This is a genomic window from Pirellulales bacterium (assembly GCA_033762255.1).
GTDB lineage: Bacteria > Planctomycetota > Planctomycetia > Pirellulales > JALHPA01 > JANRLT01.
Window position 1 is genome coordinate 1 of sequence record JANRLT010000021.1, and the last position, 57,671, is coordinate 57,671.

General features: G+C 55.3%; 39 protein-coding genes and 1 tRNA gene. 13 read left to right on the plus strand and 27 right to left on the minus strand.

Going from position 1 to position 57,671, the window contains the following annotated elements; translation table 11 throughout:
* Positions 1-490 precede the first annotated feature (490 nt).
* From SFX18_05700 to SFX18_05745, 10 genes are all read right to left on the minus strand, one after another.
* The gene (locus SFX18_05700; GenBank protein MDX1962626.1) at positions 491-1,621 is read right to left on the minus strand and encodes an NAD(P)/FAD-dependent oxidoreductase; all 1,131 of its coding nucleotides are present in this window, start codon (positions 1,619-1,621) and stop codon (positions 491-493) included.
* Between the two features lie 52 nt (positions 1,622-1,673).
* Complete coding sequence (gene zigA / locus SFX18_05705) at positions 1,674-2,906, minus strand: zinc metallochaperone GTPase ZigA (GenBank protein MDX1962627.1); 1,233 nt, start codon at positions 2,904-2,906, stop codon at positions 1,674-1,676.
* A 136-nt stretch (positions 2,907-3,042) separates the two neighbouring features.
* Positions 3,043-5,310: a hypothetical protein gene (locus SFX18_05710; GenBank protein ID MDX1962628.1), complete on the minus strand. Its 2,268-nt coding sequence runs from the start codon at positions 5,308-5,310 to the stop codon at positions 3,043-3,045.
* A gap of 126 nt (positions 5,311-5,436) precedes the next feature.
* Positions 5,437-6,633, minus strand: a complete 1,197-nt coding sequence (locus SFX18_05715) for a hypothetical protein (GenBank protein ID MDX1962629.1) — start codon at positions 6,631-6,633, stop codon at positions 5,437-5,439.
* Between the two features lie 123 nt (positions 6,634-6,756).
* Complete coding sequence (locus SFX18_05720; GenBank protein ID MDX1962630.1) at positions 6,757-8,292, minus strand: permease; 1,536 nt, start codon at positions 8,290-8,292, stop codon at positions 6,757-6,759.
* Between the two features lie 48 nt (positions 8,293-8,340).
* Positions 8,341-8,922: a hypothetical protein gene (locus SFX18_05725; GenBank protein MDX1962631.1), complete on the minus strand. Its 582-nt coding sequence runs from the start codon at positions 8,920-8,922 to the stop codon at positions 8,341-8,343.
* Positions 8,923-8,930: 8 nt separating this feature from the next.
* Positions 8,931-9,935: a MoxR family ATPase gene (locus tag SFX18_05730; GenBank protein MDX1962632.1), complete on the minus strand. Its 1,005-nt coding sequence runs from the start codon at positions 9,933-9,935 to the stop codon at positions 8,931-8,933.
* A gap of 2 nt (positions 9,936-9,937) precedes the next feature.
* Positions 9,938-12,403, minus strand: a complete 2,466-nt coding sequence (locus tag SFX18_05735) for a transglutaminase-like domain-containing protein (GenBank protein ID MDX1962633.1) — start codon at positions 12,401-12,403, stop codon at positions 9,938-9,940.
* Positions 12,397-12,645 (minus strand): hypothetical protein, encoded by a 249-nt coding sequence (locus SFX18_05740; GenBank protein ID MDX1962634.1) that lies wholly within the window; start codon positions 12,643-12,645, stop codon positions 12,397-12,399. The genes SFX18_05735 and SFX18_05740 overlap by 7 nt, the downstream gene beginning before the upstream one ends.
* A gap of 157 nt (positions 12,646-12,802) precedes the next feature.
* Positions 12,803-13,564 carry a DUF58 domain-containing protein gene (locus SFX18_05745; GenBank protein ID MDX1962635.1) on the minus strand — a complete coding sequence of 254 codons (762 nt, stop codon included), beginning with the start codon at positions 13,562-13,564 and terminating at the stop codon, positions 12,803-12,805.
* Between the two features lie 19 nt (positions 13,565-13,583).
* On the opposite strand from SFX18_05745, the gene SFX18_05750 reads away from it, so the two are divergent.
* A complete protein-coding gene (locus SFX18_05750) occupies positions 13,584-13,835 on the plus strand; it encodes a hypothetical protein (protein ID MDX1962636.1) in 252 nt (83 codons plus the stop codon).
* Between the two features lie 38 nt (positions 13,836-13,873).
* Here SFX18_05750 and SFX18_05755 read toward each other — a convergent pair whose 3' ends face one another.
* From SFX18_05755 to SFX18_05785, 7 genes are all read right to left on the minus strand, one after another.
* Positions 13,874-16,378 (minus strand): circularly permuted type 2 ATP-grasp protein, encoded by a 2,505-nt coding sequence (locus SFX18_05755; protein MDX1962637.1) that lies wholly within the window; start codon positions 16,376-16,378, stop codon positions 13,874-13,876.
* A gap of 193 nt (positions 16,379-16,571) precedes the next feature.
* Positions 16,572-20,171, minus strand: a complete 3,600-nt coding sequence (locus tag SFX18_05760; protein MDX1962638.1) for a transglutaminase family protein — start codon at positions 20,169-20,171, stop codon at positions 16,572-16,574.
* Positions 20,172-20,328: 157 nt separating this feature from the next.
* Positions 20,329-21,333, minus strand: coding sequence for an alpha-E domain-containing protein (locus SFX18_05765; protein ID MDX1962639.1), 1,005 nt, complete (start codon positions 21,331-21,333; stop codon positions 20,329-20,331).
* A gap of 184 nt (positions 21,334-21,517) precedes the next feature.
* Positions 21,518-22,918, minus strand: coding sequence for a circularly permuted type 2 ATP-grasp protein (locus SFX18_05770; protein MDX1962640.1), 1,401 nt, complete (start codon positions 22,916-22,918; stop codon positions 21,518-21,520).
* Positions 22,919-23,453: 535 nt separating this feature from the next.
* Complete coding sequence (locus tag SFX18_05775) at positions 23,454-24,869, minus strand: Gfo/Idh/MocA family oxidoreductase (GenBank protein MDX1962641.1); 1,416 nt, start codon at positions 24,867-24,869, stop codon at positions 23,454-23,456.
* A 93-nt stretch (positions 24,870-24,962) separates the two neighbouring features.
* On the minus strand, positions 24,963-26,039 hold the full coding sequence (locus SFX18_05780) for a DUF1559 domain-containing protein (GenBank protein ID MDX1962642.1): 1,077 nt from the start codon (positions 26,037-26,039) through the stop codon (positions 24,963-24,965).
* A gap of 206 nt (positions 26,040-26,245) precedes the next feature.
* Positions 26,246-27,322 carry a DUF1559 domain-containing protein gene (locus SFX18_05785; protein ID MDX1962643.1) on the minus strand — a complete coding sequence of 359 codons (1,077 nt, stop codon included), beginning with the start codon at positions 27,320-27,322 and terminating at the stop codon, positions 26,246-26,248.
* 434 nt (positions 27,323-27,756) lie between these two features.
* On the opposite strand from SFX18_05785, the gene SFX18_05790 reads away from it, so the two are divergent.
* Both SFX18_05790 and SFX18_05795 read left to right on the plus strand, forming a co-directional pair.
* Complete coding sequence (locus SFX18_05790; GenBank protein ID MDX1962644.1) at positions 27,757-29,178, plus strand: cysteine desulfurase family protein; 1,422 nt, start codon at positions 27,757-27,759, stop codon at positions 29,176-29,178.
* 48 nt (positions 29,179-29,226) lie between these two features.
* Positions 29,227-30,654, plus strand: a complete 1,428-nt coding sequence (locus SFX18_05795; GenBank protein ID MDX1962645.1) for a dicarboxylate/amino acid:cation symporter — start codon at positions 29,227-29,229, stop codon at positions 30,652-30,654.
* A gap of 212 nt (positions 30,655-30,866) precedes the next feature.
* Here SFX18_05795 and SFX18_05800 read toward each other — a convergent pair whose 3' ends face one another.
* The 3 genes from SFX18_05800 to SFX18_05810 all read right to left on the minus strand — a co-directional run bounded on the left by SFX18_05800 (position 30,867) and on the right by SFX18_05810 (position 34,580).
* The gene (locus tag SFX18_05800; GenBank protein MDX1962646.1) at positions 30,867-32,303 is read right to left on the minus strand and encodes a DUF3386 family protein; all 1,437 of its coding nucleotides are present in this window, start codon (positions 32,301-32,303) and stop codon (positions 30,867-30,869) included.
* A gap of 395 nt (positions 32,304-32,698) precedes the next feature.
* Complete coding sequence (locus tag SFX18_05805) at positions 32,699-33,559, minus strand: DUF1559 domain-containing protein (GenBank protein MDX1962647.1); 861 nt, start codon at positions 33,557-33,559, stop codon at positions 32,699-32,701.
* A 142-nt stretch (positions 33,560-33,701) separates the two neighbouring features.
* On the minus strand, positions 33,702-34,580 hold the full coding sequence (locus tag SFX18_05810) for a hypothetical protein (protein MDX1962648.1): 879 nt from the start codon (positions 34,578-34,580) through the stop codon (positions 33,702-33,704).
* Positions 34,581-34,879: 299 nt separating this feature from the next.
* Here SFX18_05810 and SFX18_05815 point away from each other — a divergent pair, with 299 nt between their 5' ends.
* Complete coding sequence (locus SFX18_05815) at positions 34,880-35,125, plus strand: hemin uptake protein HemP (GenBank protein MDX1962649.1); 246 nt, start codon at positions 34,880-34,882, stop codon at positions 35,123-35,125.
* Positions 35,126-35,588: 463 nt separating this feature from the next.
* Positions 35,589-37,139 carry a 2-isopropylmalate synthase gene (locus SFX18_05820; protein MDX1962650.1) on the plus strand — a complete coding sequence of 517 codons (1,551 nt, stop codon included), beginning with the start codon at positions 35,589-35,591 and terminating at the stop codon, positions 37,137-37,139.
* Positions 37,140-37,267: 128 nt separating this feature from the next.
* Here the strand turns inward: SFX18_05820 and SFX18_05825 are convergent, their stop codons facing one another.
* Positions 37,268-38,614: a sigma-54 dependent transcriptional regulator gene (locus SFX18_05825; GenBank protein MDX1962651.1), complete on the minus strand. Its 1,347-nt coding sequence runs from the start codon at positions 38,612-38,614 to the stop codon at positions 37,268-37,270.
* A 13-nt stretch (positions 38,615-38,627) separates the two neighbouring features.
* Positions 38,628-40,364: a HAMP domain-containing sensor histidine kinase gene (locus tag SFX18_05830; protein MDX1962652.1), complete on the minus strand. Its 1,737-nt coding sequence runs from the start codon at positions 40,362-40,364 to the stop codon at positions 38,628-38,630.
* A gap of 294 nt (positions 40,365-40,658) precedes the next feature.
* Here SFX18_05830 and SFX18_05835 point away from each other — a divergent pair, with 294 nt between their 5' ends.
* Both SFX18_05835 and SFX18_05840 read left to right on the plus strand, forming a co-directional pair.
* A complete protein-coding gene (locus SFX18_05835) occupies positions 40,659-41,492 on the plus strand; it encodes a sugar phosphate isomerase/epimerase family protein (protein ID MDX1962653.1) in 834 nt (277 codons plus the stop codon).
* The gene (locus SFX18_05840; protein MDX1962654.1) at positions 41,489-42,841 is read left to right on the plus strand and encodes an LssY C-terminal domain-containing protein; all 1,353 of its coding nucleotides are present in this window, start codon (positions 41,489-41,491) and stop codon (positions 42,839-42,841) included. The genes SFX18_05835 and SFX18_05840 overlap by 4 nt, the downstream gene beginning before the upstream one ends.
* Positions 42,842-42,897: 56 nt before the next feature.
* Here the strand turns inward: SFX18_05840 and SFX18_05845 are convergent, their stop codons facing one another.
* Together SFX18_05845 and SFX18_05850 are read right to left on the minus strand one after the other, a co-directional pair.
* The gene (locus SFX18_05845; GenBank protein ID MDX1962655.1) at positions 42,898-44,301 is read right to left on the minus strand and encodes a GIY-YIG nuclease family protein; all 1,404 of its coding nucleotides are present in this window, start codon (positions 44,299-44,301) and stop codon (positions 42,898-42,900) included.
* 81 nt (positions 44,302-44,382) lie between these two features.
* The gene (locus SFX18_05850) at positions 44,383-44,622 is read right to left on the minus strand and encodes a hypothetical protein (protein ID MDX1962656.1); all 240 of its coding nucleotides are present in this window, start codon (positions 44,620-44,622) and stop codon (positions 44,383-44,385) included.
* Between the two features lie 290 nt (positions 44,623-44,912).
* Between SFX18_05850 and SFX18_05855 the strand changes: the two genes are divergently transcribed.
* From SFX18_05855 to SFX18_05870, 4 genes are all read left to right on the plus strand, one after another.
* Positions 44,913-45,104, plus strand: coding sequence for a hypothetical protein (locus SFX18_05855; protein MDX1962657.1), 192 nt, complete (start codon positions 44,913-44,915; stop codon positions 45,102-45,104).
* Between the two features lie 135 nt (positions 45,105-45,239).
* Positions 45,240-47,099 carry an SLC13 family permease gene (locus SFX18_05860; protein MDX1962658.1) on the plus strand — a complete coding sequence of 620 codons (1,860 nt, stop codon included), beginning with the start codon at positions 45,240-45,242 and terminating at the stop codon, positions 47,097-47,099.
* A gap of 390 nt (positions 47,100-47,489) precedes the next feature.
* Positions 47,490-48,908: a UTP--glucose-1-phosphate uridylyltransferase gene (locus SFX18_05865; protein ID MDX1962659.1), complete on the plus strand. Its 1,419-nt coding sequence runs from the start codon at positions 47,490-47,492 to the stop codon at positions 48,906-48,908.
* Between the two features lie 30 nt (positions 48,909-48,938).
* A complete protein-coding gene (locus tag SFX18_05870; GenBank protein ID MDX1962660.1) occupies positions 48,939-49,313 on the plus strand; it encodes a hypothetical protein in 375 nt (124 codons plus the stop codon).
* A gap of 69 nt (positions 49,314-49,382) precedes the next feature.
* On the opposite strand, the gene SFX18_05875 is transcribed toward SFX18_05870, so the two are convergent.
* Positions 49,383-49,466, minus strand: a tRNA-Leu gene (locus SFX18_05875).
* A gap of 286 nt (positions 49,467-49,752) precedes the next feature.
* Between SFX18_05875 and SFX18_05880 the strand changes: the two genes are divergently transcribed.
* Both SFX18_05880 and SFX18_05885 read left to right on the plus strand, forming a co-directional pair.
* Positions 49,753-51,231 carry an RtcB family protein gene (locus SFX18_05880; GenBank protein ID MDX1962661.1) on the plus strand — a complete coding sequence of 493 codons (1,479 nt, stop codon included), beginning with the start codon at positions 49,753-49,755 and terminating at the stop codon, positions 51,229-51,231.
* A 395-nt stretch (positions 51,232-51,626) separates the two neighbouring features.
* Positions 51,627-53,039, plus strand: a complete 1,413-nt coding sequence (locus SFX18_05885; GenBank protein MDX1962662.1) for a hypothetical protein — start codon at positions 51,627-51,629, stop codon at positions 53,037-53,039.
* Between the two features lie 505 nt (positions 53,040-53,544).
* Here the strand turns inward: SFX18_05885 and SFX18_05890 are convergent.
* The gene (locus tag SFX18_05890) at positions 53,545-56,145 is read right to left on the minus strand and encodes a HEAT repeat domain-containing protein (GenBank protein MDX1962663.1); all 2,601 of its coding nucleotides are present in this window, start codon (positions 56,143-56,145) and stop codon (positions 53,545-53,547) included.
* A 93-nt stretch (positions 56,146-56,238) separates the two neighbouring features.
* Positions 56,239-57,663: a hypothetical protein gene (locus SFX18_05895; protein ID MDX1962664.1), complete on the minus strand. Its 1,425-nt coding sequence runs from the start codon at positions 57,661-57,663 to the stop codon at positions 56,239-56,241.
* Positions 57,664-57,671: the final 8 nt, after the last annotated feature.

Below are 57,671 nucleotides of genomic sequence, written 5' to 3' on the forward strand. Positions count from 1 at the left end.
CGGCGCGCTGGCGCCCTCCCCGCTCACTTTAACTCGATGCGAAAAATCCAAACCGTGGCCACGTTAACAGACGTTGACCTAGCCCCACTCCCCATAAACCACAACCCGACTTTGTTCTGTTTACGCTGAACCAGTACAGACGACCCGCGACGAGGGGTAATAACTGTGCCAAGTCTTCATCGAGATGCGTGGCTTGCGCAACCAAGATGACTATATCGTGCGCGTCGATTTCAGCTAACGCTAATTCCGTGGTTCGGGAATCGGAATCGCGCAAGATACCCGGAGTATCGACTAATGTGAAATCATGCACACGGTAAACTTCGCATGCAATCGTAGACCCGCGGTAATTCTCGCTACGGGAAGATTTTTGCGCTAGAGCAGTCGCTAAGCGGGTTTTACCCACGCTTTCTTGTCCAATGAGCACGATGGAACGGTGGACATTTAACAAAGATTCCATAAATGTATGAGCGATGGATTTACTTGGAAATTCTTAACAAAGGCAGTCTTGCCCGCAACAGGACAAATCATCTAAATACATTCCCCATTTGCGATAGTTTTCCAGAGGTTGCGTATCGTGTCCCAATCGATGCGCGATGGCGCTTGCAACAACTGCAAAACGTTGGCGATACTTATAAATAAAACAAAAGATGTGGTTATCATGCCGCACACCGGGCCCCACTAAAAACAGATTTGAAGACAGTGTGGATTCGTCATCTTTGGTCAATTCGGGATAGCGATCTTGACGCCACGCAAAATGTTCCGATACAAGTTTTGCACTGCACTCAAAACCCGTAGCCAATAGCGGGGCGTGCTTCGCGCGATATTTGTATCCTTGGCTATCGGTCAGCATGAAACTTTTGTCATGTCGGACAACGTTACAAATATCCACTCCAGAGATCCATTCCCATGATTTTTGTCTATTGAGGGCTGATAATCGATCCAACGTATAGGGAGATAAGCTTTGACTGGGGTCACTGGAGCTTACATCCGGTCGCGCCTGCCGTTCAAACAAACGAACCTTTTTCCCTGTGGTTAATAAATTGATCACGGCGTCCATGCCACTTTCATATCCGCCAATAATTACGGCGTCTTCCACCGGATAGCTGGACCATGCGGTAACCCGGCTGGTGTGCAAACAATGCTCCGACCCCGGAAAGGGAGTTTCGCGGGGATATTGAAATTCACCCGCCGCCCAAACCAAGTGACGTGTGGCAAATGCGCCGGAATTTGTCTTAATTATCCATACTCCCGGCTTATCAGATTTTTCGATGCCGCGAACCTCAACACCCAACTTGACCGGCTGCTGAAAATGACTAGCAACTGCTTGCAGATAGGCGGCGTATTCCTTTCCCGTGGAATGTTCCGTCCCTAGTGAGTAACCCGGCGAAGTTCCTATAGCAATTGAATTGAGGTCCAACATGCCAATTGAATTAGAAGGGAATGAAGGAGTTATCAATCTCATTTCCCGAGGCCAACGAAGAAATGAGCCACCTACTTGGTATCGTTCTAAAATCAGGAAATTTGCAATCCTCAGCTCACGCAATATCACTCCCAGACCTATCCCCGCAGCTCCCGCGCCGACAATTATCACATCATGAATATGCTTTTTATTTGGGAACATCTTCAGTAAGTGTGAATTGGAAAAGGCTATTGGGTAGTGAATGATTATTGTTTTAATTGTCGATCATGAGATCGTCCTTGTTAGAATTAGTCGCAATAACCCAACCCGGAAAGGGATCTTCCAGGCTTAGCCATTCGTCCGGGCCGCGTGATAATTCTTCCGTAGTGAGCAGACAACGGTCCAAGGCGGTGATCATTTTCTCAATCGGCATTTTGGAGCCGATAAACACCAGTTCTTGCCGGCAATCGCCGTACGGTTCTTGCCAGTCGTTGGTTAAAATTTCAGCGATGGTATCCTCGTCCGGCCACTCCGTCCAGGGCGCGGCGGCCAGCCATTTCCCTCCTGGCTGCAAACTGCATACTTTGCCAGCGCTAGCCCAAATGGCCGCATATTCCGGGCGAGTGGCCAGCCAGGCAAAACCTTTTGACCGTAAAATCCCCTTCATCAACGGGCCGCGGACGAACTTGTAAAACTTCTTGGGGTCAAACGGCCGCCGCGCGCGATAAACAAAGCTGTTAATTCCATATTCATCGCTCTCGGAAACATGCTCCCCCCGCAGCACTTTTAACCAACCGGGGTTTTGGTTGGCGATTTCGAAATCAAAATGGCCCGTGTTGAGAATGAGATCCAAGGGGACACGCCCATGGCTGGCGAGAAGAATCTTGGCCCGTGGATTAAGCCTGCGCAAGATAGTCTCCAGATAACCCACATCATCAGGCGCCGCCAGATCCGTTTTGTTAACCACGATCACATCGGCGAATTCCACCTGTTCAACCAGCAATTCCACGATGCTGCGGTTGTCATTTTCGTCCAGGCCAATTCCCCGCTCGGCCAATTCGTCGGCGGTACAATATTCATCCAAGAAATTACAAGCGTCCACCACCGTGACCATTGTGTCCAGTTGGGCCAGATCACCTAGGGATTGGCCATCTTCCCCGGCAAAAGTAAACGTCTCGGCCACGGGGAGCGGTTCGGAGATTCCAGTCGATTCAATCAGCAGATAATCGAAACGGCCATCCCTGGCCAATGCCGCGACCTCTTGAAGCAAATCTTCGCGTAATGTGCAGCAGATGCATCCGTTTGACATTTCGACCAGACGTTCCTCCGTGCGGGAAAGCGCCGCTTCCCCGCCCCGAACCAATTTGGCATCGATATTGACTTCGCTCATATCATTGACAATGACCGCCACGCGCATGCCATCGCGGTTTGAAAAGACATGATTGAGCAGCGTAGTTTTTCCCGCGCCCAAGAATCCCGATAGCACCGTCACAGGCAACCGCTTCATAAAAGTTCCTTTTGGCAAACACCAACAACAATTTAAATACGCTGACTGGCGACCTGAGTGGCTCCGCCTGACAGGAGGTTATGCAGGGAGAGAGTACCTGATGAGGCAGTCCCAGCCGCCAGCCAGCGCAGCTCAACTACATGGATGTGGTTCGCGCGTAATTGTTACGGGTAATTACAATACTGGCCGCAACCGTGACAAATACGCCAACCCCCGCCAGCGAGATCAATCCCGGCTCCGGAATGGGCCGCAAGACAAAGCCCCGCGTTACTTCGCTACCGCCCGGCGAAGCAATATATCGCCCATAACCGGTGATTTCGCCATGGGTGTTAATCGCGCGGGCTTCGAGCAACTTGGTCCAACCGACTGACCCGGCCAGTGAAATTTCACTTGGGGGCAGCAGGGTCAGTAGTTCCGTGGCCTGATACCCCCCCAGTCCACCGGAAAAAGGGGTCCACAAGAGCGCTTTGTTATTATTGGAAGAATCCCCTTCCGTCGCGCCGGCGTAACCCACAATCCAGTTATTCGGGCCGATATCCAGGGCCTCGGTCCGGGTATTTGTGGGCCCAAAAAATCCAAGTGAAGTTAATCCGGTGTCCCCGGGCTGGTAGATAAACGCCGCTTCGTCGCCAAAATTGGCGGAAAACGTCATCCTGCCGACGGCCACGCCCGCATCATTGATCGATCGCGCCAAACTACTGGTCCCGGCGGTATTACGGCTATCAATGCGAGTGACCGTGGTGTAGGGATTCCCCTGGCTGTCGGGGGTTCCCGCATTCCAGATTACCGCACGATTACGCGCGGTTGGTGTACCAGCGTCGTCCGGAGTCTGCGAAAACCCGGTGATTTGCTGGAATTCGTTAACGTCATAGGCGACGCTCCAACTCGCTCCCGGTAAAAAAGGCAAGCCGTTGATCGCAGGATCGAGTTTGTAAGCTACCAACGATTGATTTGGATTCACGTCGTACCAAAACGCCCGGCGGGGGTTTTGATTGGTCAAGAAGGCATCGCTGCTGCCGTTACCGACGACGCGATTCAGATTGTTAATCGACTGGGCAAATGCCCGGCGTCCCCCGACGCTATTAAAAGGCTCGATTACCGCTAAAAATTGATTAGTATTGGCATTGAACACAATACCTCGATCATATGGGACGGAGCCTGTGCTACTACCGGGGGCGGGCGCGCTGTAGCGGCCCACTCCGACGATGATTTTGCCGTCGTTGATAGCGTGTCCTTCGCTGGAAGTGACGGCGGTGGTGTACGCCGGCAGTCCGATATTGGTGGAAGGTGAATTCACACCATCATAAAACAGACCGCGCTGAAACCCACCGGTAAGATTGTCATAACCTGCGACTTCCCCATTGGCGTTCAAGCCGCGGGCTTGGTTGGAAAGTCCGGAAACCGTTAAGGGAACGGGGAAAATATTGTATAAGGGGGCGGCCGTGGCAGTGACTGTCACCGCACCTGTTACAAGTAAAAGTCCGCAAACCCGCCTAATTTTCTTTGCCAAATAGCTCTTTCCGGCAACTACCGTTGCCATCGCGCAGATTCCTAAAAGCCAATAAACGCCCGGTTCAGGCACTGGCACGCTCCCCATGCCAAAGAATATTACTCCCGGATTTGTGCCCACGAGTGACCAAGTGCCCGCATCCAAGTCATAGCGGGCAATCCCGCCCAAGCGCAAATCGGGAGTGACGGTGTCGCCGTCATGATTCCAAAAATTGACGCTGCCAAAGAGTGAGTCAAATTGCCCGTCGTTATTTTCGTCCACGCCAGCCAGGGCGGAGTATCCGGAATAACGTCCCGCATCATTGCCATCCACGGCATCGGGCGCTCCAATGACAGCCGCCATGCCGTTGATGACGTTGAGTCGAATTAAATTTTGTCGTCCCGTTTCCAGATTGATTCCATAAAGATGGTCCCCAATCGAACCCAGGCTTATCACAAATGGCTGGGCGGTACCCGCGGGCAAGCCAAAGTGGCTGTCCAAATTCATCCCAATCTGCCCTGCGGGACCAATAGCCGTAGCTAATCCCGTAACGCGGTCAACTTGGTACAATTGCCTATTCCCAGAGGTCGTCACCACGAACGCCCGGCCGTCGGCCAGCACGTCAAAGGCGGTAGCATTCACGCCAGCCGGCCCCCCCACCGCGGTGGCGCCGTTACTTACAAAGGGATTTACCTTAACCAACTGTCCGGAATTGAAACCGAGCAAACCATCATTCGCCGTTCCTCCCAAGCCCGCAGGCGTGGAGTTGGTCCAGATAGGTAACGGCGTCGCGATCCCGGTGTTGGTATCGATCGAGTACATCCGGTTTTCACGCACATCATCATGCGTTCCCGGGGTATTTTCGATGAGTAATTGACCAGAGGCATAAATTGTCGCCCCGGATGCGACTGGCATGGTGAATAAACAGAGGGACATGACAACAACTGTCATTCCCACATGGCACAAGTTTTTCACAATAGCGTTCTCCTAGATGAAAGATAGCAAGCGAGAAGACCAACACACTTTTTTGTAAGAATCACGTCAGCTGGCGCTTTTGCGGCATAATCCGTGGAAAAAAGCCAATCCCGCGAGAACCACGCAGACAGCAATGCAGATGGATGGTTCGGGAATCGGCGTCAGCACAAAGCCCTGATTTACGCCATTAAACGTTCCCTCCCCCACGATCTGTCCGGCTTCGTTGATATCGTACGCCCGCATGAGCGTCCAACCACTCCCCGGCGGCAAGAGGGTATTCAAATCGACCAGCGACCCGCCATGCCAGCCAAAAGCGCGGGAATTGTTTGCCGAATCCGTGGAAATTCCCACGACGGTGCCGCTTTCATTCACTCCATAAGCCCAGCCGGAGGTTCCGCCCAAAGTGCCAATATCATGAATCTGATCGAGTGTATCCCAGTACACAGCGCGGGTTAACCCCGACCCTCGATCCGCCGCCCCTACGATCATTCCCGCGTTATTGATATTCTGGGCATAACTTTGGGTAAAAAGCCCCAGCCCAGGTAACCCTTGGGAAGCGGGCGTACCCAGGTTGACCATGCCGCCGCTCATCGTCCAGCGAAATCCGCGGTCCGTGCCGTGGGAGTCGGATAGCCCCGCAGAACCGACGACGACCCCCAGGTCATTGATTCCCGTGGCGTAGCTTCCCCCTTCGTACCCGTTGTAGGCGGGCACGGCATTGAATGGATCGTCGGGATGGAGCGTCGGAAGTTCAACTGTCCCTCCACCGGGAGACCAAACGAATGCGCGACTGAAATCGTTGGATGGCAGGCGCATATTGCCGACCATGTGGTTGGCGTCATTGATGCCAAATCCATTCCCGCGCGATCCGCCGACATTGCCCGCCAATGTCCAGCCTGTTCCGTTATGGTAGACGCCAAAATTACTGCCACCGGGTCCATTTGTCGCGCGACCGGTGATGTTACCAAGATTATTGATTGCCCAAGGCCGAATCGCGGTATGGCCTGTGTAAAGACCGAGATCGGTTAAACCCCCGTTAGTCCATAAAAATCCGGCGAGCGTGTTATTGCCCCCGGCATCACGAGAAACCCCCACGATGTGGCCAAAATCATTGATTCCATAGGCGATGCTACTGCTATCACCCGGCAAGGTACCGAGGGGCGTGACTAGGTAACCCGGAGCTAGCTGGCCATGAACGGAAGGCACCTGCAAGACAGCCAAAAAGGCACAGAGTGCCCAGAATGTGAATTGTTTATATCGCATGAGCGTACTCCAAAATAAGAAGGCATACCTGCAACTCGATTGCAATAATGATGATATACACTTGCAACTAATTTGCAATAACTAAAATTGGATTTTTTCTCTAGATATTAAAATTTTACGCAACTATTGTAGGCCAAATGCTTTACGCAGACGCGCATAAGCCCGAGTCACATCCTGCGCGTATTGTTTGGCTTCCTGGTAATCCCCTTCCGCGACGGCGTGTTCAAGCAGTTCCAGTTTGTTACGCAAGACCATCGCCTTATAACGCTGAAAATCAGTCACGTTGCCAGTACGTAAATAGGCTCCTACTTGCAACCGTCGGGTCCAATCATCTAAGTGTTCCTTGTGATACTCCAATTGTTCCAAATCCATGGCAACCGCTGCGCTAAATAACTCCAGCTCGTAGTTTTTCATTTCCTGAAAACAGGCTTGTACGGGGGGATAATACGAATAGCAACCAAAAACACTGAACAGTACCAAGCCTAACAGGGCCACACCGCCAAGTGCGGCGGGTGGCAGCACGACATCGAAGCGGTTCTTTTGTTGTTTAACAGGTTGAAGCTCGCTAAGTTTTGACTCCCAGATTTCGCGGGGGTCGACCCAGCGTAGAATCCCCCCCAGAATGACCAAAAGTCCATACAATCCCGCTACCGGCGCATCCGGGGAACGGAGTGCCTCGGCCATGCTGGAGCTGAATTTTTGCAGCACTTGGGGATTGCCCTGGTGGAACGGACTGCAGTACATATCAAACGCATGGGAGTGTCCCGCGGGATCGACTTCTTCGGGATAGAGGGGCTTTTCCAGGGAATAGGCGATACACCAAACTACAGAGATGAGAATAACCATAAAGACCAAGCCGCGCCGCCAGCCGTAATTCACACACATCCATAAAATCAGTCCGAGATTTAGTCCGGCCCCCAGCGTTAACAGGACAAACCCCGCCCCGATGCTATTGCCGTGCTGAAACATTGACCCCAACTGCCACATCGCCGTTAGCGGCGTGACATATGCCGGAATCGCAACCATCGTCATATTTAGGGGTGCCCGGGGATTATCATGCTCAACCTGGGTTTGCAAGGCTCCGGGCTTTAGGGCAAAACTTAGCAAGGCCACTCCCAACAAACCGACGAATATAAATTTCAGGCTGGGTCCGGCGGCCTCCCGGAGAATGGCAAGTAAAATCGCCGCCAAGCGTTGCCAGCCATGCGGCATGAGAGGTGGCTCATTCTCGGCCAGTTCCGTTTGGGAAAAGATTTTGTCCCACAGCCCCCCCACGACGGTAACCACGGCCAAAGACCCCAGGGCGAAGGCAAAAATGACAAATGGCTCCGAAAGCGTCAAACCATACAGCAAAGAAAGGGGATTAAATAAAGGCGCGGTCATGGCAAAAGCGAGCGTTGTTCCTCCCGCCAATCCCGCTAAGCGTAAACGCCGCGCGACTGGCAAAACGCCCAGGGAACACACGGGAAGCAGCATCCCGATGAGCCAGGCCTGGGGCAATTCCCGCCAGGTCCCCGCCCCAAACAACAACCGGGTCCGGCGGTGCCCCAACAAGCGGTGCAATATTCCCGCCACAAACAGCCCGATAAGCAGTGTGGGACTGGCGGCTAATAAAGCTTGCAATATTCGTAATATTCCGCCCAATAACAGTTCCAGCATCGGGCCTACCTCCGAAGTAAGACAAAAAAGATAACATTTCCGCCCGCGTTAGGGAATTTCAGTCGCTTCCACGGGGCTGGTTTCATCCGTTATGACCATAGGGCGGTAAATGGAATTCAGCCAAGAACCATCCCGATCAATTTCCATGAGGGTTGACAACAGCGCCTGGATTTCAGCTTGCGGGTATGTTGGTGGAGCGGTGGCCGCAGTTGAGGTGTTAACGGTAAAAGTCCGCCGCCAAAGGGTAAAGCGGGGCAGAAGTTCCCGGGATTGACTAACAAGCTTGCTCCAGGATTCTTCGGGGAGATCACTCTCAGCGGCTAATTCCGGCAGCCAAGCCAAGAGGTCGCCTAGTTCCGCCGCCAAGTTTTGATTCGCTTCGTTTAGTGGAATAACGGTTCCGGATAACTGGTCATGACGCGCGCGAATCGCGGGTAACAACTGGCTAAAATCAGCCGGGCGATGCCCGGGGATTTCGTGTCCATGCTGATGTTCATAATCATCCTCCGCGGCTCCCTCGATAGCCGTGGTTCCGCAGCCCGCCGCCAACAACAAGCACCAGCAACAACTAGCCAGACGCAACGAGCGACCAGCGAATAGCGTCATGGTATTAGGAAACGTACGAAGCATGGAATTAGTTACCTCGCTGGATGATGGACAGGCACGGCAACGGCCGCCAAAAGGTCCGTGATAATTGCGCTCGAGCGTGAAAAGTCGCCAAACAATCTCACCGACAAAACCGCCGCGGCGGTGTTCTGGATGTCGTCAGGGATGACAAAATCACGTTTCTGCAAGAATGCCCAGGCTTGGGACAATCGCTGCCAAAGTAGCAACCCGCGCGGGCTAAGCCCCAAGGTAACCTGTGGATGGCTGCGGGAGGCCGCCCCCAGTTCCACCAAGTAGCGTTGCAAGGGGGGGCACACAAAAATCCGGGCCACATGCCTTTGCAGGGATTGAAGTTGTTCAATCGTAATCACGGGAGCCGCCGGTTTTGCGCTTTCCGTAAGGCTCCCCACATCCGCCGCCAACATCGCGCACTCGCTTTCAAAATCGGGATAGCCAATCGCCAATTTGAGCGCGAAGCGATCTAGCTGGGCTTCGGGCAATGGATATGCTCCATGGCTTTCCACCGGATTTTGGGTGGCTATCACAAAAAAGGAATCCGGCAATCGATGTTGTGTTTTATCGATGGTCACCTGTCGCTCGGCCATCGCTTCAAACAAGGCGCTTTGGGTGCGGGGAGTAGCGCGATTAATTTCGTCGGCCAAGAGCACATCGGAAAACACAGGACCGGCCAGAAACTCAAATTCGCGGGTTTGCTGATTATAAATGTGAAATCCCGTGATATCGCTGGGTAATAAATCGGGCGTGCATTGCACGCGGGCCAAATTCCCCCCAATCGCCTGGGAGAGGGCCTTGGCCAGCGTGGTCTTGCCCAGACCGGGTAAATCCTCGATCAGTAAATGGCCGCGCGCCAGTAAACAAGCCAATACCAATTCCGTGACATGGCTTTTACCCTTGAGGGCGGCATTCAAAGCCTGTCTCAAGCCGTCAGTCAACGTTTGATATTCACACCGGGGGGTGGATTCACCCGGCGTATTTTCCGGACTAATCAAGTATGGGCGATTAACAACAGAAGCCATGGTCATACGCGCGGTTGTCCCGGATAGGATAATTGTTTGCAGCTATTCAAGTCAGGCGCGGGGCGCTGCCCGTAAATGCAGGAGGGCCATAATAGATGCCCAAACTTGACCGGAGGAGCGCACCAAAGTAATTTTGCGACCGCCAGGCAAATGACGGTGAACCTAGGCGGGTCGGCGGCAATATCGCCTCGATTTCCATATAACTTGGCTTCCGCCTGATGACGAAACCTCGTTAAGGCCTGGGTGGCGCCGCGCTTCCAACGGGGCAATCTTGCCAACCATTGCTGCAAGGTTTCCCCCGGTAAACGGGGATAGTTCCATAAACGGGCGTGCGTTTCCAAGTATTGAATCGTGAGCAGTGTTTGCGCGGAGGTGGAACGGCCGGACAGGCGAATCCTCCATAACAGATAAATTGCCAATGTAACCATACGTTTTCGACACCATAGCACCCAACATAAGATGACTCCCGCCACGCTAAATATGCCCCCATGTCGCCATATCAAGGCCTGGATGTTGGACCGCAATTCCGCCAGATAACCGGTCCAGCTGCGGGGGGGAACTGCCAATTCATAGCCGGGCGTGGGTTCCAGCGCGATCCATTCATACCCATCGGGACTCACTTCACACCACACATGCGCATCGTTGGCGGTTACCTCTGTAAATTGGTCTTTAACTTGGTACTTTTCCGGGTGGACGTAATAACCGCCAACCACGCGTGCATCGTAATGCAATCTACGGAGCAAATCAGTGGCGGCGGTGGCAAACAGATAATCCGGCCCCCGTCGGGCTTCCAATAAAAAGTATTTGGCGGCGTCGGGGGTTTCTTCTGGCACCCGGGCCTGGAAATCAAGCTGGTAGTTATTACGCAAATAATCCCGCACGGCATTGATTTGCGCATACCCCCGGGGAAGCCCGCCCGCAATCTCCGTGGCCAAGGCATCTAACAAGGGATCGGGACGCCAATTTTGCTGTTGTAATTCATGGATCGCCCTGCTTTTATTTACGACTTTTGCATCCGTAGGAGGCGAATCGGTTTTAGTGAGTGCGCGATCAATATTTCCGAAAGCGGCCCATTTAAATTTAAGAATTTTTAAATCACTATCGCTCGGTAATGCCGACCGCAGGCGAAATGCCGTCAACCGCGGCACCGTCTCGCGCTGTAGGCTCAATTGTCCATCCGGGAGCCAGCGGAACAAATCCAAACGATCGACTTGCGGAACATGCACTCCGCGAAATTGCGCGGCTGTGGGAATCCGCGGACTGGTGTAATTTAAGGTAATTACCGTGTTTTCCTGGGCATGATACTTGGACATCCAGTCAGTCGTCTGATAAATCCACGGCTTATCACCCACTTTCTTTACAAACAAGCTAAGTTCCTGGGAAGCCGGAGGACCTAACCACGACCAGACGCGGCCATCCCAGGCGTTGTATGCCTCCACCCGCAAATGCAACGGCACGCGGCCATACACATGAAATATCGCCGTCGCCGAGGTATTTTGGGTGGCAGAGGATTGCTGCCGCGGCATGCGGGGACGAACAGTATTAAATTCCCGCTGGCTTTTTTCATGGGTAGTCAAATGCCGTTCGGACATGTCTGACGACTGGGGGGGCAGTGGCATTGAACGATCGTTTTTTACGATTTTTTTCGACGGTTCGTCATAACGATCATTGAAAACGTCGTACAGGCTGGGCGAGTCCGACTCCAAAAACAATTTTGTCTCCACGGGGCCAAAGCTATTCGCCTGCGTCTCGCCTCCAACCAGCAAGTCCCCGTCATTGATGCCAGATCGGGCAAATGGGTCGGAATCGCCGGTTCCCCCGGAACTGGCAATCCACTCTAAAAGAGGTCCCCGGGGGGCAAAATTTCCCACCGCCCAGCCGGTGCCCGCGCCAATCGCCAGGATTACCGCGCACACCATTAATCCAGGGAAAATGGGACTAACCCGTGATCTTTGATCGGTGGTTCCAAAAGACAATTTTTGCCAATATGTTCCCAACAGCCACTGCATGACCGCGATAACATATAGTGCAACCAAGATGCAGGTCAGCGGGGTGTAAAATAAGACAAACGCAAAGATTACCACAAACCAACTGCAGATAACGGCCAGGACGTGATATCGCGACTGAGTTCCCAGACAGTACAAACCCAGCATAAGATTGCGCAGGCTCGCCGCATGGCGTTCCTCCACGGCGGCACCCAAATCAACCCACCCCCGCAAGAACGGCTCGATTACCCAGGGCAGCAGCGTTATCCCGACCAAGCTCCAAAAAAAGCCCCAACGAGGCTCCGGCATTTCATCCGATTGCTCGCGCGTTGGCCTAAAACACCAAATTCGATAACTGGCAAGAGCCACCGCGGATAACACGGCTTCAGGCAAGGTAAACAGCCAACTTCCTTGGCGTTGGGACAGCACAAACTGTAACAGGACAGTCGCCGTTGCAACAATCCAAATTACCGGCGTCAGCATGCCGCACCCCGCTTTCCCCGCCATGACGAACGAAGCAACGCTTTCCAGAGTTCCGGTAGTTCAGTGGCCCAATCATCCGCCGCGGATAAATGCAGGGAATTGCCAAAATGCTGACAGTGCCAGCGGGAAGTTTTTTCCACGGACTTGGGTAGATTGTCGAATACAATCACCGCCATGGCCGTATGGCGGGTTTTTTCCGGCAAATCGAGGATACCATTTTCGGCACCGATACAAATTAACATGCCTGTCCGCTCCGCGACCGACTGCCGCAGCTTCAGGAAAGCACCATCCTCCTGATAATTCACCGTGCGATGCGCGGGATCCCAGCATGCTAATTCATCGCAGAATCTCTTCAGACCATCCGGGGAGGCGATAAATGATGTACGCCAAGACCCCAATTCAATGCGTAACAGGGCGTTTTTTCCGCAAAAGGTAAGCGCTATCGCCGCTAAAAGACGTATAGCCCCCTCCAATATCCCCCCGGGGATCGTTTAAGCCTATCAGAGATTCGGGCCGCAACACCCGCAATTCCACGACATATTGGGCTACCATCTGACGTTCGCTAACAATCAATCGATCCTGTTTGGCGGTTTGAGCCCAGTGCACGGCCCGCAAGCTATCTCCATTGCGATACTCGCGGGTTCCCACGCGTTCGCCGCTAGCACCCGGGCGGTGATTGTTGGCTGTCAATCCCGATAATTTGCAGCCTTGCGAAAAGTCTGGACAAACCAGGGGCAACGGTTGGGGCCATGCCAGCAGGGTCTGCTTTACTCGAATTGGTTTACGACATTTCCATAAACCAAATGGAAAAGCCGTGCTTATATGGAGTAGCGTCTGGGGATACTCACCACGTACGTTGGGTGTCCATATCCGGGTTTGCTTAAGGGTTGACCACCCCGACACATAATCCACCGTTCCATAAATCAACTGTCCCTGGTTTGGCAATAGCCGGTTTTCTTCCAGCAGCAATCCCCAGGCCGAGAATGGTCCTCTGTTGCGTATCCAAAGTTCATATTCGACAGGCTCCCCAGCGTTTCCTCGCCGTGAAGAAAATGCAAGTTCAACTTCCAAGCCCCAGAGCGACAAATATGGCCAAATCAGGGCGATCCCCAACACGGCTAAGCAGCACGCCGCCAAACTAAAGGCTTGCGGCGCAAGCATAAGTCCACAGGCGAGTGCGATGCCACCAATGCTCACTAAAACTAAAATGGGTTTCACTTGGCCAGACATACGCGCAACTTTGAGAGGCAATATTAATAGCCTAGAGACTCATCCATATTATCGCAATGAATGGTCACTTGCAATAGATTTGCGTATTTTTTATCGACTTTGGCTGGCTTTTGTAGGGCTAGCTTATAAAACATTACACCCTAAATGTAAATTAAAATCAAAATTTTTCTATTATTTTGTTCAAGTTTTATTTAGCCGATGATTCGGTTGTGGTAGGACAATTTGGATACCGCAAGGCCCCTACCCCAAACGCAGTTCCGACATCTGGCGCGATGGCATGGCGTGGACCAAGTATTTATGCGTCAGGCTGTCCGAAAGGCCCCGCAACCCCGTCGCCACGCGCGTCAGCAACCGGTCCAAATGCTGCCGACGTTGCGTGCGGTCGGTATCCAGCAGCTTTTCAATTTCGGCCAAGCGGACATGCGTCAAGGCGGATAGGATTGTCCGTTGTTCTCCCGTTAGCAAATCCGTGCCCAGTTCATTAGGCAAGTGATCCACATGACCAGACAATGCCGCCAGTTGGAAACCGACCGAACGGGGGTTGGTTTCATCGGTCAGCAGCAAATCCAACACCGCCCGCGCTTGCAGAATATTTAAATAGCGATTGCGATACGTCATGGAGCTATCGGCGATCTCCAACAGCGCTTCCAGGATGGCGGTTTCCGCTGGACGGGACGCCACCAGCGTCTGTGCCAATAAATTTAACGTATACAGCGCGCGCTCCATCCGACGGCCAATATCCAAAAATCGCCACGCCGGACCACGGGTCATGCTTTCCACCCCCAGACCGCTAAATGCCGACAGGGTGATGACCATTTGGTTGAGCATCCCCAGGACATCCGCCAACGACGCCACCCCCAACGGGTAGCCGGGCATCCATTCCAGGTGCAGGCGATTGAGAATCCGCCAACTATCGATAGAAATCCGGTCGCGAACGATGCTGGTCAAATCCTGGATATTTTGCAGCGTCTTGCGCAGGCCGTCGGGTTGCCGCTCGTCCAGGACATACGCCAAAATCTCTTGTTGCATGGCGGAATTGCGCTCCACCAGCGGCAGATCAAAATCTTGCTGCGGTCCACCGCTATTGCCGCCATGCAACGCCTTGAGCAAGGCGGGCAATTCCGGGGATCCACCCGGCGTGGTTTCGTCCAACAGCCGCGATATCGTCCCCCGCAACAGGCGGATCGCTCCTTCCGCCCGCTCCACATTGCGCCCCAGCCAATACATATTATCCGCCACGCGACTGGGCAAGTCATTTCCGCTGCGGCGAATGGTCAACGGCTCGCCGGCGGGATGCAACAAACTTACTGGCTTTACCGGTCCCGCGGCCAACACCCAAACGTCCTTGCTTCCCTGTCCGGCGTGAGTGGACTCGGCTAACAGTTGGTCGGCGTGCGAGATGCGGACCAATCCGCCAGGCAAGACGTGGTATTGCTCCCCTTTTCCCATGACAAATGCGCGCAGGCCCATGCGACCCGCCTCGATCGCGCCGTTGTTCCAGACCGGGACGGTGCTTCGTTCAATGATGGCCTGTCCGACAAATTGTTCGCCGTGGCGGGTGATTTTCTCGCGCAAAGCGGCTTTTTCGCTGGAGGATAAACCGCGCACCAGGATAGGTTTGGCCCGTGGTTCAAAGGCTGGCTTGATGATCAATTGATCGAGATTGGCCAGCACCTGAGTTTGACCGGCGGCGTCGCCACACCACCAACTCGGTATGCAGGGGAGCAATAATTCCTGGCCCAGCAGCCGCCGGGCCAAATGCGGCACCACCGCCTGAAACGCCGGAGCCTCGAGCAGGTTGCTCCCCAGGGGATTGGCGATGACCACATTTCCGCAGCGGACAGCGTGGGTCAACCCCGGAATGCCGTTGACCGTGCCGCCCGACAATTCCAGGGGATCGCAGTCGGGATCGGCGACGCGGCGCATGATGACATCCACGGGCAGCAATCCGCCAAGTGTCTTTAAAAAGACCAGATTATCGCGTACGGTAAGGTCTCCCCCCTCGACCAGGGTATAACCCAGATAACGCGCTAAATAGGCGTCTTCAAAGTAAGCGGGACTGCGGGGGCCGGGACTAAGCAGAACAATTCGGGGATTTTCACGATGGCGGGGGGCCAACTCGTGCAGGGCTTCGCGCATAATCAAAAAAAAGCCCGCCAAGCGCTGCACCTCGCAAGCTTGGTAGGTCTCGGGCATCATCCGGGACAGAACGATCCGGTTTTCCACGGCATAGCCCGCCCCCGCCGGAGCCTGCGTGCGATCGGCCAGGATCGACCATTCGCCCCCGGAATCACGGGCCAGATGCGCCGCATAAAACTGCAGATATTGCCCATGCACCACGGGCAAGCCATGCGCCGCCCGCAAATATAACGGATTTGCCAGGACAAATTCGGGGGGGATCAGTCCTTCAATGATGAGCCGCTGGGGGCCGTACAAATCGGCCAGGATTAAGTTGAGCAGGCGGGCCCGCTGGGCGATACCCGCGGCCAACCGGTCCCATTCCGCGGCACCCAACAGCAGCGGCAGGGGATCAAGTTCCCAGGGACGATCCCGCCCTTGGTTTTCGTCATAGACATTATAGGTGACGCCATTATCCCGCAGCATCCGTCGGGCTTGTTCCCAACGGCGGGAAAATTCCTCCCCCCCCACATGCCGCAGACAATCCACGAACTTGCGCCATGCGGGCCGTATCTCGCCCGCCGCGGTGGTGTATTCATCATAGCCCGTGGGGGGCGCGGGATACATCTCAAGGAAGGATCCCATCCGACTAGGATGCGGATTCTCGGTGGCGACATTCATGGAATCGGCTGGAAGCTCCTCCAGCTCCGACTAGCGTGTGGGGCAATCGGCCATGTGGGGGCAAACGACGCGTGGGGCACAACCGGCGCGCCCCGGGGCAAGCGACACATGCGGAACTTTCCCCGGAAAGTCCGGCATTTTACTCTCCCTGATAACGCAGGTCGAGTGTGAACGGGAATTTGCCGTTGGTTTGGGGCAACGGTAACGCCCACGGTCCGGTGGAATGCCCAAACGGCTGAAACCGCGAGTTACGGCGTGTTTCGGCGGCGTTGGCATTGATCGGAAAGTTATCATAACTGAGTCCGCCGGGATGCATGACATGCCAGGTGGCCCCCCCCAGCGAGCGTTGCGTCCACTGGTCGTACAGGTCAAACACCAACGGAGTATGCACGCCAATGGTGGGATGCAGGCAAGAAGGGGGGCACCACGCCCGATACCGCACGCCGGCGATGTATTCTCCCGCGACGCCGGTGGGATGCAGCGGCACGCGGCGGCGATTGCATAACAGCACATGCCGGGTGTCGGTCAAACCGCGGACGTGCACTTGCAGCCGTTCCAGGCTGGAATCCACATAGCGCACCGTGCCGCCGCCGCCAGGTTCTTCGCCCAGTACCAACCACGGTTCGATCGCGCCGCGAAAGTCTAATTCAATGCTGTCGTAAACCACTTGGCCCAGCCGCGGAAAGCGGAATTCAAAATGCGGCGCAAACCAATCCCATGAAAGCGGATAACCGGCACTCTGTAGGTCGCGGATGACATCGCGGAAATCTTGCCAGACAAAATACGGCAGCATGAATTTGTCATGCAGCGTGGTCCCCCAATGCACCAACTTTTGCTGGTAGGGCTGCCGCCAAAAGACCGCCACTAACGCCCGCAAAAGTAACTGCTGCGCCAGGCTCATCTGCGCGTGGGGGGGCATTTCAAACGCGCGAAATTCCACCAGACCCAGCCGTCCAGACGACGTATCCGGAGAATAGAGCTTATCGATGCAAAACTCCGCCCGGTGGGTGTTGCCGGTAAGGTCCGTCAGCAAATTGCGAAAGAGCCGATCCGTGAGCCATGGGGGGCAGGATCCGTTGGCGGGTATTTGTTGAAAGGCGATTTCCAGTTCGTATAGCTGCTCATGCCGCGCCTCGTCAATGCGGGGAGCCTGGCTGGTCGGCCCGATAAACGTTCCCGAGAACAAATACGACAGCGAGGGGTGATTGTTCCAGTAGGTCAAGATACTGCGCAGCAAATCTGGACGGCGCAAAAACGGGCTTTCCGCCGGGGTCGGTCCCCCCATGACCACGTGATTTCCACCACCTGTGCCGGTATGGCGACCATCCACCATAAATTTATCGGTTCCCAGTCGGCAAGCGCGGGCATCCTCATACAGGCCGACGGTGTTTTTGACCAACTCGTCCCAGTTGTACGCTGGTTGCAGGTTGACTTCGATCACCCCCGGATCGGGCGTGACTCGCAGGTGTGTCAGGCGATAATCATGCGGAGGATGGTACCCCTCGATCACTACGGGCAAATCCAGTTCGGCCGCGGTTTCCTCGATGGCGGTAATCAGCGCCAGGTAATCCTCCACCAATTGCAGCGGCGGCATAAAAACATGCAATCGCCCCTCGCGCGTTTCAAAGCACATCGCCGTGCGGGTAATCCAAGCGGCGGATTCCCCCATTTGCGGTTGGCGTGTTGCGCTGGGTGAGCGGGCGATTCGGGGATCCAGCCATGAACGCCAATGTTCCCGCGTGGGAGAGAGTCCATGGCCGCCATTACCTAAATACGCTTCGGTGGTTAATACCGCCGTACCCCCTTGTTCCTCCGCCTCAATGTCCAGTTCGGCGGACAACTCCGCCATGTCCATCGGTTGTCCCGCGTCCCCCGCGACCAGTTTCACCGTTGTTTTTGAACGGCGGGCATCTTCCCGGCCATTGGCATAGGGGGAATTTAACCCCTGCAGTGCCGCCACCTCGTTAAGGCTTAACCCACGACCGGCCTTAAAGCCGCCTGTTTGGGGCCAGGATGGACCACGGCGTTCCGCCAGTTGCGCATGACTGGGCAAGGTCCCGCGCGGAGCCGACGGGTCAAATTCTCCCTGGTATTGACGTTCGTTTTCCAACGCCCAGGGGATGGAATCCAGGGGCAGGCGAAAACCCATGGGGGAGTCGCCCGGGATCAAAAACATGTGTTCCCGCCGCAAGAACCAAGGTCCGCTGGCCCATTGCCACCCTTGGGCACCTAATCGGCGTTCAATGGGCAGGGCATAGCCGACGATCGCTTTCAAACCCTGGTCAAAAATCTTTGCGATGCGCTCCCGCTCAACTTTGTCTTCTACCTTGGAGTCCAGGGGGTCGACATTCACCGGCAAGCGGCGTTCCCGCCACAGGTAATACCACGAATCCTCATACCCCGCCTGCAAGTATTCATCCCCCACCCCCAGGCGGCGGGCCAGCGCCGCGCCAAACCTTTGGGCATCCGCGGCGGTGTGATTGTAGTCGCGATCCTCGTCGACGAGCAAATCGGGATTCTTCCAAATGGGCTGGCCATCGCGCCGCCAATAGCAACTGAGCGCCCAGCGGGGAAGTTGTTCGCCGGGGTACCATTTTCCCTGGCCATAGTGCAATAAACCGCCCGAGGCAAAGCGCGCACGGAGCTTTTTAATTAATTCGCCCGCCAGAATGCGTTTTGTGGGACCCAGCGCGGCGGTATTCCATTCCGCCCCCTCCATGTCGTCAATGCTGACAAAAGTCGGTTCGCCCCCCATCGTCAGGCGCACGGCCTGCCGCTCAAGATCCACATCGATCTGATGTCCCAGGGCCTCGATGGCGGACCATTGTTCCGGGGAATAGGGTTTGGTCACGCGGGGTGTTTCCAGCACCCGGGTGAGATGCATGGCAAAATCAAAAGTAGATTCACAAGGCTCAACCGCGCCTGTGACGGGGGCGGCGCTTTGCGGATCGGGCGTGCAAGCCAGGGGTATATGCCCCTCACCGGCCAACAGTCCCGAGGTGGGGTCCAGCCCCACCCAACCCGCTCCGGGCAGGTAGACCTCAACCCAGGCGTGCAAATCGGTAAAATCCTGCGTGGGTCCGGCGGGACCGTCCAGGGGTTGGACATCCGCGACCAGTTGAATCAAATAACCCGACACAAACCGCGCCGCGATTCCTAGCTTTCTAAGTATTTGGACCAACAGCCAGGCGGTATCGCGGCAAGAGCCGCTGCGCAGTTGCAGGGTTTCCTCGCAGGTCTGCACCCCCGGTTCCAGCCGTATGGTGTATTGAATGTCATGCTTGACCCGCTGATTCAGAGCGACCAAAAAATCAATCGTGCGGGCGGGCGTGATGTCCACGGTCGAGACATACTCCCGCAGGAGGGGCCCATTTTCGATCTGTTCCAGAAAAGGGCGAAGTTCCGTGGCCAACCAAGGCTCATAGGTCCAGGGGAAGTGCTCGATTGACTTTTCCAGAAAAAAGTCAAACGGGTTGATCACGGTCATTTCCGCGACTAAATCGACCGTTATTTGGAATTTTGCGGATTTTTCCGGAAACACCAGCCGCGCCTGGTAATTCCCCTGGGGATCCTGCTGCCAATTGATAAAATGCCCCGCCGGCTCGATTTTTAGCGAGTAGCTAACAATCGGCGTGCGGCAGTGCGGGGCCGGGCGCAATCGGACAATCTGCGGAAAGATTGCAATCGGTCGGGCATAGCTATAAGTCGTGCTGTGGTGAAGTGCGACACGGAGCGCCATGAATCAAACATCCGGAGGGTAAAAAGAGAATTGCGGCCGCGGGTCCGCTAAATCCGGGCCGTCGATCCTGGTGGAAGGGCCATAAAGTCTAGCACACAATTTGCAACGCGGCGTTGGGAATTAGCCTTATTCAGGTAATTCGTAATTCGTAATTGATTCAATACCGCATTCCCATAATCTGGCTTTGCGATTGAACCTGGCCATTGTTACGCACGTAGGCCTCGGGGGACAGAAAACAGTAGTAAATCGACTCTCCCACGTCGTTTAAGCGGGTTTGAAATCGATCGATAAATTCATGCATCCCGATCGAAATGATTTCCTTAATGCTGGTATAGTCTAAATCCGCCCGCAGTCGACCCAGACGCTGCTCGGCCTGATTGTGAAACGTTCCCAGTCGACTGCCGGTCACGGTCAATAATGACTCCTCGGCCCGCAGCATGCAAAAGTGGACCGCCCGCGGAAAGGACTTGTCCAACAACAAAAATTCCGCCACTTGTTCGGGGGTGATCCGCCCAAATGCCTTGCGATACATCTCCAGGGCACTCGCGCTTTTTAACAGGGCCGCCCACTGAATCGTGTCAATGGGCGTACCCACGTCATTAACCGAAGGGAGCAGCAGGTAGTACTTGACATCCAAAATCCGCGAGGTTTTATCGGCTCGTTCCAACAGGCGGGCCATCCGGGCAAAGTGCCAAGCCTCGTTATGGGACATGGTGGCGTCGGTCACCCCCTGCAAGAGGTGGCTGGCCATTTTTACTTCGTGAAAAAAATCCAGCGGGGTGTCCAGCAGTCCCCGCCCGGTAGCCGCGCCGCGCACCATCAGGTAAAACTTGTTGAGTTCCTCCCACATGGCGCTGCTGATCATTTCCCGCACGGCGCGGGCGTTTTCCCGCGCTTTGCGCAGGCAGGAAATGATGGAATTGGGATTCTCGTCGTCAAAGGTCAAAAACTCGACCACTTTTTGCATGTTTGGCGTGCCATAGCGGTCGGCAAAAATATCATGATCGCCAGTGGTCGAAATCAACGGCAACCACTGGTCGCCGTGTTCAATTCCCAAATCCAGGGCAAGATTAAAATTGACCTCCACAAAGCGGGCGACGTTTTCCGCGCGCTCAATATACCGACTCATCCAGAAAATCGAATCCGCCACTCGACTAAGCATGGAGGTGTAACCGCTCTCTCGAAATGTTGGGGGGTTTATCGCCGAGGGGGTGATTACCCCGCGGCCGTGGTGCGTGTTATTACCTAATGTTATCGCTGGAATCCCGCCGCCGACCCGTGTGGCATCTCCGCAGCCTTTGTCCGGCTAGACCCAACTTACCCTTAATTTTCAAACAAAAAAACGCCTAAGAACCATAACTTTTGACCACCCAGGTATCCTTGCTGCCCCCCCCTTGGGAAGAATTGACCACGAGCGATCCTTGCTTGAGCGCGACCCGCGTCAAACCGCCGGGAAGCACGTAAATTTCCTCGCCGTACAAAATATACGGACGCAAATCCACATGCCGCCCCTCCAACCGGTCATTAATAATCGTGGGAACGCGCGACAACGCCAGCATGGGCTGGGCGATATAATTACGCGGATTTGACCGGATCAAATCACGGTACCTGGCGTGTTCGGCGGGTGTCGCCTTTGGCCCCAGCAATATCCCGTAGCCGCCGCTTTCGTTGGCTGGTTTAATCACCAGATCGGCGATATGGGCAAGCACGTATTCACATTGTTCCGGCTCGCCGCAGATATACGTGGGGACATTGGGAATAAGCGGCTTTTCGTTCAAGTAATACTGGATGATCTGTGGCACATAGGCGTACACGGCCTTATCATCGGCAATGCCCGTGCCGGGGGCATTGGCCAGAGCGACCCGACCCGCCCGATACACATCCATCAGACCCGCCACCCCCAGGGCCGAATCACTGCGAAAAACCGTCGGATCTAAAAAGTCATCGTCGATCCGCCTATAAATCACATCCACCCGCTCCAGCCCGCGCGTCGTCCGCATGTAACAATAGCCATCTTGCACGATCAAGTCCGAGCCCTGGACCAACTCCACTCCCATCTGCTGGGCGAGAAAACAATGCTCAAAATAGGCCGAATTATAAATGCCCGGCGAGAGCACCACCACGTTTGGATCGTTGGCCCCCTCCGGCGCGATGTATTGCAGCATCGCCAAGAGCCGTTCTGGATAATCCTCGACCGGCAGGATCGAAACGCCGTTAAACACCTGGGGAAAGGTCCGCTTCATCACCTCGCGGTTTTCCAGCACGTATGACACGCCGGAGGGGCAGCGTAAGTTGTCCTCCAGCACATAAATCTGCCCGTCGCCGCCGCGAACCAAGTCGGTCCCCGTGATATGGCACCATATTCCCCGCGTGGGATGCATTCCCGCGCACGGTCCGCGCAGGGTCTTGCCGCTGCTGATGAGCCATTCCGGGACTACGCCGTCGCGAATGATCCGCCGCTCGTTGTAAACATCGTCAATAAACAGATTCAGCGCCTTGATCCGCTGCTTTAACCCCGCCTCGACGCGCTGCCATTCTTCAAACTCGATGATCCGCGGAACAATGTCAAACGGCCAGATCTTTTCGGTGCCAGCCTCGTGCCCGTAGACGTTAAAGGTGATTCCCATGTTAAGCAGGGCCAAATCCGCCGCCCTTTGCCGCTTTTGCAGCTCCGCGGGGGTAAAATTCATGATCCGCTGCGTCAAGGCCGCACTGGAAATACGCGGGCGGCCGTCCGCCTCAAACATCTCGTCAAAAAATCCGTCCGTGTGATAGCTGGCAAAAAACCCCTCGCCAATTGGCTCGCTGGTTTCCACCGAAATTCGATTCACGGGGGCTTCACGCACGTTTGACACCGTCATAATTTGCACCTGGGCGTGAAAAAGTTAAATGAACATCTAAGCGATCCGCGGGAGTGTGCGAGCAGGACACAGTTTTCCTGGTCCCGCTAGCCTTGGCGATGTCACGCAGCAATTCCCGATCGTCCTATTCACAATACAGACCCTAGGCGGTCCACCCAAAGTTGAGAATTGGCAAACTTTGTCGGGGAATGAAAAATCGCACATTTTTGACAAGTGCTAGACAAAGCGGCACAATCTTGCTGTGAAAATAGGCAAACTGCCACGAAACCCCAATCGCCCTCGACCTAAAATCCGTCCCAAAGGCCAGGAATTCGCGGATAATCCCCGAATTGCCAATGATGTAAAAGGGCAATGTGGCCAAGAGCAGCATATAAAGGCAATTTTTGTGCCGGGATGTGGAAATAGCTAGCCAAGCTTAGAACTATCCCTCGATCTCGTAGCCTTTTCGCTGTTCCCGCTTGAGCCATTCGTTCGCCGCCGCGTCGCCGGTGATTTGCTCCCGCGCGGCATCCCAGGCAAGCGGCCGGTCCAGCCGAATGGCGATATTGGCCAAATGGCAGGTCGTCATGGCGCGATGATGGGTGTGGACATCGCTGACTGGCTCGCCCCGGTCGCGGACACATTCAAAGAAATTCGCCATGTGGTTGCCGGGCTTTTTTCCCTTGTACAACTTGGCCAGCAGTTCATCGGGGAGGGGGTCGGTCTTGAGCGCGACCGCCGCGGGTCCCATCAGCTTGCTGCGGCTGACAAACAGGTTTCCCTTTTCCCCTTCCACATAGACGCCATTCCCCTCGGGCAGCTTCATATCCGCGGAGGGATGGTGCCGGATGATCATTTCGATATCATTGGGAAACGCGCATTTGATTTTAAATTCGGTGGCGGTGTTGTAAACATTATCCACGGTGGGATAACCGTCCTTAAACTTGCAGGGATGCACGGCCATGACGGGGGTCACGCTGGTTGGGCCGGACTGGTCCATGCCAATCAGCCAAGTGGCAATGTCCACATGGTGCGCGCCCCAGTCGGTCAGTTTGCCGCCACTGTATTCGTACCACCAGCGAAATTCGTAGTGGCAGCGGGAATTGCCAAAACCCGCCCCCGGTCGATAAATAAAGTCCACCAGCGGAGCCTGCCCCAGCCACATCTCCCAGTTCAATCCATCCGGTACCGGGGCCTTGTCGATCGGGTCACACGTGGGCGCGCCGCCGATAAAGCAATGCACGCGCTTGATCTTGCCCAAGCGGCCAGCGTGCGCGATCCCCACCGCCTTTAAAAACTGTTGGGCGTGGCGGGCGCCGGTTTCGTCCACGCCGCTCATTTCGCTGCGCTGTTGCGTCCCCACCTGAAAGACGCGGCCGGTCTCTTTTTGCACGCGGCTGATGATTTTTCCCTCGTCAATGGTCAGGGTGAGGGGCTTTTCACAGTAGACATCTTTTCCCGCGCGCATCGCCTCGACCGCAATTTTGCTATGCCAGTGGTCGGGCGTGACAATGGTCACCACGTCAATTTTGGGGTTGTCCAGGACCCGGCGGTAATCCTCAAACATTTCGGCCTTGCCGCCGGTGACGGCGCGGCCTTCTTCCACATGCCGCCGATCCACGTCGCAGACCGCCGCCACATCGCCAAAATTCATCGCCCCCTTGATGATTTGCTTCCAGCGGTCCCCCGTGCCAATGCAGCCAATCACGTGCCGGTCGTTCTTACTCTCGGCGGCAAACGCGACGGCGCTGCTAAAATACGGTACCGACACGCCCAGCGTGGACAAACCGGCGGCGGCTCCGGCGGTGGCGGTCAAACGGGCGGCTTGGGACAAAAACTGACGACGATTGTAGGACATGGGTGGGTAAGTTCCTAAACGTTGAGCAAGTGGCGGATTAAAAACGAATGACCGAAAAAGCTGATCAAAAACGGTAAAAAAGAGTTAATCTTATTAGTATTCGTAAGTGAAAGGTTCCGCTCCACGGCGAGTCACCATAGAGTAATAGACCTTTGGTTCGATAAGCTCGACCACTATATCTTTTATCGAGCTATCGACACAAGCATGACTGACCACGCTATTGGGATGAGAACTACTCGGCCCCCAACTACGACGCAGAGGATCCTTTTCGACGGAATTGTAGAAGCGATTGGGTTCCTGTGGCGTGGGACCATAATTGAGTGCGCTGCGGTCGCCAGCTTCGGTGTTGAAAACCCATTCTGGATCGCTATCTAGTTCAAAACGGGGAATACCGGTTTTAGGATTATTGCCTTCCACACTGGTGTCTTCAGGCAAAAAACCACAGGCGAATGTTTGCTGAAAGTCGTACCAACTGGACCGTTCCCGCTCGCTTGATTCGGAAAGCATGACAGTTCGAGAAGTGCCGTCACTGACAGTTGCCATAGTAACTCCTCTTGGTATGGCACTGCCATTAGGCTTAGGAGTTTCAAAAATGATTGTGCCTTCCCCCAATGTTGCCCTGGCTTCCTTCCCCACGGTCAACAATTGCTGCTTCGTAGCGGGTAAAGCAATGTAATTTGTCCGTGCGAGTTGGCCGGGAATAGGGGGCGGTTCGGCGGGGTTTAGCATTTCAGGGATAGAGTGCATGCCCGGTGAAATCCCCTTTTGTCCCTCCCAATCGATTTTTACCTGATCGGCGGGGAGCGTGAATTTCTCGGATTGTTGTGAGACTACACGATAAAATTTATCCTGCTCGATATATGGAAACAATCCCATGAGCCAAGAGTACTGCCTGGTTGCCACTACGGGATCGACATGGAAATTTATATATTGTCCGTCCTTGTTGCCACTATAAAAGAGCGGGGGAAGGGATTTATGGGCATCGCTGTAATTATGCATCGCAATAGCCCAATTCCTGAGATTGTTTCGTGAGACATTTCGCCGCGCCGCCGCGCGGGCGGCCTGAATCGCCGGTAGCAATAGCGCGATCAGCAGCCCGATGATCGCCACCACGATGAGCAGCTCAAGCACGGTAAACCCGCGACGGGCCGGAAGTAATTTTTTACTCATCTCTTTCTCCTTGGATAATAATAGCAAGAAAAAACTGATCATTTATGATACCGCCACGGGATAACTGCCGCCATCTTTTTTTCTAAATTTGCATAACAGGGGAAGGCTGAGTGCAAGGGATGTTACACTTCAATTGCGACCCGCGCCCCTGTTCCGCCGATGCCATCGGCGGCTTTGCATCTATAATTTTGGAGCATCAAAGCACCTTAATCATCGAGGGAAACTGCTTCTCCCCCAGCGCGGGTGATGAAGGCGTAATACACGCGGGGATCAATTTCGTCGGAAACGAGTGCATGAATGGAGGCATCGACCAGGGCATGATTGACCACGCCATTGGGATGCGAACTGCTTGGCCCCCAGCTACGACGCAGGGGGTCTTTGGCATCGGTGTTGTAGAGTCGATTTGGTTCCGCGGGAGTCGGGCCAAAGTTGAGAGCCGACCGATCTCCTGCTTTGTCATTAAAAGTCCACTCGGGGTCTTGATCTGGCTCAAAGCGGGGAATGCCTAGCTTAGGGTCGTTGTTCGGCACGCTGGTATCGCCGGGCAAAAATCCGCAGGCGAACGTCTGTTGAAAATCGTACCAACTAGCACGTTCCGTCTCGCGGGATTCGCAATACATGAAGGTTTTTGATGTACCATCGCTCAGCCTAGCCATACTAATTCCCTTAGGACTAAACGTTCCGGTTGTTTCGGATACATAAAAACCAATTGCGCCATCCGCCAAAGTCGCCTTGGCTTGTTTTCCCACGGTCAACAGTTGTTGTTTGGTGGCGGGTAGGGCGATATAGTTGGTGCGGCCTGGTTGGCCGGCAACGGGAGGAGGTTCGGCGGGATTGATGAAAATGTCATTGGAGATTGTCGCTGGTAAAATGCCTTGCATGCCATTGTATTTTATTTTTACTTGATCAGATGCAAGCGTAAAATTTTCTGAAGTTGTGTTGATTTCTTGATAAACATCATGGCTTTCAATGAAGGGCAGCAACTTCACCAACCAAGAGTATTGCCCTGTGGCCACCGTGGGGTCAGGATGAAAACCTTTGTATTGGCCATCCTTGTTGCCGCTAAAAAAAAGTGGCGGCAAGGACTTATAGGTGTCGTTGTAAATATGCGTTGCAATTGCAAGTTGCCGCATATTATTGGTGGATTGAGTTCGCCGCGCCGCCGCGCGGGCGGCCTGAATGGCCGGTAGTAACAGCGCGATCAAGAGTCCAATGATCGCCACCACGATGAGTAATTCCAGGACCGTAAAACCCCGCCGGTTAGAAACAGATAACGTGCTCATACCGTGCTCCCCGTTGAAATTGATTTGAAAAATCTGACCTTATCATACCCCTGCGGGTGGGTGCTGCCAACATTTTTTCTAAAATGGTAGAATAGGGGTGTTGGAGAGAGCGGAGGTGCCGGGGTGCAGGGGGGCAAGGGGGCAGGGGTTTGGAGGTTTTGCACTTCAACAACTACCCTCGACCAGCTTCCCGGCTCCTCCGCCGATACCATCGGCGGCTTTGTAAGTGCCTTTCCTGACCCCTCGACCCTCATCCCTGCCCCTCCGCTCCCCTGCACCACCCTCCCGTCTCCCGTCTCCCGTCTCCCATCTCCCGTCTCCCGTCTCCCGTCTCCCATCTCCCATCTCCCATCTTCCGTCTCCCGTCTTCCGTCTCCCGTCTTCCGTCTCCCGTCTTCCGTCTCCCGTCTTCCGTCTCCCGTCTCCCGTCTCCCATGGACCTCCCTATCTATCTCGACAATCACGCCACCACGCGGCTCGATCCGCGCGTGCTGGCGGCGATGTTGCCCTACCTGGCCGGACAGGTCGGAAACGCGGGGAGCACCACCCATGATTATGGCCGGAACGCCCGCGCGGCGGTGGATGCGTCGCGGGAGTCGATCGCACAAATCTTGAACTGCGATCCGGCCGAAATCGTTTTTACCAGCGGCGCGACCGAAAGCAACAATCTGGCGATTTTTGGCGCGGCCCGCCGCACGCGCCGCCCTGGGAACCACCTGATTAGCGTCGCCACCGAACACCGCGCCGTCCTGGATCCGCTGGCGGCCCTCACGCGGGATGGTTACGAACCGACGCTTCTGGATGTCGCTCCCGCTGGCCACGCGCGGGCGGGAATGCTGGACCTGGCCACATTGGCCGCCGCCATCCGACCCACGACCTGCTTGATCAGTGTAATGCTGGCCAATAACGAGATCGGCGTTATTCAACCTATCCGCGAAATCGCCGCTATTTGCCAGGAACATGGCATTCCCCTGCACTGCGACGCCACGCAGGCCGTCGGCAAAATTCCCGTCGATGTGCGGGAGCTGGGCGTGGATCTGCTGAGCTTTTCGGGGCATAAAATCTACGGTCCGCTGGGGATCGGCGCACTCTTTGTCAGGCAAACCGCCAGCGGCGGCAAACGACTACGTCTGCTGCCGCAAATTTACGGCGGAGGCCAGGAACAGGGCCTGCGGAGCGGGACGCTGAATGTGCCGGGGATCGTGGGCCTGGCGACCGCGCTCAAACTGTGCGAGGCGGAAATGGCAAACGAAATACCACGTTTAGCGGCGTTGCGCGGGCAACTCTGGCGGGGAATCCAGCAAATTTTTCCCGCAGCGATTCTTAACGGGCCAGATATTGAATTAGATGGGGTTCCTGGTCTTGCATCCCTCTCGTCTCCCGTCTCCCACCTCTCGTCTCCCGCCTCCCCGTCGGGTGCCACTACTGGCTTGACCAGCAGTGCTACTATTCCTGGTGCTGCCAACCAAATGAACGTAGCTCCTGGCCTTGCACCTCACCCGCTCCCCAGCCCCCCTGCTCCCCCGCTTCCCTGCTCCGTTGCCTCCCTCCCGTCTCCCGTCTCCCTCCTCCCGTCTCCTCTCACCCGCCTTCCCGGCAATTTAAACGTCCAATTTCCTGGTCTGGCGGGAGAGGCCCTCATTTTGCAGATGCCGGAAATCGCGATCAGTTCCGGCAGTGCCTGCACCAGCGCCGAGCCGCGCCCCAGTCATGTCCTGGCGGCTCTGGGCTTATCCCCCGAAGCGGTCCATGCCAGCCTGCGCTTTGGTTTGGGAAGGTTTAATAGCGCGGAGGATATTGAACTGGCGGTGAAATCCCTTAAAAAGGGAGTGCAAAAACTCCAGGCTCTGCAATAATCGGGCTAAAGCTATGTAAACTAAAAAACCCGCATCAGCAGCATCCCCATGACGCATTCTCATCACGTTCATTCCCGGTCGTGGCTCACCAGTTGGCAAAAAATTCCCCTTTATCTGCGCATTGTCGCCGCCTGCGCGCTGGGCCTGATCATCGGGCTGGCGCTGGGGGCCGTGCCAGGCTGGCTGCCGGATAGCTGGCATACGTTTTTCATGGGGGAGGGCCGAATCACCGCCGCACTGTTGGTCTTGCCGCTGGAAATGCCCAGCAAGCTGGTACTACGGCTGCTGGGGGCTTTAGCCGCCCCTTTGGTCTTTTTAGCGGTGATTCAGGCGCTGATGCACGCGCAACTACCGCCGGGAACAGGCTGGCGGTTGGTCCGGTTGTTGCTGGTTAATACGCTGGTGGCGATTTTTATTGGCCTGGCGGTGGCAAATGTGCTGCAACCGGGAAGCTGGTCCCAACCCGCCGAAACCACCGCGTCCGAGTCCGCTAAATCCGGTCCTAACCCGGTCGCACTCTTTTTGGATAACGTGCCCAAGAGTCTGTTGGGGCCATTTGGCGATGAAGGGAAGGTACTGTCGGTGATTCTCTTGGCGGTGGCGTTTGGCATTGCCCTGCGGAGATTTAAAACGCGGCCGATTGGCAATATCGCGGAACTGGTCACAGTCGGGTTTGAGGCGTTGTTGGTTGTGTTGCACTGGATTATTGAGGTAATTCCGCTGGCGGTCTTTGGGATCGTGGCGGCGCTGATCGCGGTGCAGGGGTTGTCCGCGTTTGTGGCGCTGGGTGGCTTTGTCGCGGCGGTGCTGATTGCCCTGGCCCTGCAGACGGTGTATTACCTGATGCGGATTCGGTTTGGCAGTTGGGTGAATCCGTGGCGGATGCTGGCCGGTATGCGCGACGCGCTGGTGATGGCGTTTTCGACCGGGAGCAGCACGGCAACCATGCCGGTGACGTATGCTTGCCTGCGAGAGAAGGTCGGCCTGCGCGAACGCTCGGCCAGTTTGGGGGCGCTGGTGGGGGCAAATTTTAATAATGACGGCACCGCCCTGTACGAGGCGATGTCCGCGCTCTTTATTAGCCAATTGCTCGTGACGCAGGGACTGGCCGAGCCGCTGACCCTGTGGCAGCAAGTGCTGGTCGTGGTAACCTCGGTGGTTGCTTCCGTGGGAGCGGCCGGTATTCCCGAAGCGGGGCTAGTCACCATGACGCTGGTTTTTAACGCCGTGGGCCTGCCGACCAAATATATCGCGCTCCTCTTAACGGTCGATTGGTTTTTGGACCGCTGCCGCACCACGGTGAATGTGCTAGGGGATGTGACTGTCAGTTGCCTGCTGGATGGCAACGTGCCGGAAATCGCCCCCACTCCAGAAACCTCACAAATTCAGTCTCGGGCGGCAGCACCACCGCCAGAACCACCCGTCACAACGACCGACGCGCCGACGTCACCAACACAAAACACGCTAAGCGCATGACCAAAAAGGCTGGAGAGTTGCAGCATGAAAATAAAAGGCCGTTGATTGACTCAACGGCCTGTTTGCCTTTCTTGCTATGCTTGCACTTCTTGCGGCAAAGCAAATTGGCAATTTTCTTGCCTTCTTTTTTCTTGCCTTCTTTGATCTTCTTGCGGCTAAAAAAATTCCTTGCCTTTCTTGTGGCAAATCCAAATTTGCGGCAACTTGCGGCCCTATTTTGCGGCCTTTTCCACTTTCCAGTCGCTAAATTCCACGATATTGACCTGCGGCGGGTTGTCTTTGGTCTCGACCCGCATCGTGCGTAACGGCAGATCGCAATCGTCGATCCGCGCCCAGGTGGTGTGTTCCGTCATCGACTGCTTGACTTTGCCTTCCTTATCAAAAATCGTAAAGGTAAAGACGGCGGGAAGGTACTTTCCTTCGGGATTATGGTAGACATCCAACACACTAATGGTAAACCGGCCGGGGCCCATCTTGCGGTTAACCTCGAGAATTTGGCGATCCTTAATCCGGTAATAGCTATTCCAGTCGCTATCCCCCAGGGAGATTTTGGTTCCCAGGGGATGGGGGGATTTTTCGTCGACATACACAACCTCTTCCTCGCTCACGCTACCTGACACCCGGTGCTGGACCATGCTGGTCAGGTATTCCTCTAGCCAATCGCTGGCCGCTTCGTTATCCAGCTTAAACTGAGGGACACCCTGGGCGGAAATAGTAAATGTGGTTTCCAAGGGTTGGCCGTTGAAATTTAATTTAGCCTTGCCGGAGATGGATTTGTATTCGGGCCACAGCGAGCGATTCTCGCGGGCATCCTGCAGCAGTTGGGGCGCGGTGAGGTCGCGCTTGATCGAAACTGGCTGGATGGCCGTTGAATTTTTGGCGATCACTGGCAAGGTGAGAGTGCTGTAGTGGGAGATTTTTTCGTAGCTTTTGCCGTCCAATTCGGCTTTGGCCGTTGGCTCTTCATGTTTGGCCAAGGCCGAGACCGCGCCGGTATGCTGGCCCAGCTTGACGCGGACATGGCCCGTGGCATCGGTGGTCTTTGGTTCCAGTTGATCCGTGCCGACGGTGATCGTCACGGTGGAATTTTCCAGTGGTTTCCCATTCCACAGAACTTGCAATTGCAGTTCATTACCGGTCAATTCCGGCAAGATATCAAGCGCCAACTGCTTGGCGGGAGCCAAGGTGGCCCATTCACTCGCGGGGGCGTGCAGCGTCTTGGCATAGTAATGCAGCCGGAAAGGAGCAACATTTGGCCGGGCCACCACGCCATAATCGCAGGCGGCCTCTAAGCGCCAGTCACCTTTCGCTGGCGCGGCGGCCGCAAAGCAGGCAGTCGAACCGGTTGTCTCCTTCGCCCAGGTCAGTTCCGTAGGCTCGTTTTTCCCCGCCAAATAGAGCCACTTCGTGGTTTTGGCGATTTTATCCGCCAGGTGCGCCTCTCCAGGAGCGGCGGACTCTCCAAAGCACAGTTGCACGCTGGGTGGCGCGGCGGTCGTGGCCTGATTCGCGTCGGAGGAAGATTCCCCGCCGGCAGGGGTATTTTGCACCAACCACACAAAGTGCGCCTGGGCGGATCGCTCAATCGAAAAAACGAGCGCACTGGCTAATAAAACAGGCACCAGACCAGCAAAAATTCTTGATAACATGAGTACTTCCTGAAAGTTTGTAATAAACTTGATCGCCAATGCCAAATTACACAATTGTTCTACACACTGTAGTAGGCAGCGTCCCGCTGCCGTGCATATCCTGCATTTCCTACCGGGCGCGATTCCTCGCGGTAAACGTTACGGCACGGGGACCGTGCCTACTACATTCGCTTTACGTCTCGGGGACCGCACTGTAGTAGGCAGCGTCCCGCTCCCGTGCATTTCCTGCATTTCCTACAAGGCGCGATTCCTCGCGGTAAACGTTACGGCACGGGGACCGCATTGTAGTAGGCAGCGTCCCGCTGCCGTGCATATCCTGCATTTCATACCGGGCGCGATTCCTCGCGGTAAACGTTACGGCACGGGGACCGTGCCTACTACATTCGCAACCTGAGCTATTCCCACTGCACACGCTGGCCGTCATTGCGTTGGGCCAGTCGCTTGAGCGTATCCGCGGTGATCGAGTCACTGACAAATTGTGTGGAGCCGTCCACAAACACAAAAAAGCAACCATTGGCATGGTCGCTGCGAAATGTTTCCCACTCTAAAAAGCCATTGACGAGCTTGTCGCTGTTGTATTGACCCGCGGCGGAAGCCCAAGAGACCCCCACATAGGCCATGGCCCAACGGGTGCTGCCGCCATTGATTAACCCGCCCGACATTTCCTGGGAATTCTTTAATCCATAATCCAATTCACCCACCAATAGCGTTTTGGAAGTTCCATCCAGTTCCGACACATCGCTGATCCGCACCCGGCCGCGCAACGGTGAAATAATCGCGCCGTTATGGTTGTTGGGATCAGGCATGTTGTCGCTGGCCCGCATGGGATAGCGGCAACTGCCACTGCCGGTGGAAACCGCATAGCTGGCAATGCCGCTCTGGGGAAGGTTTCCTTCGGGGTGCGACATTGAGGGACACAAAAAGATCGACAAGTTGCTGCGGGCAATCTCGCCATTGGACCCTTCGTCGGGATTCATGGAGGGATTATAGCGTTTGGCCAGATTCGTCTCTTCTAAATAAGGCAAACACTCAATAAACGCGCTGCCCAATTTTTCTTTTTGCTTGGCCCAGGGGAGCCGCTTTTTGGCCGAGTCATGACTTTGCATGGCCAGGCCAATTTGCCGTAAATTATTACGACAACTGGTATGCCGGGCGGATTCGCGCGCGGCCTGAATGGCTGGCAGCAACAGCGCCACCAGCACGCCAATAATCGCAATAACCACCAACAACTCCACCAGGGTAAATCCTGACTGCATACGGTAAGAAAATACCCCTGAACGAACGATTACCCGCAAATTCCCGCGATTCATCCTCTGTCTCGCTTTATGCAATGGGGTGAAAATCGTGGCTGGCTACTTACTGCATTGGCTGGCCCTGATCAACTATTAGTAACTGACTCTAGCGGCATACTTTTCGTCCCGGGGACACACGGTTGCGGCGTAAACCATACACGCCCGCACCCATGGCCAAAACCACCAAACCATACACGCCCGGCTCGGGAATAGGATTGGCAATGGTGTCCACTGACAGCTTGTCAAAGCTGAGTCCGCCAGCCACAACCGAGGAAAACCGGATCGTGTCCGTGGCGTTGTTGCCCGGCAGCGTAAATTCCAGCTTGTAATCCAAAGCCGCGGTGTCGCCAAAACCCGAACTATACGTGGTGCTGTTGATCAACTGCGTGCTGTAATTTGGCAACGAGCTTATGGGCGTGCCATTGATCAAAATGGAATTCAAATTAATTTCACCCGTGGCCGCCCGCATCTGGACCAAAAAGCTCGTCAAATAGCCGGTCCCAAGATTGTAGTTAGGCACGGTCAGCGTGTAATCGCTTTGCACGCTGGGTGAATAAATATTAAATCCACCCGTCAAAAACACGCCCATCGTCACCGACTGTGTAAGTGCGGCCGTGCCGTTGGGATTTAGCGGATCACCGTCGACCTCATTCGGGGACGCGCCCGCGTTTGGGCTATTAGTCGCCGTGGCCGATGTAAATCGGTCCCACCCCTGATAGGTGGTATTGGCCGAGCTAGCGTCTCCCAGGGAACCGGGCCGATTCCACGGTGTGGTGCTGCGAACGGTTGCTATCGTGTTGGTATTGATCGCGGCGGGAAAATTACCCGCCCAGGTGTTGGGATCTGTCCCAAATGAACCTGTAACGTCCGACGGATTAATAAACGCCGCGTGAAGTGACATCGTGCCGGAAACAAAAATGGTTGCAACAATCACTAAATGCGCACAACCGCCGATCAAAGGCTTAACCAGGGATAAACAATTCATGAATGAAACCTGCATACAAGACTCCTAGAAAGAATGGAACCGCATCGCGGCAAACGTTGCCGCGATGTCCGACTAGGTAGCTGGCACAGAGTTTCATTAGCTGGCGACCGTTGTTCGTGCCGAGGCCTGATAGCCTCAACAAAATCAAAATGCAAATCCGTAGTTGATATTGATTCTCAATTACAAATAAAATAGACTGATCGGTGTCCGTTGTCAACGGTACGAACAAAAACTTTCAGATTTTTGGAACTCGCCATTCCTGGCTGTTTGCCGCCGCTAGCTAATTCTTGGGTCTGAAAATGCTCTTTCTTGCAGATATCGCACCTGTTTTGAAAGCTTTTCCCATGAATTCCCCTATCGAACCAGAAAATACCCCCCTGCCTCCCCATCAGCATCCTGAGCCGCCAATGACTTCTGATGCACAAATTCCGGTGGTAAATTCCGAGGAACTATTGCAAGGCCAGCGTCAGGTGGTCATTAAACATGGCGAGAGTCTTTACCGACTTTTGTTGACAAAGTCCGGCAAGCTGATTTTGCAAAAGTAATGCAAATTTGGGTAATTTACCGTCTCATGTGAGAGCCGATTTACAAAGTGGTTTTTGTAGGCGCGCCATTTTCAACCGTTAGACCGCAGATGTGCCGCAACTCAAACCATTCCTTTTGATGCTCATCTTGACCAGTGAACCATTTGTGACGTAGACTGTCAGAAGGTGCGATTGCCAATCGTCTCATACATAGGCAATTCCCAAAATTTCCAGAGCTACACGATAACATTTAGATCATGTCTTTTTTGTCCAAGTTGCCGTTGCTACCGCTAGTGCTACTACTTAGCACCCCGGGAGCCCGCGCCTAGTTGGACTGTGGATAATCACCTGACCAACCTGCCCCGTGGCTCTGCATGAGCGACGGGGTTTTTTTGTTGATTCACGACGCTAACTGAGAGCATTCACAAATAACCCAATCCACCCCTTTCCCCACCTCCCCTTTTTAGTTTCCATCGAGCCACCTATGTCCACCGCCGCTAGCTCCCGCCGCATCCGGATTTTTGACACCACTCTGCGAGATGGCGAGCAATCGCCCGGAGCCAGCATGAATCTGGCGGAGAAGCTGGAAATCGCGCAGGCCTTGGTCGACTTGGGTGTGGATATTATCGAGGCGGGATTTCCAATTGCCTCGCCGGGGGACTTTGAATCGGTGCGGGAGATTGCCGGCACCATTCGCGGGGCGACGATTTGTGGGTTGGCCCGCTGCAACGACAGCGATATCGACCGCGCGTGGGAAGCGCTCAAGCATGCCTCCAGCCCGCGCATCCACGTCTTTTTGGCCACCAGCGCCATCCATCGCGAGTTTAAACTCAAAATGGATAAGGACGAAATCATCCGCCGCGCGGTGGCGGGGGTTCAGCGGGCCGTTGGTTATTGCGACGATGTGGAATTCTCGCCAGAGGATGCCGCACGGACCGAGTTGGACTTTTTATGCCAAGTGGTCGAAGCCGCGATTGCCGCCGGAGCAACCACGGTCAATATTCCCGACACGGTTGGATACGCCACGCCCGCGCATTTTGGAAATGTGATCAAAAATCTCCGCCAACGCGTTCCCAATATCGACAAAGCCGTGATCAGCGTCCACTGTCATAACGACTTGGGCTTGGCCGTGGCGAATAGCCTGGCGGGGGTAGAAAATGGAGCGGGACAGATCGAATGCACGATCAACGGTATTGGCGAGCGGGCGGGAAATTGCTCGCTGGAGGAAATTGTGATGGCCCTGCGCACGCGTCACGATTATTACCAGGCCGAAACGCGCATCAACACCCAGCGGTTGGTGCCGACCAGTCGGCTGGTATCGAGCATTACCGGCTTGCAGGTTCAGCGTAACAAAGCGATTGTGGGACGCAATGCCTTTGCCCACGAGGCGGGGATTCACCAGGATGGCATGCTGAAGGAACCGCGGACGTATGAGATTATGCGGCCAGAGGATGTCGGCTTTGCCAAGACGGACCTGGTTTTGGGCAAGCATAGCGGGCGGGCGGCGTTGGCGGACCGGGCCAAGGCGCTGGGTTATCATTTGACCGCGGAGCAACTGCAAACGGTGTTTGAACAGTTCAAATTACTGGCCGATAAGAAAAAAGAGATCTACGATGGCGACATCGCCGCCCTGTGCGAGCAGCAATTCCAGACTGCGACCGACCAATGGACGCTGGAAAGCTATAAAATCATTTGTGGCAGCGACGAAAAGCCCCAGGTCACGCTCCGTTTGCGGCATGGGGTTCAGGACTTTGGCGAATCGATGGCCTGCGGCGACGGACCGGTCGATGCGATTTTCTTAGCCATCGAAAAGCTGACCGGAGTTTCCGTGGTGTGCCGCGATTTTCGCGTGCATAGCGTCACCGTGGGAAAAGACGCCCAAGGCGAAGTGAATGTCGAAGTCGAATACCAAGGGCACACTTATCGGGGTCGCGGAGTCTCGACCGATAGCGTGGAAGCGAGCGCAAAAGCGTTTTTGAACGCGATTAATAAAATCTCCATCGCTCCCGGCGATCGGCTGCATCCGCAGCGATAACGGCGCGGGTGCCAGGGGGGCGGATGACAGGACCGCCCCCCGTGGTTAGCTTGTTAAACGAGAAGGGATATGACACTACTCCGCGGAGCTGCCAATTCTCACCATCCACTTCTCACTCTCCACTATCTTTACGCGCTTTTTTCCAGGTGCGTATCTGAATTCAGCTTATTGTACAGCGTCTTGAGGCTGATCCCCAGCTCCTCGGCGGCTTTGGGCTTGTTGCCGTCATTTCGCTCTAGTGAGTGATGAATCGCCTGCAACTCAATCTCGCGCAACGAGAGGGGGCCGGTCCCTTTGGCAAACCACGGTGCCACCTGCATTGCCTGAAAGCGTTCGGGCAAATGTTCCACATCGATCGGCAGCCGCTCGCATAGGATTGACGCGTGCTCAATCACATTCGCCAGTTCGCGCACATTGCCCGGCCAGGCATGGGATTGCAATCGGTCCAGGGCCTCGGCGGTAAAGATTGCCTCATTTGGTTTGACCGCCGGTTGAAATCTGCGGGCCAAGTGAATCGCCAGTTGCGGCACATCCCCAGACCGTTGCCGCAGGCTGGGAAGCTGGATCTCGAACGTATTGATTCGAAACAGCAAGTCTTCGCGAAATTCGCTGGCGGCCACCATTTGATCCAACCGCCGATGCGTCGCGCTAACCACCCGCACGTCCACTTTGATGCTGGTATTGTCCCCCACGCGGCGGATTTCCCGCGATTCCAGCACCCGCAGCAGCTTGGCCTGCATCGAACGGGGCAATTCGCCAATCTCGTCCAAAAACAGCGTGCCATTGTCGGCCACTTCAAAAAGTCCCGCGCGGTGTTCATCCGCGCCGGTAAAACTCCCTTTTTTATGGCCAAACAGTTCGCTTTCGATCAAGTTTTCCGGCAATGCGCCACAATTGATCGCGACAAACGGCTGCTCGCGGCGCGGGCTTTGATCATGCAACGCGCGGGCGACCAGTTCCTTGCCAGTCCCGGTCTCCCCCAGGATCAGCACGCTGCTTTGCGAGGGGGCGACCTTGGCAATGAGCTGCCGCACGCGTTCCATCGCCGGTGAATCACCAATGAGTTGCGAGCCGCCGTTGACGCGGTCCAGTTGCCGCTTGACAGCGCGATATTTGTTCGTCAATTCACGCTGCAGGACCACGCGCTGGAGCAGCGACTCCAGATCGGACAGCTTGCACGGCTTGGTCAAATAGTCAAAAGCCCCGTGGCGCAGCGCGGCGACCGCGCTTTCCAGCGTGGATTTGCCGGTCAAGATAACCGCCTCGGTCTCGGGGGAAAGCTCCCGCGCGCGGGCGACCACCTCGATACCCGACAATCCCGGCATGTCGAGGTCCACAATGATGCAGTCGTACGCCTGCCGCTCGAGCGCGGCGGCCGCGGCCAAACCATCGGCGCAGATGGTCACCTCGTGCCCCATGCGCGCCAGTTCGATCCGCATCAGCTCTTGCAACGAGCGTTCGTCGTCGGCAAACAATAGTTTTAGTGATTTACGCGGCTTGGTGGCGATGGCTGCTCTCCTGTAACGACGCGCTCCCCTGCGGCGTGTTTTTGTTCGCTACGGGCAGGGTTACCGTGAATCGGGAACCTAGACCCGGACCCGGACTTGCGGCATCCAACGTGCCGCCGTGATCTGTAACAATTCGGTAGCTTATCGACAATCCCAATCCCGTTCCCTGTCCTTGCCGCTTGCGGGTAAAAAACGGCTCAAACAGGTGCCGCTGCACTTCCTCGGTCATGCCGCAGCCGTCATCGGTAAAAATCAACTTCACCTGCGTGGGCAGGCGCGGCCCCCCCAACGCCCGAACTTCGATCGTTAGCTTGCCTCCGCTACTGGTGCAATCGAGCGCGTTGGTGATTAAATTCAAGACGACTTGCTTGATTTCCGGGACGACCACGCAGCAATGGACCGGCTCGGCGGGAGAGTGGGGCAAGATCTCGATCTGGCGATCCTGGTACTTCCCCAGGTGCTTGACCATTTGCACCACCCCCTGGACCAATTGCCGCAGATCGGTCATCTGGGGGCGGGCATTGCCCAAGCGGGAAAAATCCAACAGCTTTTCGGTAATTTCCTTACAACGAAAAGCCTCGGTCTGAATCATCCGCAAATATTGCAGGATCACCGGCGACTCCGCCGCGGCGCGCGCCGATTCATGTTCATTCGCCTTAACCGCGGAGGACGCCATCGGCGACGCGGGGCTGTCGCTGGCTGCCTCCGTGGGGTTTTCCGGCAAAATATCGCGAATTCGCCCCTCCAGTGATTCGGCGCACATGGCTATGCTAGCCAACGGATTATTAATCTCGTGCGCGACTCCGGCCGCCAAAAAGCCGACGCTGGCCAGTTGCTCTCCCCGGACGACTTGTTTGGTGCGCTCTTGCACCTGGCGATCCAGATCGTCGCGAATTTCCTGAAACCGCGCGGTCATGTGGTTGAGCGCCTCGGCCAGTTCGGCCATTTCATCCCGTGTGTGCAGTTGAATTCGATGTTGAAAATCTCCGGCCGCGACCCTTCGTGATCCAGCCACCAAGATTGACAACGGACGAAACACCCAGCGATAAAACAAATACAAAAACGCCGCCAATAATCCGCAGGCGGCCGCGGTGGAAAGCCAATTCACCCCCAGCCACATGTGATAGTCGCTGCGCACGGTATCCGCCAAGGAACCAAGTTGGTAGTGCAAATGACCAGGAAGGGCTTCCGCCTGCGATTGCAAGTACTCCAGCCGTTCCCGAATGTTGCTCTTGATCGTGGCATCCCGCAGCCAGTCGGGTTGCGCGGTCAATTGGGCCAGGGCCTGCAGTTGTGTTTGCAACTGCGCGGCGGTTGTTCGCTCAAAGTCATTTTGCAATAGCACGGCCGTTGCCTCGCGATGTTCGACAACCGTGGAATATTCAGCCAGGGTCTGCCTGGCGGATTGCAAGCTTTCTTGAAATTGCTTGTTCGCCCACTTTTCCTGAAATTCCTCGGACACCCAGCCGCTGTGCCCTTCTCCCACGGGAGGCTGCTCAATCAGGTACTGCTGGGAAATTCCCGCCACGATGACGCGCAAGTCGCTGATTTTGCGAGCCAACTGGCTAGCCAGGGGAAGCTCGTCCGCCCGATTGCGCAGATTTTTGACCAATTCTCGATAAGAATAGACCCCCGATAAGCCGCTCGCCGCCAAAGCACCCAGCATGACCAGGAGCAGGCCTAGACCCGTCAGTAGTTTATTGCGAATAGGACCCATGGGGAGCGCGGGCGGTCGACTGATGCAAAATTAGAGAGGAAAAAAACGCTCAAAAATCCAAAATGCGGGGGCCAAAGTGTAGCAGGGGAAGACCTTTGGCGGGAGAGCGATTTTTCACGGATAATCCGGGATCCGCCGGTTCGCCGCGCCGCGCGGCCCAGCGCGGGGCGTGACCATAAATGGCGGGGGGACTTGTGGAATCCAGGGGGATGGGATTTACTGATTGGCACCGCCCCCTGCAGCATTTTTTGCAGGGAGTCACCCTTTTCGCCAACTTCACTCGCCCCACGCCCTATGAAGTACGCGATCTGCAACGAGACCTTTCATGACCGCACATTGGCCGCCGGCCTGGAATACGCAAAGGCCTGCGGATACACCGGGATAGAAATTGCCCCATTTACCTTGGCCACCTACGCCACCGAGATTACCCCCTCCCGCAGAGCCGAAGTTCGCCAACTTATCAACGATCAGGGCTTGGAAGTCGTGGGCCTGCACTGGCTATTAGCCAAGACCGAGGGATTTCACCTGACCACGCCGGATCAAACCGTGCAGAACCGCACTGCGGAGTATCTGATAGAGTTGACGCGGCTGTGCCGGGACCTGGGAGGGGGAATCATGGTCCTAGGATCGCCGCAGCAACGAAATCTGGCGGCGGGTATGAACCACGAGCAGGGAATGGACCTGGCCGCGCAATGCCTAGAAAAGGTCTTGCCCACGTTGGCGGAATGCCAAGTCACTCTGGCGATCGAGCCACTCGGCCCCAGTGAAGGAAACTTTCTAAATACCGCCAGCGCGGGTGTGGAATTAATTGAACGGCTGAATTCTTCCTGGGTGGGATTGCATTTGGATGTGAAGGCAATGGCCAGCGAAGAAACGCCCATTGCCGAGATCATTCGAGGCAATGCCCGTTATCTAAAACACTTTCACGCCAATGATCCGAACAAACAAGGCCCCGGTTTTGGCAAAGTCGATTTTGTGCCGATCATCGATGCGTTGCGCGAGATCCGCTACGACGGTTGGGTGTCAGTGGAGGTCTTTGACTATACGCCCGGAGTGGAACGGCTAGCCCGGCAAAGCCTGGAATACTTGCAAAAGTGCGCTCGCGCGGGAAATGCGAGCCAACCATGATTGGCGGGGGAGTCTGGCAGGCGCTGCGGCGGATCTTTACCACCGTGTACGACCCGCAACCGGAATCGCGGGAATTTTTAACCCGCGCGCAGTCGCACACAACCCCGGTGGCCAAGATCACGGCGGCGGTCTTATCCGCCGGTGAAAGCCAGAAACTCTTTGGCGTCCCTTTGGCCCGGCGCGGAATTCAACCGGTCTATTTACAAATTGCCAATCTGCACGCCAACCCGCTCCGGTTGTATTTTTTAGAAATCGACCCGCATTACTTTACCCCGCTGGAAGCGGCGGGCATTAACCACTTTTCCATCATCAAACGATTATCGGCGTTTGGCGTGGCGGCGTGGTATTTTTTACCGTTGATTTTTCTGTTGCCGCTCAAACTGCTCACCGCCAGTTGGGCTAATCGGCGGATGGATGAATGTTTTCGCGGGCAGGCGTTTCCCCTGCGCCCCATTCCGCCAGGGACGACACAAGCGGGATTTATCTTTTGCACATTGGACGCCGGAACCAAAAACATCCGTGTCTGCCTGTATGAAACCGGCGGCGCGGGGACCGAGGATGGCCCCGCTAATTTGGCAAATCTAGGCCAGGCACCGGCCGAGCCGATGGCCGATGTTTGCTTTGCGCTGCCAGTGCCGGGGATGAAAGCCGATTACCATCGCCGCGATTTTGCACAGCTATATGGTGAAAGCGAACTGATCGAGTGCGATCTGACCGAGCTTACCCGGCGATTACGGGAACTTCCCCCCGCAACCACCAACAAAGCAGGGAATAAAGGGGGCGATCCGGTCAACTTGGTCGTCTTGGGCGAGTTGGAAACCGTGTTAGGGGCGTTTACCGCGCGCTGGGATGAATGCGAAACGATCACGCTGGAGACTTGCTGGAAAACGGCCAAGGCGTTTTTACTAGGGGCTGAATATCGTTATTCGCCGGTCAGCGCGTTGTATCTGCTGGGCCGCAGCCAAGACTTGGCCCTGCAACGGATTCGCGGCACCATCAACGAACGCCTACATTTGCGATTGTGGCTCGCGCCCTTGCGCTATCGCGGCACGCCGATCTGGGTGGGTCAGATCAGCCGGGATATTGGGGTGCGATTTACAACCCAGACTTGGAACCTGACCACGCACCGCGTCGACCCCAATGTTGACGAATCACGCGATTATCTGGTGGAGGACCTGCTGCGGGCCGAACGAATCGACGCGGTGGGTTATGTGACCGGCGTGGGGGCGTGCGATCCACAGTCCCCGCGACATAACTTGACCGGCGATCCGTACTTCACCGACGGCAAACGGGCGGTGATCGCGCTTTCGACCGCCCGCACCCAGCCGCGATACGTGGCGTGGAGTTAGGTTTACATTTGTGCACTATAATGTACTCAACATGGTATCTGTGGGCACAAACGAGCTCATTTATCAGCACCACGGCGAGGTAATACTTCTAATTGATTATTGTGCAAATCAACAATTGTCCGTACAATCGCACGAATTTCTCGTTCCATGAACGCTGGTCCTTCGCGACTACTACCAATAGGAAGCGGCATACTTGGAAATTCCTTATTCCATTCATTGATTAATTGCATTCTTGTCAGCTTAGCTTCATTTAAGTTAACTTTAATAGTAGGACAACTGTATGAGTAAGCAATAAATGTTCCATCGATTGGTGCAAGTCCCGACCACATATACATTACAAGCCCGCGCAAATCCAATTGGTTGAGTTGAGCAAATTGTTTCTCCCCAAGTCCGTGTTGGATAAATGCAACCCAAGCAAGCCTCAAAAGCTTATGAAATTCTTCTAGATTATTCGTAATCTCGCCATCAGGCTTGATTAATAAAAATTTATCGGGTAATTTATCGTTAAAAACCTTTATAGGTGGAGGGGGCGGTGAGCAATCTTCTAGATCATTAGCAAATTTTAGAAGCCAATGCTGTTGGTGGAAACACCACGCCTGCAATCGCTTTGTTAGATCGACTCTTGCACACTGCTTACAAACGCGATTTAATGAGTTGGCACTTACGATTTTTGTGTTTTCACCGCCTGCAAGCGCACGTAAAACAAGAGCGACTAATCTACCTGGGGTAATTATTGAATGAGCTGTGGCTCGAATACTATCCTCAATTAATAAATTCGTGTTATCGAAGAACCTGAAATGCACACATTCCGCTAGACCTTTCAGATCTATTTCTGCGGGATCAAATACGCTCGTTTGCTCCCAAAAAACTTGTATTGTCCATCCAGCATACTGCCAGAATGCAATCAATGGCATTACGAGGCGCGATTTATTCAATTCAACATCCTGTGATTGTATAAGGTTTCTATCTTCTTGTATCCATGAAAAATCAGAAAGATCACCAGTCCAAAAAAGTGGAGGTTTCAATTGCTCTGTGCTCGGATACTCAATAACTTTTCCAATCGGTATTCCATCTGAATTTCTTTGAAATGGTTCTGGTGGATAGTCGCGACTGTGACCTTCTCCACCGTCTGTAAGGTTACACAAAATGCCAGATCCCTGATTTCTTCGGCCAAACAATCTAATTAATCGTCGCTCTTCATCGTGTGCCTCATCATCTGTTGGAAAAAAGCCAGCGAATTGGTAGCGAACTTCAATTTCAGAATCCAACATTTTACGGATCAATCGATGTTTTTCAGTGTTATTCTCTGGATTTAACGATTCTTTTTCATGTGCGAAACATCTCCACTGTGTTCCCTTACCAACGTAAAACGGCTGACCACACTGATCTATTAATAAATAGACGTAAAAAAGATGTTCCGCAGCACTTATACAACGACACGCCTCAACTCTTGACAACATTGCAAAACCCTTCGCAAAATGCCGTATCCCCAAGCACACTGCTGCCTAGAAATTTGTAACATATTACACTTGTTATTTTGATTAAAAGCCCAGGCTTTTACGAGTTTCATTGTATGCAACTACCATTTCATCAATTTTCTCACCGGCGTTTCGGAGAGCGAGCTCAACAACGGCCTCTTTCGATGGAGCATCAGAAACCGATTGACTTCCACTGAGATAGCCTCTTACTTCAATTAATACCCGTTTAACCTCCAAAGCCAAAGCTTGTGAGCAACTTTCTAGGCGTTTGGCTGCTTGTTCAAAAGCTTGTTCGACTGGCATAACAAACCTCCATCATGTGAAAAGTAAGACTAAATGATAATTGATACTAACTTTAAACAGAATTGCATGCAAGATTTAATTTCGATAAAAATAACTGGGATAGGTATTGTGCAACTCATAACGGAATTGGTTTGGGTAAAAGGATTTGGTAATGCTGAAATGCTCCCTGGCTAACGCGGCGGGCTAAATGCCTCCCTCCACCCCTCTTGACATCCGCTAAAATTGCTGCAAAATCAGGGATTCTGTTAATTGACGCCAACTTAGCCGCAGATTTTATCTGGAGTTTACCCATGGTTCGCGCTCGCCCCAAAACCCGCCGGGCCAAATTGATCCGCAAACGCTCTTGCCCCAAATGTGGCAGCGTCATTAACACCCAGGTCAAGCGTTGCAAAAAATGCGGCGGTGAAGTCGGCTTTGTGGTACCGGGCAAGCTAACACCGAAAAAAGCATTTCGCCGCACACCCAAGGCATTGGTGCGGTGATTTTTCGCAATTATTGCCACGATAGTGCATCCCCCGCCGACTCCATTGGCGGGGCTATTTATCGCTAGGCGAAATCCCGTGTGATGGCAATAGCGGAGGCCCTCTCTCAGAATCGTTCTGTGGCCTGGAATTCTTATGGTTCTGACCTTTGCCGTTTTGATCTTGGTTTTTGGATTGCTGGCGTTTAGCCGGTTGAGCGCGGATGTCATCTTAATTGCCGGTGTTTTGGTTTTTTTGGTCGCGGGGACCATTTCGACCAAGGACGCTTTGGCGGGCCTAGCCAATGAGGGGCTGGTCTCGGTCGCGCTCTTGTACGTGGTCGGTGCCGGGATGCAGGATACCGGTGGGATGACCCTCATCGCCGAAAAGCTGCTCGGACGCCCCAAATCGTCCGAAGCCGCCGTGGTTCGGCTGATGACGCCAGTCGCGTTCCTCAGCGCGTTTATGAATAACACACCGCTCGTGGCGATGATGATCCCCGTCACGGCCGACTGGGCCAAGCAAAACCGCATCCCCGTCTCTAAACTGATGATGCCCCTCAGCTTTGCCGCGATCCTGGGGGGAGTTTGCACGCTCGTGGGGACTAGCACCAATCTGGTTGTCAGTGGGCTAGTAACCGAAGCGCACAAGGTTCAGTCAGAAGCGTTTGCGCAGGGTAAACTTTCCGCGATCACACTTCCCGCGGGATTGGGGTTTTTGGATATTACCTGGGTGGGGGTGCCAGTCTGCGCGGCGGGAATTTTGTTTTTGGCCCTGACCAGTCGCTGGCTATTGCCAAATCGCGTCCCGCCGATCGATACGACGGCCGACGCCCGGGAGTATACAGTGGACATGCTAGTCCCCCCCGAGAGCGCGCTGGTGGGGAAATCGATTGAGGAAGCGGGGCTGCGGCATTTGCCGGGGGTCTTTTTGGCCGAAATCCAGCGGAACGAATTTGTGATACCCGCCGTGGCCCCGCAGGAACGACTGCAGGCCGGCGACCGGTTGGTGTTTGTGGGGATTGTGGATTCGGTTATCGATTTGCGCAAAATCCGCGGTCTGGTTCCCGCCACCAATCAAGTCAAAAAAATCTCCACGCCCTCCCTAGACCGCTGTTTGATCGAGGCCGTGGTCTCTAACAGCAGTCCGCTATTGGGCCAGACCATTCGCGATGCCAAATTTCGCACCCGGTATAACGCCGTGGTGCTGGCCGTGGCCCGCAATGGCGAACGAATCAAGAAAAAGATCGGCGATATTGTACTCGAGCCAGGGGATACGCTTCTCATCGAGGCGCATCCCTCTTTTGCCGATGCGCAGCGCCGCAGCCGCGATTTCTTTTTGGTGTCGCGGGTCGAAGACTCCACCCCCGTCCAGCACGAACGAGCCGGAGTGGCAATCCTGATTCTGTTTTTGCTGGTGGTGGGCCTGATATTGGAATCCTCGTGGGATACACTGCAACCGTGGTTGGGACTGCCGCCGCAGTGGCAATTTCCATCCTTAATCACGCTGATTTTAGTCGCGGGGACGGCGATGCTGCTCACCGGCTGCACCACCATCGCGCAGGCTCGCCGCAGCATGGACTGGGAAGTCATTTTGTCCATTGCCGCGTCGTTTGCCCTGGCCAAAGCCCTGGAAAAAAGCGGCGCCGCGCAGTTTTTGGGCGAATCGATCAATCAAATGGGGGGAGGGAGCGATTGGGTAACTTTGGCAATTGTCTATTTTGTCACGCTGTTTGTGACAGAGCTGGTGACCAATAACGCCGCCGCGGCGCTCATGTTTCCCCTGGCTCTGCAGACTGCCGACGCCGCGGGAATGCAGACGATGCCATTTATTATTGCCATTATGATCGCCGCCAGTTGCGGCTTTGCCACGCCAATCGGCTATCAGACAAATCTGATGGTCTATGGCCCCGGTGGCTACAAATTTAGCGATTACTTAAAAATCGGGATTCCCTTGGATATCTTGGTGGGAATTGTCACGATCTTGGTCATCCCCTGGGTTTATCCCTTACGATAAATCAACTGTTTTTAGCCAGTCAACGTAATCATTTCATGGCACGCTGGCCCCGCACTACCTGGACCACTATTTACACATACGGCACAATGTTTGTGCTGTTTCCGCTTTTGTGTTGGCTGGCTTACGCCTGGGTGCGAGGTTGGATTTTTTAAGTAATAACGTAGCAGGCAGCGTCCCGCTGTCAGAGCGTTCGTAGCAGGCAGCGTCCCGCTGCCGTGAGCATTTTGCCAAACGCCATTATTACAGGAATAACCCTTTTCAATGCAATTCATTCGGCACCTGGAAGATGCCACCTACTATATTATTTACAATTTGGCATGATTTTTTCTTACAAGTTTCCGCCAAGAGGTGCATTTTGACTAAAGAGAAAAATCCAACGGAGCGGCAACTATGAACATCGATCTGGTGGACATAACCCAAATTTTACAAGAAACCAGCCAGAACCGCTTGCTAACGCATTGGCAAATGCTTGCCGGACCACAACAGGAAAGCCTTGCCCGGCAGTTGGCCGCCGTGGATTTGCGGCAATTGGTCGCGGCATGGAAAAACCGCGCCGCTAGCCAGGACTGGCGGGCCCTCGCAGCCGCCAGCCAGCCCCCCGCCGCCTTTCGGCTTCCCCCTGCGCAAAACCCCTGGAATACCACCCAGGCCCGGCAGGCGGGCCGTTCCGCCTTGAGCGCCGGACAAGTGGGCGTCCTGCTGGTCGCCGGAGGCCAAGGTACACGCCTGGGTAGCGATCTGCCTAAGGGAATGTTTCCCATCGGCCCGGTGACGGGAGCATCGCTCTACCAATGGCTGCTGATGGGAGTTCTGGCCGCGCGCCGCCGCGCGGGTCGATCGATTCCCTTATGGATCATGACCAGTCCCGCCACCCATGCCCCAACGGCGGATTTTTTGGCCAAGGAACAAAATTTTGGCCTGCCGCGGGGGGATGTACAACTCTTTAGCCAGGGGACCTTGCCGGCTTTGGACTTGGCCACGGGAGAATTGCTGTTGGCGGGACCGGATCGACTGGCGCTGAGCCCGGATGGGCATGGGGGGTTATTAAACGCTTTTGCAAATTCCGGGGGCTTGGCCGAGGCCGAGGACCGCGGGCTAAAGTACCTGTTTTATATGCAAGTCGATAATCCGCTGGTAAGCGTGGCTGATCCCACCTTTTTGGGCTATCACATCCTCAGCGGGTCGGAAATGTCCACGCAGGTCATTGCCAAGCGGGGACCACTGGAAAAAGTGGGGAACGTGGTCACCTGCGAGGGACGAACCCGCATCATCGAATATAGCGATCTCCCCCCTGACCTGGCGGAACGGACCACGGCCACCGGAGAGCCGGTCTTTTGGGCGGGAAGCATCGCCGTGCATGTGCTGGACGTGGCATTCTTGCGGAGAATGACTGAGATCCCCGACGCCCTGCCGCTGCATGTGGCCCAAAAGAAGGTGTCTTATTGGGATCCCAGCCGGGGAGAGGTGGCTCCGGACGCACCCAACGCCTGCAAGTTTGAGCGGTTTATCTTTGACCTGTTGCCGCAGGCGCGGGAAGCGATCGTGATGGAAGTGGACCGGGCGGAGCATTTTGCCCCGGTAAAAAATAGCAATAACGAGGAATTCGACACGCCGCGAACGGTCCAAGCGCAGATGCGGTCGAACTTTTGCCGGTGGCTGGCGGAATGCGGCGTGACCGTGCCGGAAGAAACAGTCGTGGAAATATCCCCCCTGGTCGCCACGAATGCCGAAGAACTAGCCACGTGGCTGCAGGCTCATCCGCTGGAAAACTCAGCAGTTACCTCTTCGCCGTTGTTACTAAAAGAATAATAATAACCAAGTAATTTCGCGCTCACGAACATGTTCAAAATCGAGCACAAGACCGATCCTGTATTGCCGTGGGAACGGTTTTTATGGCGGCTGTTTCTGAGCTTTAGTCTGGGTCTTACTTTGATTTTTATCTCTTTATTGGTGGGAATGTGGGGTTATCACGTATTTGAGGGTCAGAATTGGATCGATTCTTTTTTGAACGCGTCGATGATCCTTTCCGGCATGGGACCGTTATGGAATCCCCAAACCGAACAGGGGAAAGTATTTGCCGGCATTTACGCGCTCTATAGCGGTTTTGCGGTGTTGATTATCGCGGGGATCGCCTTTGGTCCACTGGTTCACCGCATGCTGCATATTTTGCATGTCGACGAGCAAGATGTGGAGGCCGTGGAGCAACCTCGATAAATTCGCGAGGTGCGGGATAAACTGATTTTCAAAAAAACTCAATCCATACTTTTACAAAAGAAATGTAATTGCGGGAAACAGGATTTGAACCTGCACGGTGTTGCCACCGCCAGCCCCTCAAGCTGGTGCGTCTGCCAATTCCGCCATTCCCGCTCAGCAGAAATTACCAAATAAATTCCACCTGCCACATATAAAACCTCTTTATAATGTAACATTCCGCGCAGCCATTCGCAAGCTGGCTATTTTTGCCGCGCTCCTATCGACAAGCCGATGACTGGCGGGGTTCGCGGCAATTTTTTGCCACGATTGGCAATTGCCAAATTCAGCGAACCTGGCTCCAACATTCTTCCACCATTCTCCAACTTTATCCATTCCGCCATCGTCGCGCCAACGAGCCGCAATCGCCAATGGCGGAAAACTTTCACTTATTTTCTTCATAATGCATCAGCTCATTCCCACCGGTGCGGCCACGGCTATTTTGCCCACGGGCGACACGCGTCCGATCACGGTCATCGGCAACGAGGCGATCCGCCAGACCTTTGACGAAAAATGCCTGCAGCAGGCGGTCAATTCGCGGCTGGCCCCCGGCGTGACCGATCTGGTCCTTAATCCCGACGGCCATTGCGGCTATGGGGCGCCCATCGGCTGCGTGCTGGTCTCCCCTTCGCATGTTTATCCCGGCCCCGTGGGCGTGGATATCAAATGCTCCATGAGTTTGTTGCAACTGGACCTGCCGGCGGAGGCCATCGCCGACCGCGTGACCCGCCGCGCTCTGATTGACGCCCTGGGGGAGCGGCTTCCCACCGGGGCGGGACGCGGCCAGCGCCATGTTAAAAAAGCCCGGCGATTTCCCCTGGCCGCTGGCAAAGAGGCCCTCATGTTCGGCGCGACCGCCGCCGTTTGCGAGCAATTGGGCATTCCCGCGCATTGGGCCGCGCGCTGCGAGGACGCCAGCCATGTCGGCCATGACGACACGGCGGCCCCGCTGGCGGAGCGGTTGGAGTGGCATTTGCGCCAAGGGACGCTGAATGACTTTGGCAACAAGGTCTCTCAGATGGGGTCCTACGGAGGCGGCAACCACTTTGGAGAGTGTGAAGTTGTCCGCTTCGTGGACAGCCCCCGCGCACGGCAGGCGGCCGAGGTTTTTGGCTTGCTCGATGGCAAAGTCGCGTTCTTGTCGCACTGCGGTTCGCGGGGGATTGGCCATAACTTGGCCATGCATCAATTTCGCGCGCTGCAAACCAAGTTTGCCAACTGGGACATTCCCCTGCCGGGAAACGACCGCGAACTGGTTTATGCACCGTTAGGGACGCCCGAGGCAAACGCCTACCTGGACGACATGGCCCTGGGGGCCAACTTTGCCACGCTGAACCATTTGCTGATCAATTCGCTGGTGCACGAGGCCTTTGCCGAGATTTTTCCCGGCATTAAAGCCGAACTGGTGTACTTTATCAGCCATAACATCGCTCGCAAGGAAATCGTCAATAACCAACCCGCTTGGGTGCATCGCAAGGGGGCCACGCGCGCCTTTCCGGCGGGGCATTTTGCCTTGGCCAATACGCCCTACGCGCAGACGGGGCACCCGATTTTACTTCCGGGAAATCCGCAAGCGGGATCGAGCGTGATGGTGGCGGAGCCTGGGGCAGAAGTCAGTTGCTACAGCGTCAACCACGGCGCGGGACGGGCGATGGGGCGCAAGGCGGCGATTCGCAACCTGGATCAGCGAGCCATTGATGAGTCGTTTGACAAGCTGGACATTTTGACTAATTGTCGGCAGTACCCGCGCGACGAAGCCCCCGCCGCGTATAAGGATTTTGAGCAGGTGCTGGATTCAGTCAAGTCCGCCGGTCTGGCCAGCGAGGTCGCCCGCCTGCACGCCCGCTTTGTCATGAAGGATACGGATAAGGCGGACGATTAAGCGTCAGCCAGCGTGGCACGGACGCACGGGGCACGGACTTTAGTCCGTCGGCAAAAGATGGGTGTCCCTATGAGTTGGTTGTAGCGGATGAATCGGGCCGTTGGCGCTTTCATTTGTTACTTCCCATTGACCTGGGGCGGCGCTGCGTTTCCCTAGGCTGGGATGGTTGGGCCTTTGGCCCACCGATAGGTAGTTTAGGGTTCCTTTTGTGTCGCGTAGTGAATTTTTGTCACGGGTTAAAACCATCCCACTAGCAACACTAAGATTTATGACACGCTCTGACGCAGAAAGCTACCAACCTGGTACGGGAATTGTTAAAATTATGTGAATCCGCGAGGGATATGCAATTCTTATGCGGATTTTCCACGCGATTCACTTTTCACACGCACGGTTCCATGCTTTACAAATTATTACTGCTGGCGGCATTGGCGGGCACGCTGTTCTATCATCCCACCTCCGCCCGTGCCCTAGAAGTCGCCTTTGGCGAGGTGGATATCACTCCCAACCTGAACAGCGGCCGGCCTGTTTGGCTGGCCGGTTACGGCATGGGACGCAAGGCAACCGCCGTGCACGATCCAATTTTGGCCCGTTGCGTGTTAATCAAGGATGGCCAGTCCAAACTGGCGTTTGCCTGCGTTGATTTGATCGGCCTGCAATATCCCGAAGTCCAACGGATCCGCGCGGGCCTGGGGGATTATCAGTATGTGATGGTTAGCAGTAGCCATAGCCACGAAGGTCCGGATGTAATTGGTATTTGGGGGGCGAATCCCTTATCCCGCGGCGTCGATGACGAATATTTGCGGTTAGTCGTGGATAAAGTCACGGGCATGATCCGCGCCGCCGAAAAATCATTTACCCCCGCCGTGGCCTTGTATGGCACGGCCACCGACGAGACCCTGCTCAATGACAGCCGCCAGCCGCAAGTCAAGGATGGCGTGCTGCGGCTGGTCAAGTTTGTCGAACCCAACAGCCAAAAAACGCTCGGTCTGTGGGTGCAGTGGAATTGCCATCCCGAAGCGATGGGGGCCGATAATACCGAACTGACCGGCGATTTTTGCGCGACAACGGTGGCGGAACTGCGGGCCAAGCACCAATGCCCCGTGGCGTATTTTAGCGGAGCGGTGGGGGGACTACTGGCACCGCCGCGGGGGGGCCGGATCAAGGACGCCAACCAGCGCGAATTGCATGAAGGGGATTGGGAATATTCGCGAATTTATGGCCAGGAAGTGGCCAAACTGGCGGACGAAGCGGTCGCCGCCGCCCAGCCGATTCAGCTAACACCGCTGGCGGTTTCGGCCAAACCCCTGTCGATACCCGTGGATAACGTGCTGTATCGCATGGCCCGCACGGCGCAGGTGCTAAAGCGTCCGGCGACAATTTGGAACGACAAACCGTATGAGCCGGGGCCGGAAGTGCTCAAAGACACGGGTAAGGAACGGATCGCCATGCTGACCGAGGTGGCGTACGTTCGGCTGGGAGATCTGCATGTGGCCTGCATCCCCGGAGAGTTGTATCCCGAACTGGTCTATGGCAAATACCAGGAACCGGCGGAAGCCAACGCCGACTTTCCCACGAGTAAGTTGGAGCCATCCGTCGCGGCAACGTTACCGGGGGACAAATGGCTCTGCATCGGCCTGGCCAACGATGAAGTGGGATACATCATTCCCCGGCGGCAATGGGACGATAAAGCCCCGTTTGCCTACGGCCGGGATAAATCCCAATATGGCGAGGTCAACAGTTGCGGACCGGAAACCGCGCCGCTACTAATGCAGGGGCTGATGGATTGCGTGCGCGCGGCGGGGAAGTAGTGTGGATTTAGCAGTCAGCTTTAGCCTCGGATAGGCACTGATGAAACCTAGCACGGGCTTTACCCGTAACCTAAGGGATAAATTCAGCAGGCAATAGTACGCAGGTGACACTGATCGGACTGATTTTCGCTGATCAGAGGAAATTTTATTGAGGAGCAGCTTGAATCCAGACGTATTAGCTGATCTGAACTACTAACCGTTAAATTTTTAGCAGTGTGCGAAGATTATACTTTGCCCAAGCATGAGGGTGCCAAAGGCGTTTGATTCTTTGCGGGCCAACGGCCCGACCTACCCCAGCCGTGCTTGTTAGACTTGTGGCAAGCGCAGCGTCGCCCTAGGTAATTTGACCAATCAAATTAATAGGGCCAAAGCCCCGATTCATCCGCTTTGACAAACAAATCAAGCTAAGTGTCCCTTGGATTACGAGCTTAGGCCCGAACTACGAAAATCCCTGTGAATTCGTAGCTAAAAACGAATTTGCTCTTACAAAAACCCAACCCCTGGCTTACTCCTGCCCCCCAAACTTTTTCTTGCCAATCCGGGCGTACCACTGTTTCCAGCACAGACATTGCTGGTGGCAAGTCAGCCGCTGCAATATGGCAAACTCCTCATAGACCACCTGGCCATCCACCACTTTTCGCTCGCCCGTGGGTTGGGCCAAACCGGCGTAGGATTGAATCGTCGCGTCCGCCGCCGCATTAAATCCCGTCAACAGCTGCAGACTGGCCAGCGCCGCTAGCTGCACCTCGGGCCGGTCATCCAGCAGGCGAATCAATTCCCCCAGCGCTTGCAGGTCCCCTAATTTGCCCAAGAGCGTCGCGGCCTCGCGGCGGATAGCGGTATCGTCGTGATAGGTCAGGCGTAGTAACGCCGGTAATCCCGGCGGCACGCCATGCGCCGCCAGGGCATACGCCGCCGCCAAGCGGATCGCCGGATCGCGGGCGGCCAACAGTTCCTCCAGCGGCTGAGCGCTAGGAAGCTTGGGGAGCGCCGCCAAGGCCCGCAGCGCGGCTAGCACCACCGCCACATGATCGTCCGCCAGACTGTTTTGCAAGAGGAGCGCATAGTCCTGATGGGGATGGGCGATAAACCACTCGAGGGATTGCCGCCGCACGCCATCGCTGGGATGGCTGGCGGCCAGGGCGACAATCGCCGCCACGCGGGGATCTGACTGTTCAGCCAGCAGCCGCAACGCCGCCAGCCAAACTGTGGCGTCGGTTTCTGTCTGTAAAATTTCCGTCAATTCGACGAGGGTGCTATCGGGAATTACCTGTCCGGCCAGTTGTTGCGTAAAGTCCTGGATCGCGGCGCGGCGTTCCCAAGCCGCGGTGGAACGGCAGCGCGACGCGCAGCGTCGCCAGTGCGACTCTAATTCGTGGAGGATATCCGCCGCCACCGTCTGATAACCCACGGTGGAAAGCGCCGGGTCCGTCAATGGATTGGCTCGCGACGTGACGTCGGTTGCCGCGGCATGTTCGCCAAATTCGCGATGATAGGTTTCTTTTAGCAGCCGGGCTTGTTCGGCCAATTGCACGCGCGAGGCGGTTAAACTCAGTTCGTTTGCCGCGGGCCAGGATTCGCGCAGCTGGCGTATCGCCGCCTGGCGCACCAGCAGCACATCATTTTCGCAAGCCCCCAAGAGGACCGGCACGGCCAAGGGCAACGGCCAATTTTCCATTTTGGCTAATGTTTGCTTACGCACTTCCACGCTGGGATCCGCCAGTAATCGCAGGGCCAGCGCGGGATCGGGCCTGCGAATCAATGTGCTCGTCAAACCCAACCGTACCTGGCTGGATTTGTCCGCCAGGGCCGCATTTACCACGGTTGGATCCCCGCTTTCATAGAGGGCCGAATACGCCGCCGCGCGGATCAATTCGCCGCTCTCCCGCGTTAAGGGACGCAGGGCCTCTTGGGCGGACCTCCCCCCCAACCGACCCAATCCCTGGATCGCGGCCAGTTTGACATCAAATTCCGCGTCTTGCAGAGCTCCGCGCAGACTTGCCAGCGCGTTCGGTGGCTGACGCACCGCCAACATATTTAAATAAGCCACCCGCACCACCGGCGCGGGATCTAGCGACAACTCTTCCAGATCAGTGGCAAGCTCCAGGTCTGGCCAGCGCACATACGCCGCCACAAACTGCGCCCGTAGGGCCGCGGCGGGGGAATGGAGCGCCTGACGTAAAATCTGCTCATGCGGCAGAGGGGCGGTTTTTATCCAACTTTCCAAAAGTTCGGTGTGCAGTTCCCAAATATACCGCGTGGCGGCGGGACCGGCGGAATCCCCCAACTGCGGCAAGACCTGCTCATAAACAGTTGCCACCGCGTCATCCCACGGCAAATGTCCTAGGGCATCCGCCGCCGCCCGACGCAATGGTAACGGCGCCTGGGGATCGGCAATAACCTGGGCCAACACCGGCACGGCCTGGGGGCGTCCTTGCCAAGCTAGGGCTATCGCCAAATTTGCCCGCAACGGCTGCTGGGTGGTCTTGGCCAATTCCGCCGTCAGGTTGAGCCGTCGCTGGGGAGGAATCGCCAATTCTGTTTCGATGCCCAGATGCCGCCAACGATACCTTTCCAGGAAAAGATGATCCACCTGCTGCTTGCCAGGGGATGTTTCCGTGGTTAGCGGAGCTAAAAACCAGCTAGGGCTGGCCAGGGCCGCCAATTGCTGCGCGGGGCTCATGTTGGCCGCGCACTGAGCACAATGGGCCGGCCCCGTGTGTTCCGTGTCGTGCGAATGTTCTGCGTGTTCCGTGGGCTGCGTGCTATCTGGCTGGGGAAGCCGAGACGATTGTTGCCCCGATGCGTCAGAAGATTTGGCGTTGGATGACGTTGGGTAAAGCTTATCATCACTGGCGACGGCACTAGCTTTTACGCCCTCGCGTGGGGGAAGTTGATCGGCGGAAATTCGTGGATCGGGCGAGCGTTGTCGCTGGAGGGCTTCACAGCCGCCACAAAAACAGGCCACAAAAACCGCTAGCAAGCAGGCTGCGGGAAAAGAATCTCCCCTTGGCACATCCTGAAAACGCCCCACCGAGAAAACCGGCGGTTTGCGCAAAACAGGCAGTTTACGGCGATCCATCGCGGCCACCTCACGGCCATCCATGGCCTAAATGAAAGATACAACCGTCGGGGGGATAAATACTGGCTAATTCAACCGCCCATAGATAATTTCCCGGCCTCGTTGGTGCAATGCCAGTTAGCGTCCTCCCCGTGGGCCGATGGGTCCCCGGCCATAAGGGCTAGGCCCGCGACTTCCTCCCCCGCCGCCACTGGTGCTCCCCGGAGAAAATGTTCCTTTGGGAACAGAAACAAATTTTGGCAGCAGGTCGGATTGGTCTTTGCCGGTAATTGACTTATCCAGTTTGACACCCCCTTCGCGCAGGCTTTTGATCAGATATTCGGGATCGCGGGTCTTGGTGCTGAACCATTTGGTTTCGCATACTTTGACCAGGGCCTGCAGTTGCGACTGGATGGCGGCGGCCTGGCCGGTTTTTTTCTCAAGTGTTTTGAGCGCGGCCTGCAACCGGGTAAGTTCATTTTTTAAGGCCTCATCGGTATCGGGGGGATAAGGCAGATCCTCTAGATAGGCCAAATCCCGCTTGATCGCGGCCACCGCGACTAGCCCGATATCCTTGGCAAATTCGTCGGGAGCGACTGTGGCGGGAAGTTCCTTCATGGCGGCCAAAGCTTCGATCGCCTCAATGCGCAGTTCCAGCGAGGCGGTCTCTTCCTTGACAAGGGCTTTGGCCCAATCGGCCAGTTTTGGGATAGAGCCGGGGGTTTTGGATTCCAGCGTCACCGCCAACTCCAACGCCCGTCGCCGCAGCCAATCATAACCGACAGCCTCTGTGGCCATGTCCGCGGGGGGCTGGGGGTTGGATAGATAGGGAGCAATGACATCGGTTAATATTGCTTCCACCCCCTTGGGAGGAAGTTTATTGACCTGGGCTTGGCGGATCACGCCGTTCATGGCGGTGATACGCAAAATGGGAGGAGTGTTGGGCACCTTGATAGGCGAGGCTAAAAGATACAATCGTTGCAGCGCGCCCGGATAAGGAATTTTTTTCATCTCGTCGTTGAGTTCCGCCAGAATAATCGTCGCGTTAAGCCGGGCCAGCGGATGATAGTTTTTTATTTGATTAGCCGCATCCCGGTTAATCGCTATCTGCGAAAATCGATTTACCAACGCCTGATTAAACAACTCCCGCGCGCGGGCCATGGCGTCCACATCACCCTGGGCGGCAACCACTTTGAGGTAGGAATTCGCCAGATCCCGCCGCATCCCTTTGAGTAAAGTGCTATCGACCAAATTCCGGTTGCCATCCGCGGGCTTTACCACATTGGCCAACTGCGTAAAATGCGGCGCCAAGATCGTGTTGACATATTTTTCCATGAACTCCTTTGTCGCCTGCGTATTGACGCCGTTTAGCATTTCATCCACTTGAATGCGCAAGCTATTCGCCGGACCGGCGGTCGGGCTTTTATTAATAATATGTCGCTGCCACATGTTATAGGCCGGATCGAGCGCGTCCTGGTCATAGGCGGCCTGGGCCAGACAAACCCCCACGCCTTGTCCCAGCAGGACCGCGGCCAAAAGCATCATTTCCCAGCGGGTGGCCATTTTTCGCG

Excerpts from the sequence above, each read along its gene's own strand:
- SFX18_05845 (MDX1962655.1), bottom strand. The coding sequence starts at position 44,301 with ATGTTGTCAAGAGTTGAGGCGTGTCGTTGTATAAGTGCTGCGGAACAT.
- SFX18_05870 (MDX1962660.1), top strand. The coding sequence starts at position 48,939 with ATGTTCAAAATCGAGCACAAGACCGATCCTGTATTGCCGTGGGAACGG.
- SFX18_05890 (MDX1962663.1), bottom strand. The coding sequence starts at position 56,145 with ATGGATGGCCGTGAGGTGGCCGCGATGGATCGCCGTAAACTGCCTGTT.
- SFX18_05840 (MDX1962654.1), top strand. The coding sequence starts at position 41,489 with ATGATTGGCGGGGGAGTCTGGCAGGCGCTGCGGCGGATCTTTACCACC.
- SFX18_05795 (MDX1962645.1), top strand. The coding sequence starts at position 29,227 with ATGACGCATTCTCATCACGTTCATTCCCGGTCGTGGCTCACCAGTTGG.
- SFX18_05850 (MDX1962656.1), bottom strand. The coding sequence starts at position 44,622 with ATGCCAGTCGAACAAGCTTTTGAACAAGCAGCCAAACGCCTAGAAAGT.
- SFX18_05720 (MDX1962630.1), bottom strand. The coding sequence starts at position 8,292 with ATGCTGGAACTGTTATTGGGCGGAATATTACGAATATTGCAAGCTTTA.
- SFX18_05700 (MDX1962626.1), bottom strand. The coding sequence starts at position 1,621 with ATGTTCCCAAATAAAAAGCATATTCATGATGTGATAATTGTCGGCGCG.
- SFX18_05885 (MDX1962662.1), top strand. The coding sequence starts at position 51,627 with ATGCTTTACAAATTATTACTGCTGGCGGCATTGGCGGGCACGCTGTTC.
- SFX18_05735 (MDX1962633.1), bottom strand. The coding sequence starts at position 12,403 with ATGCTGACGCCGGTAATTTGGATTGTTGCAACGGCGACTGTCCTGTTA.
- SFX18_05730 (MDX1962632.1), bottom strand. The coding sequence starts at position 9,935 with ATGGCTTCTGTTGTTAATCGCCCATACTTGATTAGTCCGGAAAATACG.
- SFX18_05830 (MDX1962652.1), bottom strand. The coding sequence starts at position 40,364 with ATGGGTCCTATTCGCAATAAACTACTGACGGGTCTAGGCCTGCTCCTG.
- SFX18_05750 (MDX1962636.1), top strand. The coding sequence starts at position 13,584 with ATGCCACCAATGCTCACTAAAACTAAAATGGGTTTCACTTGGCCAGAC.
- SFX18_05895 (MDX1962664.1), bottom strand. The coding sequence starts at position 57,663 with ATGGCCACCCGCTGGGAAATGATGCTTTTGGCCGCGGTCCTGCTGGGA.
- SFX18_05710 (MDX1962628.1), bottom strand. The coding sequence starts at position 5,310 with ATGCCAGTCGCATCCGGGGCGACAATTTATGCCTCTGGTCAATTACTC.
- SFX18_05760 (MDX1962638.1), bottom strand. The coding sequence starts at position 20,171 with ATGGCGCTCCGTGTCGCACTTCACCACAGCACGACTTATAGCTATGCC.
- SFX18_05775 (MDX1962641.1), bottom strand. The coding sequence starts at position 24,869 with ATGTCCTACAATCGTCGTCAGTTTTTGTCCCAAGCCGCCCGTTTGACC.
- SFX18_05740 (MDX1962634.1), bottom strand. The coding sequence starts at position 12,645 with ATGTTAATTTGTATCGGTGCCGAAAATGGTATCCTCGATTTGCCGGAA.
- SFX18_05865 (MDX1962659.1), top strand. The coding sequence starts at position 47,490 with ATGAACATCGATCTGGTGGACATAACCCAAATTTTACAAGAAACCAGC.
- SFX18_05855 (MDX1962657.1), top strand. The coding sequence starts at position 44,913 with ATGGTTCGCGCTCGCCCCAAAACCCGCCGGGCCAAATTGATCCGCAAA.
- SFX18_05820 (MDX1962650.1), top strand. The coding sequence starts at position 35,589 with ATGTCCACCGCCGCTAGCTCCCGCCGCATCCGGATTTTTGACACCACT.
- SFX18_05780 (MDX1962642.1), bottom strand. The coding sequence starts at position 26,039 with ATGAGTAAAAAATTACTTCCGGCCCGTCGCGGGTTTACCGTGCTTGAG.
- SFX18_05725 (MDX1962631.1), bottom strand. The coding sequence starts at position 8,922 with ATGCTTCGTACGTTTCCTAATACCATGACGCTATTCGCTGGTCGCTCG.
- SFX18_05835 (MDX1962653.1), top strand. The coding sequence starts at position 40,659 with ATGAAGTACGCGATCTGCAACGAGACCTTTCATGACCGCACATTGGCC.
- SFX18_05745 (MDX1962635.1), bottom strand. The coding sequence starts at position 13,564 with ATGCTTGCGCCGCAAGCCTTTAGTTTGGCGGCGTGCTGCTTAGCCGTG.
- SFX18_05785 (MDX1962643.1), bottom strand. The coding sequence starts at position 27,322 with ATGAGCACGTTATCTGTTTCTAACCGGCGGGGTTTTACGGTCCTGGAA.
- SFX18_05860 (MDX1962658.1), top strand. The coding sequence starts at position 45,240 with ATGGTTCTGACCTTTGCCGTTTTGATCTTGGTTTTTGGATTGCTGGCG.
- SFX18_05805 (MDX1962647.1), bottom strand. The coding sequence starts at position 33,559 with ATGCAGTCAGGATTTACCCTGGTGGAGTTGTTGGTGGTTATTGCGATT.
- zigA (MDX1962627.1), bottom strand. The coding sequence starts at position 2,906 with ATGAAGCGGTTGCCTGTGACGGTGCTATCGGGATTCTTGGGCGCGGGA.
- SFX18_05815 (MDX1962649.1), top strand. The coding sequence starts at position 34,880 with ATGCTCTTTCTTGCAGATATCGCACCTGTTTTGAAAGCTTTTCCCATG.
- SFX18_05790 (MDX1962644.1), top strand. The coding sequence starts at position 27,757 with ATGGACCTCCCTATCTATCTCGACAATCACGCCACCACGCGGCTCGAT.
- SFX18_05715 (MDX1962629.1), bottom strand. The coding sequence starts at position 6,633 with ATGCGATATAAACAATTCACATTCTGGGCACTCTGTGCCTTTTTGGCT.
- SFX18_05770 (MDX1962640.1), bottom strand. The coding sequence starts at position 22,918 with ATGTTTGAGGCGGACGGCCGCCCGCGTATTTCCAGTGCGGCCTTGACG.
- SFX18_05810 (MDX1962648.1), bottom strand. The coding sequence starts at position 34,580 with ATGAATTGTTTATCCCTGGTTAAGCCTTTGATCGGCGGTTGTGCGCAT.
- SFX18_05755 (MDX1962637.1), bottom strand. The coding sequence starts at position 16,378 with ATGTATCCCGCGCCCCCCACGGGCTATGATGAATACACCACCGCGGCG.
- SFX18_05880 (MDX1962661.1), top strand. The coding sequence starts at position 49,753 with ATGCATCAGCTCATTCCCACCGGTGCGGCCACGGCTATTTTGCCCACG.
- SFX18_05765 (MDX1962639.1), bottom strand. The coding sequence starts at position 21,333 with ATGCTTAGTCGAGTGGCGGATTCGATTTTCTGGATGAGTCGGTATATT.
- SFX18_05800 (MDX1962646.1), bottom strand. The coding sequence starts at position 32,303 with ATGTTATCAAGAATTTTTGCTGGTCTGGTGCCTGTTTTATTAGCCAGT.